This is a genomic window from Xanthomonas euvesicatoria pv. euvesicatoria (assembly GCF_020880415.1).
Taxonomy (GTDB): domain Bacteria; phylum Pseudomonadota; class Gammaproteobacteria; order Xanthomonadales; family Xanthomonadaceae; genus Xanthomonas; species Xanthomonas euvesicatoria.
On record NZ_JAJIUJ010000047.1, the window covers coordinates 1 to 43,529 of the forward strand.

The 43,529-nt window shown below is 66.1% G+C and carries 22 protein-coding genes and 1 pseudogene; 9 read left to right on the forward strand and 14 right to left on the reverse strand.

Annotated elements, in window-relative coordinates; all coding sequences use genetic code 11:
• The 5 genes from LN450_RS08120 to LN450_RS08140 all read left to right on the forward strand — a co-directional run.
• On the forward strand, nucleotides 1–1,861 hold a 1,861-nt coding region (locus LN450_RS08120), incomplete at its 5' end, for a methyl-accepting chemotaxis protein (RefSeq protein ID WP_228885131.1).
• A gap of 113 nt (nucleotides 1,862–1,974) precedes the next feature.
• Nucleotides 1,975–9,192, forward strand: a complete 7,218-nt coding sequence (locus LN450_RS08125; protein WP_011348242.1) for a hybrid sensor histidine kinase/response regulator — start codon at nucleotides 1,975–1,977, stop codon at nucleotides 9,190–9,192.
• A gap of 7 nt (nucleotides 9,193–9,199) precedes the next feature.
• The gene (locus tag LN450_RS08130) at nucleotides 9,200–10,387 is read left to right on the forward strand and encodes a chemotaxis protein CheB (RefSeq protein WP_039417544.1); all 1,188 of its coding nucleotides are present in this window, start codon (nucleotides 9,200–9,202) and stop codon (nucleotides 10,385–10,387) included.
• Nucleotides 10,388–10,420: 33 nt separating this feature from the next.
• The gene (locus LN450_RS08135; protein WP_008575177.1) at nucleotides 10,421–10,897 is read left to right on the forward strand and encodes a chemotaxis protein CheW; all 477 of its coding nucleotides are present in this window, start codon (nucleotides 10,421–10,423) and stop codon (nucleotides 10,895–10,897) included.
• 230 nt (nucleotides 10,898–11,127) lie between these two features.
• Nucleotides 11,128–11,751, forward strand: coding sequence for a GNAT family N-acetyltransferase (locus LN450_RS08140; protein WP_011348240.1), 624 nt, complete (start codon nucleotides 11,128–11,130; stop codon nucleotides 11,749–11,751).
• Here LN450_RS08140 and LN450_RS08145 read toward each other — a convergent pair.
• The 3 genes and pseudogenes from LN450_RS08145 to LN450_RS08155 all read right to left on the reverse strand — a co-directional run bounded on the left by LN450_RS08145 (nucleotide 11,719) and on the right by LN450_RS08155 (nucleotide 15,634).
• Nucleotides 11,719–11,935: pseudogene (locus tag LN450_RS08145) on the reverse strand (hypothetical protein). The gene LN450_RS08140 and the pseudogene LN450_RS08145 overlap by 33 nt on opposite strands.
• A 1,591-nt stretch (nucleotides 11,936–13,526) precedes the next feature.
• Nucleotides 13,527–14,099, reverse strand: coding sequence for a sigma-70 family RNA polymerase sigma factor (locus tag LN450_RS08150; protein WP_033478940.1), 573 nt, complete (start codon nucleotides 14,097–14,099; stop codon nucleotides 13,527–13,529).
• Between the two features lie 29 nt (nucleotides 14,100–14,128).
• Complete coding sequence (locus LN450_RS08155) at nucleotides 14,129–15,634, reverse strand: vWA domain-containing protein (RefSeq protein ID WP_372499262.1); 1,506 nt, start codon at nucleotides 15,632–15,634, stop codon at nucleotides 14,129–14,131.
• Nucleotides 15,635–16,445: 811 nt separating this feature from the next.
• Here LN450_RS08155 and LN450_RS08160 point away from each other — a divergent pair.
• Nucleotides 16,446–17,510 carry a glycosylasparaginase gene (locus LN450_RS08160; RefSeq protein ID WP_011348236.1) on the forward strand — a complete coding sequence of 355 codons (1,065 nt, stop codon included), beginning with the start codon at nucleotides 16,446–16,448 and terminating at the stop codon, nucleotides 17,508–17,510.
• On the forward strand, nucleotides 17,507–18,238 hold the full coding sequence (locus LN450_RS08165) for a copper homeostasis protein CutC (RefSeq protein ID WP_011348235.1): 732 nt from the start codon (nucleotides 17,507–17,509) through the stop codon (nucleotides 18,236–18,238). Before LN450_RS08160 ends, LN450_RS08165 begins: the two co-directional genes overlap by 4 nt.
• Before the next feature lie 101 nt (nucleotides 18,239–18,339).
• Here the strand turns inward: LN450_RS08165 and xopL are convergent, their stop codons facing one another.
• Both xopL and LN450_RS08175 read right to left on the reverse strand, forming a co-directional pair.
• Nucleotides 18,340–20,022: a type III secretion system leucine-rich repeat domain-containing effector XopL gene (xopL, locus tag LN450_RS08170; protein WP_039417552.1), complete on the reverse strand. Its 1,683-nt coding sequence runs from the start codon at nucleotides 20,020–20,022 to the stop codon at nucleotides 18,340–18,342.
• A 385-nt stretch (nucleotides 20,023–20,407) separates the two neighbouring features.
• Nucleotides 20,408–21,568: a sialidase family protein gene (locus LN450_RS08175; RefSeq protein WP_011348233.1), complete on the reverse strand. Its 1,161-nt coding sequence runs from the start codon at nucleotides 21,566–21,568 to the stop codon at nucleotides 20,408–20,410.
• Nucleotides 21,569–21,961: 393 nt separating this feature from the next.
• Here LN450_RS08175 and LN450_RS08180 point away from each other — a divergent pair, with 393 nt between their 5' ends.
• Nucleotides 21,962–22,291, forward strand: a complete 330-nt coding sequence (locus LN450_RS08180; RefSeq protein WP_011348231.1) for a RebB family R body protein — start codon at nucleotides 21,962–21,964, stop codon at nucleotides 22,289–22,291.
• A gap of 57 nt (nucleotides 22,292–22,348) precedes the next feature.
• Here the strand turns inward: LN450_RS08180 and LN450_RS08185 are convergent, their stop codons facing one another.
• The gene (locus LN450_RS08185; protein WP_008572048.1) at nucleotides 22,349–22,549 is read right to left on the reverse strand and encodes a hypothetical protein; all 201 of its coding nucleotides are present in this window, start codon (nucleotides 22,547–22,549) and stop codon (nucleotides 22,349–22,351) included.
• A gap of 497 nt (nucleotides 22,550–23,046) precedes the next feature.
• Here LN450_RS08185 and xopK point away from each other — a divergent pair, with 497 nt between their 5' ends.
• Nucleotides 23,047–25,713 (forward strand): type III secretion system effector XopK, encoded by a 2,667-nt coding sequence (xopK, locus tag LN450_RS08190; RefSeq protein WP_267475376.1) that lies wholly within the window; start codon nucleotides 23,047–23,049, stop codon nucleotides 25,711–25,713.
• A gap of 46 nt (nucleotides 25,714–25,759) precedes the next feature.
• Here the strand turns inward: xopK and LN450_RS08195 are convergent, their stop codons facing one another.
• From LN450_RS08195 to LN450_RS08230, 8 genes are all read right to left on the reverse strand, one after another.
• A complete protein-coding gene (locus LN450_RS08195; RefSeq protein WP_041855079.1) occupies nucleotides 25,760–27,595 on the reverse strand; it encodes a glycoside hydrolase family 35 protein in 1,836 nt (611 codons plus the stop codon).
• 309 nt (nucleotides 27,596–27,904) lie between these two features.
• Nucleotides 27,905–30,247 (reverse strand): GH92 family glycosyl hydrolase, encoded by a 2,343-nt coding sequence (locus LN450_RS08200; protein WP_039416495.1) that lies wholly within the window; start codon nucleotides 30,245–30,247, stop codon nucleotides 27,905–27,907.
• Nucleotides 30,248–30,353: 106 nt separating this feature from the next.
• On the reverse strand, nucleotides 30,354–31,817 hold the full coding sequence (locus LN450_RS08205) for a glycoside hydrolase family 125 protein (RefSeq protein ID WP_039416493.1): 1,464 nt from the start codon (nucleotides 31,815–31,817) through the stop codon (nucleotides 30,354–30,356).
• A gap of 476 nt (nucleotides 31,818–32,293) precedes the next feature.
• Entirely contained in the window at nucleotides 32,294–34,963 is a 2,670-nt protein-coding gene (locus LN450_RS08210) for a glycoside hydrolase family 3 C-terminal domain-containing protein (RefSeq protein WP_011348226.1), read from the reverse strand.
• Between the two features lie 208 nt (nucleotides 34,964–35,171).
• On the reverse strand, nucleotides 35,172–37,853 hold the full coding sequence (locus tag LN450_RS08215) for a beta-mannosidase (protein ID WP_011348225.1): 2,682 nt from the start codon (nucleotides 37,851–37,853) through the stop codon (nucleotides 35,172–35,174).
• Between the two features lie 21 nt (nucleotides 37,854–37,874).
• Nucleotides 37,875–40,325: a family 20 glycosylhydrolase gene (locus LN450_RS08220; RefSeq protein ID WP_039416491.1), complete on the reverse strand. Its 2,451-nt coding sequence runs from the start codon at nucleotides 40,323–40,325 to the stop codon at nucleotides 37,875–37,877.
• A 257-nt stretch (nucleotides 40,326–40,582) separates the two neighbouring features.
• Nucleotides 40,583–41,638, reverse strand: a complete 1,056-nt coding sequence (locus tag LN450_RS08225) for a glycosyl hydrolase family 18 protein (protein ID WP_011348223.1) — start codon at nucleotides 41,636–41,638, stop codon at nucleotides 40,583–40,585.
• A gap of 14 nt (nucleotides 41,639–41,652) precedes the next feature.
• Nucleotides 41,653–43,341, reverse strand: coding sequence for an alpha-L-fucosidase (locus LN450_RS08230; protein ID WP_011348222.1), 1,689 nt, complete (start codon nucleotides 43,339–43,341; stop codon nucleotides 41,653–41,655).
• Nucleotides 43,342–43,529 lie beyond the last annotated feature (188 nt).

Genomic DNA, 43,529 nt, shown 5'->3' on the forward strand with positions numbered 1-43,529 from the left:
CTCGCAGCAGCTGGCCAACCAGGGCCGCGAAGCGGTGTCCGGCGACGCCAAGGCGTTTGCCGCATTCAAGGAAACCAAGGGCCGTATCGACAGCACGGTCAGCGAACTGGATGGCCGTTACGGCCAGGAAAGCTCGATCGCCAGCTCGATGGCGCAACTCAAGGCGACCTGGGTACCGCTGAGCAAAAACGCCGATCAGGTCATCGCCAGCGAACCGGCGGTGCTCGGTCTGGCCGGCAACGCCGAACGCTTCTCCGGCAGCGTGCCGCAGCTGCAGGCGCAGTTGAACGAAGTGGTGCGCGCGATGACGGTCAGCGGCGCGCCTGCCTCGCAGATCTACAACACGCTGCAGCAGGTGGTGGTCGCCGGCACCATGGCACGCCGGGTCACGGAAATGCGCGCCGGTGGCGCCAATGCGGCCGCCTCGGGCGACGCACTGGCACGCGACTCGGTGGTGTTCACGCAGATGCTGGAAGGCCTGCGCACGGGCAACGAAGAACTCGGCATCGCCGCGGTGCGCAACCCGGCCGCGTTGTCGGCGCTGGAGCAGTCGCAGGCGCAGTGGACGACGATGAAGAAAGACGTCGACGCCATCCTCGCCAGCTCGCGCAACCTGTTCGCCGCACAGTCCTCGGCCGCCGCGCTGACGGCCGGCTCCGGCAAGATGCTCGAAGACAGCAAGAAGCTGTTCGATGCGTTTTCGGCGTTCGGTTCGGTGCGCGACACGCGCCTGTTCCCGAACTTCTGGCTGGGCGTGGTGTCCGGCCTGGTCGCGCTGCTGGCGATCATCGGCTTCGTGTGGAGCTCGGTGCGCGTGCGGACCCGCGAGCAGGACGTGCGCTACCAGTCGCAGGTGGAATTCAACAGCCGCAACCAGCAGGCGATTATGCGGTTGCTGGACGAAATCAGCTCGCTCGGTGAGGGCGACCTGACCGTGAAGGCCTCGGTGACCGAGGACATGACCGGCGCCATCGCGGACGCGATCAATTACGCCGTGGACGAACTGCGCCACCTGGTGACCACCATCAACGACACCTCCGCGAAGGTGGCCGTGTCGACCCAGGAAACCCAGGCCACGGCCATGCAATTGGCCGAAGCGGCCGGCCAGCAGGCCAACCAGATCACCACTGCCTCCGAGCGCATCAGCGAAATCGCGGCCAGCATCGAACAGGTGTCGCGCAACTCCACCGAGTCAGCCGAAGTGGCGCAGCGCTCGGTGGTCATCGCCGCCGAGGGTGCCGGCGTGGTGCGCGAGACGATTCAGGGCATGGACCAGATCCGCGACCAGATCCAAGAAACCTCCAAGCGCATCAAGCGGCTGGGCGAATCCTCCCAGGAAATCGGCTCGATCGTGGAACTGATCAACGACATTTCCGAGCAGACCAACATCCTGGCGCTCAACGCCGCGGTGCAGGCGGCGTCGGCCGGCGAAGCCGGTCGCGGTTTCGCTGTGGTGGCCGACGAAGTGCAGCGCCTGGCAGAACGCACCTCCAGTGCGACCCGACGCATCGAAGGTCTGGTGCAGACCATTCAGGCCGATACCAACGAAGCGGTCAGTTCGATGGAACAGACCACCTCTGAAGTGGTGTCCGGTGCGCGCCTGGCCGAAGACGCCGGCACCGCGCTGACCGAAATCGAGCGCGTGTCCAACGCCTTGAACAACCTGATCAAGAACATCTCCATCGCTGCGCACCAGCAGTCGGCCGCGGCGACGGATATCACACAGACCATGGGCGTGATCCGTCAGATCACCAGCCAGACATCGCAGGGTGCGGAGCAGACGGCCGAATCGATCGGCAACCTGGCTCAGCTCGCTGCCGATCTGCGCCGTTCGGTCGCCGACTTCAAGCTGCCGGCGTGACCACGACGCGGAACGGGAAAGGATCAGCAGATGGCGCGTAGTAGCGTTACGTCGATGCAGGAAGTGACCGGTTGCCGCGCTGGCGGCGAGTCGGTCGTAGTCAGGGGGCTGCAATGAGCGCGCTTCGCGATGCGATGAGTCACGCCGCACTGGGCTGGGTCAAGCCAGAGCTGGACGAGACGTTGCGCCAGGCGCGCAACGAGATCGAGTACTTTGCCGAAGAACCGTCCGACACCAGTCGGATGCGGTTCTGCGCCGGCTACCTGCACCAGGTGCAGGGCACGCTGCGCATGGTCGAGTTGTATGCGCCGGCGATGGTGGCCGAAGAGCTCGAGCTGCTGGCCCAGGCCGTGCAGGCAGGGGAGGTCGCCGACCGCGATGAGGCCTGCGCGATGCTGATGCGCGGCACCGTGCTGCTGCCCGATTACCTGGAGCGCTTGCAGAACGGGCATCGCGACATTCCGATCGTGTTGCTGCCGCTGCTCAATGAAATCCGTGCCACCCGTGGCCAGCCGGGTCTGAGCGAAAGCGTGCTGTTCGCGTTCGACCCGCAGGCCGGTGTTGCCACCGAGGCCGAGCTGGATCACGCGCGCGGCAGTCTGAGCGGACGCAATCGCGAGTTGCTTGACACCGTCGGCAATGCGGTCAAGGAAGAATTGCTGCGCGTGAAAGACGCGCTGGACCTGCATCTGCGCACCGGCGGCAAGATCGGCGAGCTGCAGACCCAGGTCAACGATCTGGGCAGTGTTGCCGACACCCTCGGCATGATGGGCTTGGGCGTGGCGCGCAGCGTCGTCGTGCAGCAGCGCGATGCGTTGGCGCGTGTGGTCGATGGCCAGACCCAGATGGACGAAAGCGTGCTGCTGGACATTGCCGGCGCGCTGCTGTACGTGGATGCCTCGCTAGACGATCAGGTCGCCAGCCTCGGCGCCGACCCGGGCGACGGTACCGAAGTCAGCAACAGTGCCAACTCCTCGGAAGTACGCCGCACGGTCGATGTGCTGGCGCAAGAGGCGATCGCCAACTTCGGAGCGGCGCGCGAACATTTCGTCGCCTTCATCGAAACCAACTGGGACCACGCGCGTCTGGCCGAGGTGCCGCACCTGCTCGGCGAAGTCGGCGGTGCGTTGCGCATTCTCGAGCTGCCGCAGGCCGCCGATTATCTGGAAGGCGTGCGTCGCTACGTCGATCTGGAATTGATCGGCAAGCAGCGCGTGCCCAGCGGACGCCAGCTGGATACCCTGGCCGATGCGATGGCCAGCCTGGAGTACTACCTGGAAGCCCTGCGCGAGCGCCGTCCCGGCCGCGAAGAGATTCTGGATATCACCCGCAACAGCCTGGAAACGTTGCGTTACTGGCCGCTGCCGTCGGGCCAGCCGTCCGATTTGCCGGTCGGCACGGACCAGCCGGGCAGCGCGGCCGAGCCGCAGCCGGTGGCCGCCCCGCCGTTGCAGCACGCCGACACGCCGCAGGCCGCCAACGATGCGTCTTTGCCGTCGCTGGAATGGGCGAACGAAACCGTCGTCGAGACGCCGTTCGCTGCCAGCGTGGTGCACGACACCGGCGCTGCCGCGACCGATACGGTGTTCTCCTTCGACCCGGTCGCCGCCGAAGAAACCGTGTCCGGCCAGTCGCAAGTGCCGTTCACCGTGGCGCCGCTGGATCTTTCGGACGACGGCGCGCAGGCGCCTGGCGACTGGCATCTGGAAACCACGGAGCAGGCCGCGCCGATCGCCACCTCTGCGTTCGACCCGGTGTCGGCCGAGCAGGATGGCAACGAGGTCGCGCAGGTCAGCTACACGGTGGATCTGAGCGCGCTGGAGCAGGAGCACGCCGCCGAGCCGGTGCTTGCGGAGGACGCGCCGCTGCAGATCGAGCAGATCGACCTGCCGGGCGACGCCGATCAGACCGAAGCGCCGTTGGAGTTCATCGCCGAGAACGCAACGCGTCGCGCGCAGACCAGCATCGAAGACGCCTTCTCGCCGCCGCCGAGTCCGCCGCAGGAATTGGACGACCCGTTCGTCGAGCCGGTGCAGGAGCCGCAGGACGTCCCGTCCGAAGCGGCATCCGGGCCGGTTGCCCCGCGCGTGCAACAGGCAGTGGTCAGCGAATTCGAGCTGGACGACGCCTCCGCTGCGTTCCTGGCCCAGCTCGATGCAGCAGCCGCGCAGTTCGACGTGGAGCGCCCGCAGGCGCCGGCACCGGCCGCCGATGCGCACACCGCGCAGGCAAGCTCTGAACCGGTGTCCAGCGAACGCGCTCAGGAGGCTGCCGATGCCGGCATTTTCGGCGGCTTCGGCGACAGCGATATCGACGACGATATCCGCGACGTGTTCCTGGAAGAATTCGACGAAGAGTTGGTCAACCTGGGGCAGCTGTTGCCGGTGTGGCGCGCCGCGCCCACCAACCCGGAAGCCCTGCGCCCGATCCGCCGCGTCTTCCACACCCTGAAGGGCAGTGGGCGTCTGGTTGGCGCCAGCGTGCTCGGCGAGTTCAGCTGGAAGATCGAGAGCATGCTTAACCGCGTGCTCGATAATTCGCGGCCGGCCAGCCCGGCGGTCGTGTCGATGGTCGAACTGGCCTACGAGGTGTTGCCGCAATTCAACGCCGCGCTGCGCGACCAGGGCCGCATCAGCGCCGATCTGCCTGAAATCCAGGGCATTGCCGAGCGCGTTGCTGCTGGCGAAGAGGTCTATTACGTGCCCGCAGCCGCGGCACCGGTGGCCGAGGCCGTGGCGATTCCGGCGGCAGCCGCAGGCGTGTTCGTCGCCAGCGGCGGAACGCCGGCTTCGGTGGACAGCGTGCTGCGCGAGATCCTGGAAGCCGAGGTCGCCACGCATCTGGACACGGTGAACGGGTGGCTGCACGCCAGCCAGGCCGAGCCGCAGTTGGCGACCGAAGACGTGCTGCGCGCCGTGCACACGATGAGTGGCGCGTTCGCGATGACCGACGTGCCGGAAATCACCTTGGTGACGACGCCGGCCGAAAGCTACGTCAAGCGCTTGCTGGCCGCCTCGGTCACACCGTCGGCGGAAGGGCTCGAAGCACTCACCGCCACCGCTGCTGCGATTGCCACCACGGTGACCGCGCTGCGTGCCGATGCGCCGTTGATTCCGTCGTTCGCACCGTTGACCGAGCGCTTGCGCACGCTGGTGGACAGCTTGCCGGAAGCGCAGTGGCCGCCGCAGGTGTTCCTGGACGAGCTGGACGATGTCGACGCCCCGAGCGCTACGGTAGACGGCAGCGATGCCTCGATCGAACTGACCGGTGCGCAGGATTTGTCGCAGTACCTGGATGCCGGCGCGCTACCGTCCGACGCCCCCGCATCGGCGCAAGATGCCGAAGACGCGCAGCTGCAGCCGGACGATGTGCCGATTGCCGTGGACGAGCTGGCCGAAGCCGAAGCCGAGCATGAGTCGGCACTCGCACTGGACGCGCCTGCACCGCATGCGGTCGACGATGCCGGTCATGCCGCCGTGCACGAAGATGTCCACGCCTCTGCCGAGTCCGTGCCTGCATCGAGCGACGACGCGCTGGTACCGGTTGGTGATTCCGAGCTTGCCGATGCGCTGCACGACGATGCTGCGCCAGCCGAAGGGGCAGACCGGGCCGCATCGCAGGGCATCGACGCACACGACCTGCCGGCCGACGAGCCGCTGGTTGAAGCCGAGGCCTGGGATGCCACCGAACTGCAGCATGCGCAGACCGCACCGCACGATCACGTACCGGGCGAGCACGCGGCAGAGGTGCCCAGTGATGCATCTGCTGAGCGTGTGTCCGGCGAGCACGACGCCGACGCCACCAGCACGCACGCCGACAACATTGCGGTAGACGAGCTGGCCGATGCGGAAGCTGCCTTGGGCGATGCGCAGACGCTGGCTGCAGCCGATGCCGAGCAGACAGTGGACACGCACGCACAGCAGGCGCCCGCGCACGACGAGCAAGTTGCAGCGGGCGCTGACGAGGCGGTCAAGAGCATCGAAGCGCTGGAGGCCGTGCACGCCGACGCAGCGTCGGCTGATGACGCCAATGCAACGACCGCGGAAGACTGGACCCCGGAAACCGCAGCGCTGGACAGCGTGTCGTCCGATCAGTCTGGCCATGCCGACACGCAGGAATACGCGGGCGAGCAGTCGGTAGACCAGGCGGCGCAGCACGGCGAGGCAGCGTTGCCGCATGCCGGCGAGCCGTATGCGGGCGAACAGCAACCGCTGGAAGAAGCCGCGCAGCTGGGCGAGCATGCAGAGCTGGAAGCGCAACCATCTTCGAATCAGCAGATGGATTCGGGCGATGACGCGCCTGCCGATGCGCAGCCGCACGTCCACGAGCAAGTGCCGTCTGACCAGCACGTCGACGCCGGTGAGCAGCTGCAAACGCACGCGCATTCCGACGAACATGCCAGCGACGCAGAGCACGCGACGGAACACCTGGACGCCGAAGCCACGCATACCGAAGCGCAGCATTCCGACGCCGAGCATGTGGCTGCCGAGCAGACCGAAGCGGCGCATTCCGATGCCGAGCATGCAGACGCCGACCGAGTTGACGCCGCACAGGCCGGTGCCGACGTCCTGCCCGATCACACTGTCGAATCGGTGCAGGCATTCGAAATGGCGCATGCGGCCGATCAGGTGGAAGAGACCGGCGATCCGCAATCGGATACCGCGCCGGAGCTGCACGACACGCAGGCTGTCACCTCCGACGACGCGGCGCAGGCCGATGAGCAGGCCGCAGTCGATGCGTTTGCCGTGTCCGATCACGCCGATCATGCCGCGCACGCAGATCAGTTCGAAAGCGCAGGACACGCCGCGCACGCGGAACCAACGCAAGCCAGCGACCACGCCGGTGCCGATCAGCATGCCGACGACTCCGCAGATCAGCACGCAACCGACCGCAGCGCCGACGAGCCGGAAGACACCACCACCGCTGCGTTCAGCGCCCCAGTCGAAGATGCGGCGCGTGCCGGTGCGGCCAGCAACGATATCGGCGCGGCATTCGATGCCGGCCCGCTGAACTTCGATCAACTCGACGGCGAGCTGGTCGACATCTTCGTCGAAGAAGGTCGCGACCTGCTGGACCATTGCGACGGCCTGATCGCCCGCATGCGCGAAGTGCCGGGAGACCGCGATGTCCTCAATGGACTGCAGCGCGATCTGCACACGCTCAAGGGCGGTGCGCGCATGGCCGGCATCAACGCCATCGGCGATCTGGGTCATGCGATCGAATCGCTGCTCGAAGCCGTGGCGGCCAACCGTACCGACATCGATCGCGACGACGTGCGTCTGTTCGAGCGTGGCTTCGACCGCCTGCATCAGTTGCTGACCCGCACCGGCATGCACCGTGCGGTGACGATGCCGACCGATCTGGTGGAAGCCTTCGAAACCCGTACCCGTGGCCGCAATGCCGCACCGCCTAGCGACGCCGATGTCCGCGCGATCGCCAAGGCGTCGGTGGAACCGGCGCCGCTGTCCGCCCCGGTTCCGGTGGAAGGCCAGGCCGAAGAAGACTTCCTGCCGCGCGTGCAGCAGGAGCAGGTGCGCGTGCGCGCCGACCTGCTCGACCGCCTGGTCAACCACGCCGGCGAAGTGGCGATCTACCGCTCGCGCCTGGAGCAGCAGCTGGGCGCGTTCCGCGGCGCCATGGGCGAACTGGATCGCACCAACGCCCGTCTGCGCGACCAGTTGCGACGTCTGGATCTGGAAACCGAAGCGCAGATCGTGGCGCGTTATCAGCGCGAACAGGACCAGGGCGATCGCACCTTCGATCCGCTGGAACTGGACCGCTTCTCCACCCTGCAGCAGCTCAGCCGCGCGCTGAACGAATCGGCAGCCGACTTGGGCGGCTTGCAGGGTGTGCTGGAAGATCTGTCGCGTCAGTACGACGGCTTGCTGCAACAGCAGTCGCGCGTCAGTTCGGAGCTGCAGGACGGCCTGATGCGCGCGCGCATGGTGCCGTTCGACGGTCTGGTGCCGCGTTTGCGTCGTGTGGTGCGTCAGGCAGCCAGCGACACCGGCAAGCAGGTGCACCTGGTGCTGGAAGGCACCCAGGGCGAACTGGATCGCAACGTGCTCGATCGCATGGTCGCGCCGCTGGAACACATGCTGCGCAACTCGGTGGCGCACGGGCTGGAAACGCCCGAGCAACGCCGCGACGCAGGCAAGCCGGAAGAAGGCAGCATTGCGATCCGTCTGCGCCGCGAAGGCTCGGAAATCGTGCTGGAAGTGGCCGACGACGGCGCCGGGCTGGATCGCGAGGCGATCCGTCGCCGTGGCGAGGAGCGCGGCCTGATCGAACCGGGCCAGGAGCTGAGCGAGGCCGAACTCGATAACCTGATTTTCGCTTCCGGCTTCAGCACCTCCGAGCAGGTCAGCCAGTTGGCCGGCCGTGGCGTGGGCATGGACGTAGTGCGCAACGAAGTGCGTCAGCTCGGCGGCTCGGTGGATATCCACTCGGTACGCGGGCAGGGCGCCACGTTCACCTTGCGTCTGCCGCAAACGCTTGCGGTCACCCAGGCGGTGTTCGTGCGCATCGGCGAAACGACGTTCGCGGTGCCGGTGGGCTCGGTCAGCGGTATCGGCCGCATCTCGCGCGCCCGTTACGAGTCGGGCGAGGGCGGGTATCACTACGCCGGCGAAGAGTACGTGCTGCACGACCTCGGCTCGTTGGTCGGCCAGGCCGCCGCGCGTGCCGATGGCCAGGCGCAGGTGCCGTTGCTGTTGGTGCGTGCGGGCGACCTGCGTGCCGCGGTGGCCATCGATCAGGTGCTGGGCAATCGCGAAGTCGTGGTCAAGCCGGTGGGCCTGCAGATCGCCTCGGTGCCGGGCATCTACGGCGCCACCATCACCGGCGATGGCCGCGTGGTGGTGATCCTGGACGTCGCCCCGCTGGTGCGTCGTTTCCTGGCCCAGCCGGCGCGGCCGTCGCTGGAAACACAGGCCGAAGCACAGCGCCAGGTGCCATTGGTGATGGTGGTCGACGATTCGCTGACCATGCGCAAGGTCACCAGCCGTGTGCTGGAACGCCACAACCTGGACGTCACGACCGCACGCGACGGTGTCGAGGCGCTGGAACTGCTCGAAGAGCGCGTGCCCGACCTGATGCTGCTGGATATCGAAATGCCGCGCATGGACGGCTACGAGCTGGCCACCGCGATGCGGGCCGACCCGCGCTTCAAGGCGGTGCCGATCGTGATGATCACCTCGCGCAGTGGCGAGAAGCATCGCCAGCGCGCCTTCGAGATCGGCGTGCAGCGTTACCTGGGCAAGCCTTACCAAGAGTTGGATCTGATGCGAAACGTGTATGACCTGCTGGGGATCGCCCGTGTCCGAGACTAATGGCGCAATGGGAACTCCGGTTGCTTTGCTGGGTCGTCCCGGTCAGGCGCGCGAGCGCCTGCGCGAGGCGCTTGGCCTGGCCGGCGCGCAGGTGGTGCTGGAAGACGAGCCAGCGGCGGTCGACGTGCAGATGCTGCGCGACGCCGAGCCGGTGGCCGTGCTGGTCGCACTCGAACCGTCGATCGAAGACGCGCTCGAAGCGCTGGAGCCGGCCTTCAACATGCCCGGCGTCACCGTGATCTTCGACGAGGCCGAACTGACGGTGCGCCGCGAGGGCTGGGAAGCGCAGCGCTGGGTGCGCCATCTGGCCGCCAAGCTACACGGCCACGCCGACGTGCTGCCGCCGGGCACCGAAAGCGAGCCCTCGCTGCAGCCCGAGCCCGGCCTGACGCTGGCACCGCAGCAGCATTCGGACCTGCAACTGGATCAACACCTGGAAGCGGCCGCGCACGCGTTCGACAGCGTGCCCGGCGATGCCTTGTTCGCGCATGCCTCCATGCAGGAGGCGGCACCGGCCGCTGTGGAAAAGCCGGGGCTGGCGCTGGGCGATTCCAGCACCTGGGGCCTGGTGGACGAGGTGGCCGTGGTGGTGCGCCCGCGCGCCGAACCCGATGTGGCGGCCCTGTCCACCGGCGGCTTGTCGCTGGTGGATCTGGAGCACAACGGCAGCGTCACCGGCGCTGTGCTGGTCGTCGCTGGCATCGGTGGGCCGGATGCGATCCGTCGCCTGCTGGCCGCCTTGCCGCCGGAATTCCCGCGTGCGGTGCTGGTGCGCATGACCCTGGATGGCGGCCAGTACGGCAACTTGGTGCGGCAGATGGGGCGCGTGTCTGCGTTGCCGGTCGAACTGGGTGAAGCGGGGCAGGTGGTCGCACCAGGCAAGGTGTATGTGCTCTCCGACGAGGTCGGCGTGCAACAGCATGCCGGCGCGCTGGCGTTCGTGGCACCGGCCGATCCGGCCGGGCTGATCGGCGCGCTGCCGCCGGCCGACAGTGCGGTGCTGATGCTCAGCGGTGCCAACGAGGCGCTGGTGGAGGCATCGCTGGCATTGGCCGAGCAAGGCGGCTGGTTGGCCGGGCAATCCACCGACGGCTGTTACGACCCGGCCGCCGCCGCGCGTCTGGCGCGGCAAGGCATTCTGACCGGCGACCCTGCGCAGTTGGCGCAGGCGCTGGCGCAGCGTTGGCCGGCATAAGCCGGGCGCTCCCATTCGAATCGGAATCATGCGATGAGCTACGCCAATAACGACGAAATCCGCGGCGTCCTGATCCAGGCCGGTAGCGAGCGCGTGCTGCTGCCGAACGCAACGGTGGCCGAGGTGATGTCGCGGGTGGCGGTCGAGCCGCTGCCCGACATGCCGCGCTGGGTGGTCGGGCGCATCGACTGGTACGGCTGGAAGGTGCCGCTGCTGTCGTTCGCGCGCCTCAGCGGCATGGGCGATGAACCCACCGCGGTCAACAACAAGGTCATCGTGTTGAAGGCGCTGGGTGGCAACCCGGCATTGCCGTATTTCGCGCTGCTGACCGCCTCGTTCCCGCAGCTGATTTCGGTGCCGCGCGATGGCCTGCTGGCCGATGCCTCGGAAGATGCGCTGCCCGACGGTGTGCACATGCGCGTGCTGCTGGGCGAGCAAAGCGCGCTGTTGCCGAACCTGGACGCCATCGAAGCGCAGGTCGGCCAGGCGCTCGCGGTCGCTGCCGCCTGAGAGCGGGAGGCCGCCTGCTGTGCTTGGCGTCAGGCGGGTGCAGTGGCCCTGTGCAGCTGGGCTGCCGCGCACCGAGCGATGCACAGGGAGGATGTTGCTGACTGTCGGGCGTTCCATCTCACGCACTGGATGACGCCCTGCTTTGGAAACGGCTTGCGGAGCATGATCGGTATGCATCAGCCGGATGCACCTGGCAGCAAGATGACACGCGTGATTGAGGCGTGGCCGCCATGAGTCTTCCGCTGTTTGCGCCGATCCGCCGCGCCGACGGCGTGGTGCTGTGCGATCTGGCCGTGGTCGATCCGGCTGCAATGGCCGACTACCACACGCGCAACCGCGCTCATCTGGCCGATGCGATGCCGCTGCGGCCGCCCGCGTTCTACACCGTCGAAGGCTGGCGCCGCCTGTGCATGGCATACCGCGGCGCGATCCCTGGCGAGCGCGAGTTGCAACTGGTCGTGTTGCAGGGCGAGCAGGTGATCGGCACCACCGGGTTCACGCAGATCCAGCGCGGCGCCTTCCAGGCGTGCCACATGGGCTATGGCCTGGACGCGGCGCAGCAGGGACGGGGTTTGATCCAGTGGGCAGCCACGCAAGGGATCGCTTTTGCCTTCGGCCAGCTCGGCCTGCACCGGGTGATGGCGCAATACGTTCCGGAGAATCTGCGCAGTGCGCGCGTGCTGCGGCGGCTGGGTTTTCAGATCGAAGGCTATGCGCGGCGCTATCTGCAGTTGAATGGCCACTGGCGCGATCACGTGCTCACCAGCAGATTGCGCGACGACGGCACGCCTGGCGAAGGCGCGGTGGATGATGAGCCGGGTTCAGGGCGCAGCGCTCGAGAGCTCAAGCCGTAATTCATCGGCGGCTAGCGTGCTGTCTTGCGCAAGCTCGATCTGCGTTGGCCGGCCACGTTGTTTGAGTTGATCGCGCAACTGCGCCGCCCAGGTCTGCACGGCCGCTGCATTCGGCGTGGCAGCCAGAATGCGGATCGTTATCGGTGTCTGCGTGTTCCCGGAAGCAGCACGGTCCGCCAGCCAATCGCTTGGTGGTGTGGAAAGTTTCAGTGATACAACGCGGTGTGTCTGCTCGCGCGTGTTTGTCTCGCGCTGTTGCTGTGCCTGCTGTGTCGCAATGCGGGTGGCCGAGGTGGACGACCAGCTGTCGCGAGACGCTGCGGGCTGCGGCTTGCCGGCCTGCGGTTCCGGTCTTGGTGCAGGTGCAGCTGTTGGCGCGGCACGCGAGGTGTTGCGCGATATCACTAGCTCGGTGGTCGCAGGTGCGTTGGCGGCCATGCGTTCGATCCGCAACGATGGATCCTGCGACGGTGCCGGCAACGCCGGCAACGCCGGCAACACCGACAATTCCGCAGCCACCGCGGGCGCCGCAGGCGCTGGCGCACGCTCGGTGGGTCGCGGGGCAGGTGCGCTGTTATCTATGTCTGCCGCGGGCGCACCACTGGCCTGTACATCGTCGTTGTTCGCGGTGATGGGGGCGGGCGGTGGGGGCGGCGCCATCGCGACGTGCGCATCGTCTTGCGTCGGCTCCGGCACCGTTGGCGGTTGGGTGGACGTCATCCCGGTGGGGCGCGCGGAAGCTGGAGGCGTCACCACACGTGCAGGCAGGGGCGCGCTGACCGGGGCCGTCATGGCGGCTGGCGCGAGCTCCTGCAGTGAAGGTGCCGGCTGCCTCTCCACCTGCTGCGCGGAAGTGGGTTTGTCGGCGGATGCGAAGGCAGGTCGCTGCGCAACATCTTGGACGCTGCCTTCTGAGGCACGATCTGCTCCGTCTGCCGCAGCGGGGCGCGCGGGAACTCTTCCCGATTCGGCTGCCGCAGGGACCGCCGCAGCCTGTGTGAGCGCATCCGGCACCGGTCGACTGGCCTGCCATTGCAGGCCGACGCCAACGGCCAGCGTGACCGACGCGGCGAGCGCCAGAGGCGGCATCCAGCGCAGGCGTCGGGCACTGCGTCGAACAGGCGCTGGGCCGATGCCCGATGGCGCCCGTGTAGGGGCTTGCATTGACGAAGCAGCCGATGCCGGGGTTGAACCCTGCGTCGAAGTTGAAGCAGCAGCGGCATGAAAAGCGGGAGCGTCAGAAGAATCCGGAATCGAGCCGGCTCCCTGAGCCGAAGATCTGCCGGCATCGGCGAGCGAGGAAAGCGGCACTGGGTTGGATGTGCCAGCCGAGGCCGCTGCAGGCACGGATCCAGCCACCGATTCAGGGTTCGACCTACCTGTCACGGCAGGCGCAGCAGGCATGACCGGCACAGCATCGGCAGCATTGCGCATCTGTTGCGCAATCCATTCGCGTGCAGCCTCGCTCAATGGCGCGCCCAGTGTGTGGTCGGCGGTGTCGCCTTGCGCAAGACGTGCCTGCACGGCCGCGCGTTGTGCAGCCTGCGTCTGTTCGGCTTGCGCTGCTGCGGCAGCAAACAGGCTGGCCATGGTGGCAGGCGCTTCAAACTGCAAGGTGTCCTGTGTCGCGGTCGCTGCAGCGCGCTCGGCTTCTGCCTCTTGCGCGGCGTGTGCAAACCAGGCATCCATCGACGCGGGCGGGGCATGCAGCGGCAGCGCACGCAGCAAGGCAGCAAGGCCATCATGCCCGGCAAGGAAACGATCGAAGGACGTGCTCACGGCGCGGCCTCCAGGCTCACGCGCAGCTTTGCGAAGGCGTAGCGCAGCCGGCTCTTGACCGTCTCGAAGCCTTCGCCGATCACATGCGCGATCTCTTCGACGCCCAGCTCGGCAAAGAAGCGCAGCACCACCACTTCCCGTTGCGCATCCGGCAGTGCCATCAGTGCGGCACGCACGCGATGTTGTTGCTGGCCGAGCATGGCCAGGCGCTCGGCGCTCAGATCGTCGTCGGGCAACTGCAGATGCACATCGTCCAGCGCCACCGAGGTGGCGTGGTATGCGCTGCGCCGGGTGTCGCGCCAGGCATTGCGGCCGATCTGGAACAGAAAGCTGGTGAAGGCGGCCTGCCCGGGGCGATAGTCGCTACAGCGGGTCATCAGCTTGACCCAGGTTTTCTGCGCCAGGTCTTCGGCCTCGCTCAGATTGCCTTCGCACAACCAGGCCAGGAAGTTGAACAAGGCGCGGTTATGGCGCTTGAACAATTCGGTCGCCGGTTGTTCGACAAAGCCATTGGCGACGAGGAGCATGAGCTCCTCGTCGGGAAGATGCGCAAGATCGGCAGGATGCATGCGCTCAGTATAGGCAGGCGCTGCGCGCATCAGTCGGTGTCGGCGAGTGGCCGGGTGCTCAGTGCGTCGGCCTGCTGCACCAGTTGCAGGAAGTCGGCGCGATAGCCGAAACGGTCGCTGCCCAGGCTGCCGGCGGCCAGGGCGCGCACCTGCGGGTAATCCCAGCCCCGCAGCTGGTTGCCGCCACGCAGGCGCTGCCCGAAACCGGCCACCGCTGCAGAAAAACGGAAGGCATCGCTGGTGGCATTCAGTGCCTTGCGTTGACTGCTGCGTACCACCGTGTCCAGCAACTGGCTGCGCTGTGCATCGGGCCGCTTGTAGCGCAGTTTGACGTGCGCCAGCTCGCCGTTGAGGGGCCGTGCCTGCGTACGCTGTGCGGCGCTTGCGTAGCGCAGCGGGTCGACCGATGCGGTGCCGTCGGCCGGGGTGATTTCGTACAAGGCGGTGACGGTATGGCCGGCGCCGATGTCGCCCGCATCGACCTGATCGTTGTTGAAGTCCTCATCGCGCAGCGCACGGTTTTCGTAGCCGATCAGGCGATATTCCTTGACGGTGTTCGGATTGAATTCGACCTGGATCTTGACGTCGCGCGCGATGGTCGCCAGCGTGGCGCCCAGCTCGTGGGTGAGCACCTTGCGCGCTTCCAGCGCGGTGTCGATGTAGGCGTAGGCACCGTCGCCGGCATCGGCCAACTGCTCCATCAGGTTGTCGTTGTAGTTGCCGGTACCGAAGCCGAGCGTGGACAGTGCGATACCGGAGCGGCGCTTTTCGGCCACCATGCCCTTGAGCTGATCGAAGTTGGTGACGCCGACATTGAAGTCGCCATCGGTGGCGAGCAGGATGCGATTGATGCCACCACGCAGATAGCCTTGCTGCGCGGCTTTGTAGGCGAGCTCGATCCCGCTGGCGCCGGCGGTGGACCCGCCCGATTGCAAGGCATCGATGGCTTCGACGATGCGCCCCTGCTGATCGCCCGGCGTGGGCGGCAGCACCACCGATGTGTTGCCGGCGTAAGTCACCAGCGTGATGCGATCTTGCGCGCGCAGCTGGCGCACCAGCAGCTTGAGCGAGGATTGCAGTAACGGCAGCTTGTCCGGCGCGTCCATCGAGCCGGAGACGTCGACCAGAAAGACCAGGTTGGCGGGCGGTAGATCGGCGGTGGCGATGTCGCGGCCGGCGATGCCTACGCGCAGCAGCAGGCTGTCCTTGTTCCATGGTGTAGTCGCCAGTTCGGTACGCACGGCGAAGGGTTGGCCATTGGTCGGCGCCGGGTCGTCGTAGCGGAAATAGTTGATCAATTCTTCCACGCGGACGGCATCCGCTGGTGGCAGGCTGCCTGCGTTGAGGAACCGCCGCACATTGCTGTAGCTGCCGGTGTCGACGTCGATATTGAAGGTGGAGATCGGGTGTTGCGCGGCTTGTACGATGGCGTTGTCGTCGATGTGTTGGTAGCGCTCGCGGTCTTGGGCAGGCGCGGGTGCCACTGGCGGCATCGGCATTCGGCTATCGAGAACCGGGCGATGGGCCATCAGCATCGCTGCCGGTGCCTGACGTGACAGGTGGCTGGCGCTGACCGGGGCCGGCATCGCTTCGATGGGGGGCGACGGCGGGCTAGGCGCCGATGGCGCTTGCAGTGCATGCGCGGGGGCAGGTGCTGCGAGCTGCGCTTGCGGCCTGACTTCAGGGAGCGCGTCGGTCTGGTTAGCTGGCTGCGGTGGCTGCGCTGTCGCGGGTGGTGGTGCGGACTCGCTGCGTGATGGTTCGTGCGGCGGTGCAGTGGGTTCGTGCGAGCAGGCGCCCAGCAACAAGGCGAGCGCAATCAGGCTGTGACGTGACATGGGAATCCTTTGCGTGGCGAGGTGGGATGGATGGACAACCGGACAGCCCGAGGTCGCCGTGCACTGCGCCTCTGTCAGTGAAACGGGCGAGTGCGGCGAATGGGGTTAACCGGTCGGAAAACTTTTTTTGCCGGCCATGCCTGGGCTGCGGCGGTGCCGCCGGACCTCACTCCCAACCGTCTGACGACAGGGAGCCTCTCGCTCCGACGGAGCTGGCGCGAAGCGCGGATGCTGGGCGACGAAGGGGAAGGCCCAGGCTGGCTCGTCCGTTGGTCCAGCCCCGAGCCAAGCGTGGCTGCGCATCGCATCGTCCGTCGCTTGCCGCCAGCCACATCCATGCATCGGATGCGCAGCGGCCGAGACAGGGTTAGCCCAGCCAAGCAAGGGTTGTGCACGGATCCGCATGCGACAACACCGCAAGAAGGTTTATCCGCACGTCATGCTGTCGCATGATGGAAGGCTGGTACCGCACTGCGCGGCCGCCCGTTTCCGTCATGGAGTCATCCGCATGCTTCAACGTCGTCACTTCCTCAAGAGCGCCACGCTGGGCGCGATTGCGTCCGGGTTGGCCGGCTGGGGCGCCCGCGCGCAAGCCGCGGCAGGCGCCACGCCGGGCGCGCGGCCGACGGCGCTGCCGCGTGGAGCGGCGCGGGTGATTTCCACCTGGGATTTTGGCGTTGCCGCCAATCAGGAAGCCTGGAAGATTCTCAGCAGCGGCGGTCTTGCGCTGGATGCGGTGGAGGCCGGCGTGCGAGTGCCGGAAGCGGACCCGAGCAATCCCACCGTCGGCCTGGGCGGTTATCCGGACCGCGATGGCCGGGTCACCCTGGACGCCTGCATCATGGACCACCTGGGCAATTGCGGCGCGGTGGCATCGCTGGAAGACGTGGTGCACGCCATTTCGGTGGCGCGTGCGGTGATGGAGAAAACGCCGCACGTGATGTTGGTAGGCGATGGTGCGCGTCAATTCGCCTTCGAACAGGGGTTTCCGAAAACTAAGCTGTTGACCCCAAGCTCCGAAGCGGCCTGGAAAGAGTGGTTGAAGACTTCCAAGTATTCGCCAGAAGCCAATGTCGAAAATCGTGCCTGGCGCGATGCCAAGTTGCCCGGCGGCAAGGACAATCACGACACCATCGGCATGCTGGCGCTGGATACGCACGGCAATCTATCCGGTGCATGCACCACCAGCGGCATGGCGTGGAAAATGCACGGCCGCGTGGGCGACAGCCCGATCATTGGTGCGGGCCTGTACGTGGACAACGAAGTGGGCGGTGCGACCTCGACTGGTGTGGGCGAGGAGGTGATCCGCAACGTCGGCAGTTTTGCGGTGGTGGAAATGATGCGGCAGGGCAAGTCGCCGGCCGATGCCTGCCGCGAGGTGGTGATGCGGCTGATCCGTCGCAAGCCGGAGCTGACGCGCACATTGCAGGTCGGCTTTCTGGCAATGAACAAGCGCGGCGAAGTGGGTGCGTTCGCGATCCAGAAGGGCTTCAGTTACGCGGTGTGCGACGCGCAGCGGCAGGATCTGCTGGTGCCTGGGCAGAGCCATTACACCAGCGAGCCGGCGGCATGAGCGCGTTCGGGTTGGAGGTGGCTGCCGATTCGGTGGCCTCGGCATTGGCCGCGCAAGCAGGCGGTGCAATGCGCGTGGAGCTGTGCGGCGGGCTGGATGGCGGTGGGCTGACACCATCGTTCGGCACGTTGGCGGTGGTGCGCGAGCGTTTGCGGATTCCGTTGTATGTGCTGATTCGTCCGCGCGTGGGCGACTTCGTGTTCGACGCTGCAGAAGTCGAGGTGATGCGCCGCGATGTGGAGCAGTGCGTGCGGCTTGGTTGCGATGGCGTGGTCCTTGGCGCGCTGGACCGGCATGGGCAGGTCGATCTGGCGACAATGCGCGTGTTGATGCAGGCAGCAGGGTCGTTGGGGGTGACGTTTCATCGTGCGATCGATGTCAGTGCCGATCCGTCGCGTGTGCTGGAGGATGCGATCGCGCTGGGGTGCGAGCGGGTGCTGACCTCGGGTGCACGTGCGAGTGCGCTGGAGGGAGTCGACACCATTGCCGCGTTGGTGCGGCAGGCAGCCGGGCGCATCGGCATCATGCCCGGTGCCGGGCTTTCCGAGCACAACATCCGCACCCTGCGGCAGCACACCGGCGCCCACGAATTCCATGCGTCGGCGCGTGGCGTGATCGCCGCCCAGGTGCCGTCGCCGCACCCGTATATCCGCGATCTGGGCGGCGACTACCAACGGACCGATACCGCGCGGGTACAACGGATGGTAGACGCGTTGCAACAGGCGTGAAACGCGCGCAACGCCCCGTTCGCCAGGGAGGCGCTGCCCGCGTTGCGCAGGCACGCTGAGGGCGATGCTCGATGGGCTGCTGCGCCTGTCGCGTTGGCTCTCTACTGATGGCCTGAAGGTTCCGGGCTTGTCTGCTGTTCGCTATCAGAGTCGTCGCTGACCTGCTCGGGAATGTGCACAGCGAGCTCGGGAAAGCGCGCGCGGTCTTGCGGGTGTGCGTGGACGATCAGCTCACGGGTCTTCCACATCTGCACTGCCTTGGCCAATGTCGCTACGTCGAGCGGGCTTCCTTCGTGATAAACGAACTGCCCGAGATGATCGACGATGCCCAGGTGTGCGCTCTTCTGCGCCTTCCAGTTGCTGACGTTCGTGTAGTGGCGGGCGAGGCCTTCCTCGCTCGGGTCTTCGATTCTGGGGGATGGGCCTGCCATGTCGCTTACCCGTTGCAGGAACTCAAGATCCCTGCTTTCTGCCAGCATGTCCCGCAATGCCGGAACTTGGCCGAAGGTGGTGACATCGGTAGGGCGTTTTCCTGGGAGATAGGATGGAGCACCTTCCAGAAAGGGATTTCTTTCTTCATCGATGACCGTGCTCAGCATGGCCTGTGCGGTGTCTTCGATGCGTTCGAGCGCAGCGGTAAGAAGCAGTTCGCTGGCGGTCGCCGAAGAGGATGGCCCGGCGCGGTCGCCGGCAGCAGAGGGCGAGAGAGCTGGGGTGGTCGGTCCGGTCCGCCCTGGTTCGGCGGGGCGCGCAACTGGACGATGCTGGTCGAGCTGCGCTTGGAGATGCGGCGGCACCAGGATGATGCAATTGGCAGGTAATTGGGCGATCAACGAGGGCAGTCTGGAAAGGTTGACGCAACCTCGCAGATCGAGTTTTTCCAGCTGCGTCAGGCGGTGAATGTCCAGTGGCAGCGTGAGCAGGTTGCTGCAGTCTTTCAGAATCAGTCGCTTCAGTGGCGCACGGCCGCCGAAAATCGGCGGATAGTTGCGCAGCGCGGTACAGCCCCGCAAATCAAGCTCCTCCAACTTTGGCAGGTGATGGATGGCCGGGCCAAGGGCGGACAGCGGCGAGTTGCGTATCTTCAGGCTTTTCAGATTTTGCAGGTTGGCGATGGACGCCGGAAGCGATCTGATCCCGGTCCATTCCAGCCGTAGGCTCTGCAGGTTGACCAAGCCCTGGTGCTCGCCGGATGCATCGGTGCTTGCCAGGGGTTCGGGAAGTTCCGTCAATTCCGGGCAGGCGCGGATGGAGAGCTCGCGTAATCGGTTGAGGCTTGCGATGGATGCCGGTAGCGCGCGAAGCGGATTGCGTGCGAGCGTGAGTGTTTCCAGGCCCGCAAATTGCTGCATGGTGTCCGGGAGCTCCATCAACCCTGCCGCGTCGATCGTCATGTGCTGCAGATGCGAAAGACGGAATGCCTGGTCGGGAAATTGCGGCAGCGGAACTGAGCGCAGCTCCAGCGCGACCCGGCCCGGTTGGGTTGCGTCCTCCAGCAGGTCGGCTGTCGCCTTCAGCGCCCGGCCTGTGCGAGTCTCGATCTGCGGGTTGTTGCTGTTGGCCTGGCGCCATGCGCTGTGCCAGCGATTGCGATCTGCGTTGTAGTGGCGTTGCCATTGCGACAGCACGTCGTGGTACGGGCGCAGCGCTGTGGAGCGCCGTAAGGGTGAAGCGCCCACGGGCGGTGGCATACGGGGGCGCACCGGCCGCAAGTGTTGCGAGTCGGTGGTGACGGAGTGGAAGCGAGCGCGTTCTATGTCGCTGAGCTGTGGCAATTGCGGCATCCGCAAAGGATGTCCAGCCGCCTCGTTCATCCGCGCGGCGCTGCCGGATCCGCCGTAGGGAAGCGGGCGGGCGGAGGTGGTTGGCCGGCGAGAGGTCTCGGCAGCGGCAGGCATTGCTGGCGGTCGCCCGGACCGATCGCCAGGCACATATCTGGTCAGTCCGCCGAGCATGCCGGTAGGGCGCTCGGGCGCGGGGTGTGCGGGTGGGGCAGTGCGCGCGGGCGCATCCGCATTGGACGTAGTCTGCTCCCGCAGTCCGAAAGGCGTGCCCGGCGGGCGTGGTTGATCGACGCGTCGCATCGCATTCCTCGTCTTGGCTGTCGCTCAACGACGATGATTGGCACGCAACGCGATGGGCGAATCCCGAAGGGCGAAGCCATCGTCATCATGACGAAGGATCAGCCGCGTGGCCGCATGCCGTTGTGCAGCGCTCAGACAGCGTTGCGGGGGCGGGCGCCTGGCAGGTGCTGCATGCGCCGAACCGCGTGGGATCGAGCACCACATGCTTGATCCGTCGCCGCTTCCAGGTGTAGCTGACATGCACCAACCCATCGCGGGTCTGGATCACAGCCGGATAAGAAAATTCATCATGGGCGCTGTCTTCCAGCGTCAGCACGCGTTGCCAGTGCACGCCATCGTTGGAGACGGCAACGGCCAGCGTACCGCGGCCGTCCCACCAATCCTTGCCGGCAATGGCGGGGTTGTAGACCAGTAACGCACGGCCGTCGCGCAGCATCACCGCGTCGGTGCCCGAGTTCGGGTTTTCCACGTCCAGCAAGTGCATGGGCTGCCAATGCAGGCCGCCATCGAGCGAGAACGTGCTGAAAAGCTTGTTTTGCTGGCTGCGGCCCAACGCCTGCAGACGGCCATCCGGATATAGCAGCAGGCTGGGCTGGATCGCACCGATCGCCTTCGCATCGTTGAGCGGCATGCCGCGTTGCCAGTGCGCGCCGTCGTCGTCGCTCCATTCCAGGTGGGCGCGCCAGCCGCGGTCTTCGCTGCTGCTGGGCGCCAGGATGCGGCCGTTCGGCAATTGCACCGGCTTGTTCTTGATCGGCCCGAGAATGCCGTCGGGCAACCGCTGCGGTGGCGACCAGTGCGCGCCATCGTCGGTGGAAAGCAGACGCAGCCCCCACCATTGGCGCGGATTGGGTCCGAGCTTGTAGTACAGCTGCACCGGCCCGGTGGTCGATTGGAATAACACCGGATTCCAGGCCGGCACTGCAACGCCATCGACGCCTGCGTGCGCGCCATCGGCAATGCGGCGTGGTGTCTGCCATTGCTGCGGGCCGCGCTGAGCCAGCCAGATGCCGACATCGGCCGCACCTTCGTGCTCGCCGCCGAACCAGGCGGCCAACAGGCGACCATCGCGCGTTTCCAGCAAGGTGGACGCGTGTGCTTGCGGGGTAGGAGCCCGGTCGGCGATGAACTCGCTGAGCACGATCGGCGAGGGCGGCGACGCAGGCGATTGGGCTTGGGCAGCAACTACACCCAGGCTTGCAGCAAGGCTCGCAACGAGGCGGCTCAGCAGGCGTGGCGGATGCATCGTGGTCCGGTCCTGTGCGAGTTTGAAAGACCTTTTTATTATCTCTTAAATACCACGTGGTCCGTCCTTCGGGCGGCTTGGTCGAATTGCACTGCCAGACGTACAGCGATGTGGCCGCTCTGCGTCGGCCTCTACTGGCTGGTGGCGCTTGGCCTGGCTGGACGCGACTATGCGCACGCGCGCACGATCACACTGATGTTGCGACGTGCGCTGAAGCGTGGCGATGCGAGGGTCGAGTTGCGCGCGGGCCGGCCGCTATCGGGATGGCATCGCGAGCGTGGTGTAGCGGTTTGTCAGCGGGGCGTTGCGGTGACATGACCGCGATGCGTTGTTAGCGCCGCTGGGCCGGTACAACGCAGACCGCCGTGCATCCATTCACTCAGGAGTGCATTGATGGCTTTTCCAACCGCAGTCAATCCGCAGATCACCGATGCCGTCACCCAGGCCAACGTCAAGGTCGTTGGCGAAGCGCCAGCGTTTGCGATGGGTTCGATTTACCAAAGCGTGGCCCATTCGGCCGGCATCCTGTTTCAGAATGCCCTCGCTGCACAACAGCAGCAAACCCCCTTGGCGCAGGCGGCCAACAACCAAGGCGTGATGCAGACCTACGGTGTCGATACCGGCGCTTGCGCGGCAGATGTCGAGAACGTTGCGCAAGGCGGTGCCGCAGACACTCTGAACAGTCTGCTCACCGTGCTCACCTCGTTCGACACTGCAAAGTAACCGCCCATGGCGACAGCGTCACGGCTGTCGCCATGCTTGCCTGTGCAAATACCTCGCTCAGGCCGCGTTCTCGTCGCGCGCTTGCGGCGGCAGCAGCGTTTGCGGCTTCTTGGCCGATTCGGTCTGGCACAGGAACGTCATCAGGTGTGCGGCTTCGGCACTGCCCATGGGCTTGCTGTGGATCTGCTCGGCGAAGGCGTTCTGGGTGTGCTCGGCAACGGCGGGAACGGACTCTTGTGCAACGGTGGACGACGACATGCAACGCTCCTGGAACCTGCAATCAAGCCGTCTACGTCGCAAGCAAGCGCATCCGTAACGGAGTCAGCCGGTGATATTGCCTGGAATCTGTGCCGTCCGATACCTCGACGGTATGCGGGCGGCGCAGCGGCACCGGACGTTCTGATAACGGCGGCTGCGGCCAGGTCTAAAGCGCCATCGGCAGAAAACTGTTCCGGCGGTTATTTCTGATTGCGCAACCGGGCCGGGGGCGTTGTGCAAGAACGCGGCGGCTCGACAGCAGCATCCGTGCCCGCGCCTGTGTGGCGCAGTGCCAACTCCGCCAGCCCATCGGTGCGACGTCTTACATCTTGCCCATCCGGCGTGGAGCTACCCAATGGCCGGCTTTCTCCGGGATAAATCGCGCCACGCGTGGTTGGGCCGGAGAGTTCGTTTACGGAATCGCGTATTCGTCGCAACAAGACTGGCTGGAGAGGACAGGCGCACCATCGCCGCTTCGCACCGGTTGGAGTTTGCTCATGCGTGTCCAACGATCCACTGCACAGCACCTTGTCACAGGCGATTCTGCGGCCGTTGAAACGCCGCCCGCAGCGGAATCGCCGCAAGATCGACAGGGTTGGCCACTTGGGTTGAAAGTGCTGCAGACCCGGCCACTGCGCAGACGCACACGCCGCGATGAGAGCGAGCGACAAGCGCACCACGGAGATGCCAATGCCCGGGTTGCCGAAGCGGAGACCGCCTATGACGTCTTCGTGGTCGCCAAGTACGTGGCCGACCCCTTGCATGGAACCGCGGACAAAACGGCCGAATTGATCAACGACATTCCCCGCCGCGGCGAACCTGAGCAGTCCGCGGACGCTGGGGACTCGGCGCATCCACCCGAGCACTCACCGGCCGAGCATGCAGCGGCACCGGATGGCCACCACCTGCCACACCCACCGCAGAGCGCACATCCCGCACAGCCGCACGCTGCAGATGCCCCGCATGCGCCGACGCCTGAAGGGCACCATGGGCCACACGCCGACGCCGGGCATCCGGCGGATCCGCACGTGGTTGGGCATGCAGCGGAGGACGGCGTCCTGCACGCCCTTGCCGAGGAAGGCGCGCCGGCAGGCACATTCGATCTGGCGATGAGCCTGGGCATCAGCGGCGCGATGCTGCCGCTGTCGAGTCTTGCGATCTATGCTGCGTACAAGGAAACCCGCGAAGTTGCCGAGCAACGCACGCACTTGCGGCAGCAGGAACGCCGCCTGCGCGCGGAGCAGGCGACACTGCAATCCGCCTTGGGCACGACAGCGCCGGCAGGCGCTGCAAATGCTTACGCGCATGCACTGGGCGAGGCGATCGAGACCAACGCCTACCTGCAGCGGCGAAATACGCGGGACGGCGCCATTGCCGCAACCTCCATGGCCTCGGCTGGGGTGATCTTCACCAAGGCAGCGAGCGAACTCGGCATTCAGGGCGGGCTGGCAATCGCCAGCAAGAGCGCAAATGCGGCGGGCCTGGTGGGCCACAGTGCCGCGGCCGCAGGTGCGGCCTCTGCGGCGGGCATCGCCGGCAGCTTCGTGCTCGCGCCGTTGGCGAGCGTGGCGGCCACCGCATTGGGGGGCACCTTCCTGCACCAGTCGCGTCGGGAAAGGACGCGTGTTGCCGTGGATGTCGGCAGGGTCCAGCGCTTCCTGCAAGATCTCGAACCTGGTGAACTCAGTCTTGGCGCACAGCGCTACCAGCACTTTGTGAACACCAAGTTGGGCAAGTACGACCGCTTTGCGCATCGGTTCAACCAGTGGAACAAGGGCTTTGTCGTGGGTGGAGTCACCTACACCGCCAGTACGTTGACCAAGGTCGGCGTCAGCGCGGCCGTTGTTGCCGGCGCCACGGTGGCCGCCCCGGTGGGCACCGGCCTGATCATCGGCGCAGGCCTGCTCGGTGCGGCCACGATGGGCGTCGGCAGCCATCAGTTCCTGCTGGCGCACGGCAAGCAGAAGCGCTATCGCAGGTACCAGACCGAGGACATGCCCGGCGTCGATCGCGCGCTGCTGGCGGTGGCGGATCTGTTGCCTGCACGCGAGGCGGAGGGTGCGCCATCCCGGGAAGCGCCCAACGTCGCCGACCAGTTGCCGCCAACCGCGGTGGACGTTGCACTGACGCCAGTGGCGGAGGAAGCGGAGGCGAGCGATGAAGACGATATCGTTGCAGAACCCGATCCCGGCCTGGAGGCGAAGCATCGCCAAGGCGCCTCTGCCGCAGGTGATGCGCAACCGGCAATGCCGGAACCCGCCGCTTCGACTGCCGACAGGTCGGGCGCAACAGCAGCAGATGACGTGGTGCCCCACCATGGATTCGAGTTGCGGAGCGCGCTCTACGCGTGCATCGACGGGCAGGAAAAGGCGCTGGACGCGTTTGTGCAGGCCGGTGCCGACGACCTGCAGAAATTGCATCCGGCCAAGCCGCGCTCGACGGATCAGGGCAAGGGCTCGGGTCGACCGGCACCTGCGGCGCCGCTGGGCCGGCGCATCAATGCAGCCCTGCGCGCTGCAGCGAACTATGGACGCGCGGTATTGACCGGCAAGCCGCAGGAGGCGCGAGGCAAGGCGATGCGCAGCCATGCCAAGCACAGCGCGGTGCTGACCGAAACCGCGCTTGCGCAGTGGCTGCAAACGCCCGGCTCGGTGAAGTCGCAGATTGCCTACATGCAATGCTGCCTCGAACTGCAGAAAAAGTATCTCGACGCCAAGCTCAGCGCGCAGGCGGACCTTCCGCAGCCCGACGTGCACGATGATCCGCATTCTCATGACCAAACGCCGGTGGCGACGGTCGATCAGGCTTCGGAACGTTTACTGGCGCAATTGCACCAGGTGCGCACGCGCGACGCCACCCAGCAGCGCGCGATCAGCCTGATGCTGCAGGAACTGGAGATGGCCGAGCGGGAACTGGCGAGCCCAGATGTGCGAAGCCAGGCGCGCGCCGCCGCCAGGATGCCCGGTTTGCAGCAGCGCCTGATCCGGGTGCTGACCTCGAACGCGATCGTGCCGCAAGAAGGCGTTGCAGGGTTCGCCCGGTTCTGCATGAAACAGGCCCGTCAGCACACCACCCATGTGCGCGGCACGCTGCTGGCGACCGAAGTCCAGGCAGCACGCATCCGCGAACAGGCGGCTGCCGTGGCCCCTGCGTCCACGGCCTGATGGCGGCTGTGCGAGCGAGCACGCGTCTGCAGCCGCCTTGCAAGACTCACTCTTTCGGCGTGAGCCATACCTGCTGCTTCAGGCCGCGCACGCTGGGGGTGGCGACATCGTCCAGGTCGAAGACCACCACCGTGTTGTCACCCTTGCGCTGGAACGGCGCGGGGAAATACAGCGCGGTCTGCGGGCCGATGTTCCAGTGGCGGCCCAGGTTGACGCCGTTGGCCCAGGCAAAGCCCTTGCCGAAGGCGCGCATGTCCAGATAGGTGTCGGTCGGCGTGCCGATGCGCAGGGCGCCGCGGTGAAACGCCGGGCCTTGCACTGCCTTGCGGGTCCAGCCGCGGATGCTGTCGGGCGTGCGCATCGGCAGCGGGAAGGCCTGCCAGCCGGTGAGCTGCTGGTTGTCCAGTAGCACCGGGTCCACCAGCCCGGCGCGGCCGTCGGCCATGCGCGTGCCGTAATTGATGCGGCCGCTGTTTTCGACCAGCACATCCAGGGTGTGCTGGCCTGCAGGAATCTCCACCTCGAGCGACACCTGCTGCAAACGCCGCTCAACGCTGCCGACCGGCCGTTGATCCACGTACACGCGTGCCACATCGCGCACGTCGCCCAGATACAGCGGGCCCTTGCGCGGGCCAGTGACCGTGGTGCGGTAGAGGATGTAGCCATAATCCTGGCCGAACTGTTCCATCGGCTGCGGGGTGTCGATGGCGATCGGCGCGGGCAGGTTGTCCCAGAGCGAGGCCGATTCGCGCAGCGGCGTGGCCGGCAGCGTGGCGGTGGCGATCGGTGCCGGTAATGCGGGCGGTTGCACGCCGGTCACGCGGGCGATGGCATCGCGCATCAACGCGAATTTGGGCGTGGGGTGGCCGGCTTCGTCGAGGATGGCGTCGTAGTCGTAACTGGTGGTCTGCGGCGCGTAATGGTCGCTGGGATTGTTCTGGAAATTGGCGCCATTCATGAAGCCGAAACTGGTGCCGCCGATGAACATGTAGAGATTGGCCGAGTGGCCCTGGCGCAGGATCCACTCGAACTCCTCGGCCTGTTGCCTGGCATCGGTGGCGGCATGCGGCTTGCCCCAGTGGTCGAACCACCCGGCCCAGTATTCGCCAACCATGCGCGGTTGATCGGGGCGGAACTTGATCAGTTTGTCGAATGCGCTCTTGGCCTCGCCGGGTGCGAAGTTCACCACCGCCAGGGTGTCTGGCAAGGTGCCGTTGGCGAGCATGTCGGCGCCATCGGAGGTGAACAGCAAGGCCTTGTCGAAGCCAGCCTTGACGTACATGGCGCGGTTGTCGGCCATGTAGGCGTGATCGTCGGCGTAGGAGCCGTATTCGTTCTCGACCTGCACGGCGATGATCGGCCCGCCGTTATGGTTGAGCAGCGGCTGCACCTGTTTGGCCAACGCATCCAGATAGGACTGGCTGGCGGCGAGAAAGCGCGGATCGCGGCTGCGGACGCGAATATTGCCCTTGCCGAACAACCAGGCCGGGTAGCCGCCGGCTTCCCACTCCGCACAGGCGTAAGGGCCGGGCCGCAGGATGACGTTGAGGCCCTGCGCGGCGGCTTCGCGCACGAACGCGGCCACATCGTTGTTGCCGGAAAAATCGAACTGGCCTTGCTGCGGTTCCACCAGATTCCAGAACACGTAGGTTTCTACGGTGTTCAAGCCCAGGGCACGCGCTTTTTGCAGGCGGTCTTTCCAGTAGGCGCGCGGAATGCGCTGGAAATGGATGGCGCCGGAGAGCAGCTGGTACGGCTTGCCGTCGCGCACGAATTGCGTGCCCTGCATGCCGAAGGCGGGCCAGGGCTTGGGTGTGGTAGCGGCGGCGGGTAGCGCGAGCGCCAGGGCCAGAACCAGGGGAGCAAGAGTGGTACGCAGCATGGAGGTCTCGATGTAGGTGGGCCGGTGGTGCGGGTGGATGGCAGGCGGCGGTGTTTGCGTTCTGCCCTCATCCGCCCTGCGGGCACCTTCTCCCGCTTGCGGGAGAAGGAAGAGCACGCCCGCTTGCGGGAGAAGGAAGAGCAACGCCCGCTTGCGGGAGAAGGGAAGAGCAATCCCCGCCTGCGGAATGAGAAAGCAACTTCCACTGGCGAATGAACAAGCGATCCCTGTTTGCGTACACGGGAAAGGGCGTTCCCCATTCGCGCAGCAAGAACCGAACGCGCCGCTCGTGCAAGCGACGTACTGGCATTACGCGAACGACGGTGGCAGATCCTTCTTGTCTGCGCCGAAGGCCGGGTTAGGCTTGGGCCCCATCGCAAACTCCAGCGTGCCGCCGGCGGCGAGCTCGGTGTGACGTAGCCAGGCGCGGGTGAGCGATTTGCCGTTGAAGGTCAGCGACTGCACATAGACGTTCTGCGCGCTGTTGTCCTTGGCCACGATGCGCAGCGTGCGGCCATTGCCCACGTCCAGCGTGGCACGCTTGAACAAGGGGCTGCCCACGATGTAGTTGCCGCTGACCGGGTCCACCGCATACAGCCCCAGTGCACTGAGCACGAACCAGGCGCTCATCTGCCCGCAGTCTTCGTTGCCGGACAGGCCGTTGCGCGCGTCGTGATACTGCTCGCGCAGCAACCGGCGCACCATTGCCTGGGTCTTGTACGGCTGGCCGGCATAGGCGAACAGATACGCCACATGGTGGCTGGGCTCGTTGCCATGCGCGTACTGGCCGACCATGCCGTCGATATCCGGCGGTGCATCGGCGGGCAGTTCGGAACTGGTGGAAAACAGCTCGTCCAGCTTGGCGACGAAACCGTCGCGGCCGCCGTACAACTCCATGTAGCCGTACAGATCGTGCTGGTTGAGGAAGGTGGCCTGCCAGGCGTTGGATTCGGTGAAATCGCGCCACTTGGCGATGTGGCCCATGCCGCGCGGGTCGAACGGTGTGGCCCAGCTGCCGTCGGCAAGCCGTGCCTGCACGAAGCCGCTGTCGCGATTGAACACGTTGCGGTAGTTGCGCGAGCGTTCGCGCAATGTGCGTGCATCGGCGCTGGCGCCTGCGGCTTGTGCCAGGTGTGCGCAGGCCCAGTCGTCGTAGGCGTATTCGAGCGTGCGGCTGACCGATTCGTCTACCTTGTCGGCGGGGATGTAACCGAGCCTGCGGTACTCGCCCAGGCCGTGGGTGGTGTCGTCCATCGCACGTTTGCGGTACGCCGGCCAGGCGGCCTTGTAGTCGATCCCGGTAAAGCCCTTGGCATGCGCCTCGGCCAGCACCACGGCGGAGTGATAGCCGATCATGCAGCCGGTCTCCACGCCCTGCAGCGGCCAGATGCCCACGCCGTCCGGGCATTCGTTGGCGCCGCGCACCAGGCATTGCACCAAGTCCGGCACGCGCTCGGGCTGGGCCAGCGTGAGCAGTGGATGGGCGGCGCGGTAGGTGTCCCACAGCGAGTAGGTGCTGTAGTTGTTGTAGCCCTTCGGCGCGGTGTGGATCTGCAGGTCCATGCCGCGGTAGCGGTTGTCCACATCGGAGAACAGCGTGGGCGCCAGCAGGCTGTGATACAGGCCGGTGTAGAAGATGCGCCGTTGCGCGTCGTCATCGCTGTCGATGCGCACGCGGGCTAGTTCCTTTTCCCAGGCAGCGACCGCTTGCGCATGCACGCGCGCGAAGTCGAAGTCCGGCAATTCGGCGTCCAGATTGGCCAATGCATTGTCGGCGCTGACGGCCGAGATGCCGACCTTGATCAGCAGCGGGGCATCGGCGGCATCGGGGTAATGCAACGCGGCCTTGAGGTGGGTGCCGTCGGTGCTGCGCGTGCCGGCGGCCAGCGGTTGGTCTTCGTTGTACAGCTGCACGTGCTTGAACGGGCGCGACAGGCGCATGGCGAAATAGATGTAGCGGCCCTTGGCCCATTGGTAGACGCGGCGTCCACCGGTGAGGGTGCGTTCGTCGACCACGCGCAGCTGCGCATCGCTCACGCGGGTGGCGATTTCCGGCTTGTCCTGCATGCCGTGGCACAGGTCGAGCAACACGTGCGCGGGTTTGCCCTTGGGGAAGTGATAGCGGTGCAGGCCGGCCCGCGCGGTGGCGGTGAGTTCGGCATGCACGCCGCTGTCCTTGAGGCGCACGCGGTAGTAACCGGGCGATGCGGCTTCGTCGGCGTGGTCGTAGCGCGAGCGGTAGCCGGCATCCGGGGTGTCGAGCGGGCCGGGCACCAGTTTGACCTCGCCGGTGGCGGGCACCAGCAGGACGTCCAGCATGTCGCCGATGCCGGTGCCGGACAGGTGCGTGTGCGAGAAGCCCATGATCGAGCCATCGGACTCGTGATACCCCGAACACGAATCCCACACCGCGTTATAGGTGTCCGGGCTGAGCTGCACCATGCCGAACGGCAGCGTGGCGCCGGGGAAGGTATGGCCGTGGCCGCCGGTGCCGATGAACACATCCACATGCCGGGTGAGGTCGGCGCGGGCACGCGCGTCGGCCGGAAGCGCGTAATTGCCGGCGCGCGCGCGCGCCCGGCCGGGCAGACCGACGCTGCCGAACAGGGCTGCGGCGATGGCGCCTTGGAGAAAATCGCGTCGTGTTGCCATGTGTGTGATCTCTGATGTCGCGAGGTGGGTGCGCCGTACCCTCATCCGCCCTTCGGGCACCTTCTTCCCATGAAGGGGGCCGAGGTCCCGATGGGGGAAAGGAAGGTCAGGCGCTGCGCAGCAGCTGGGGTTTGCGTTGATGCAGGTCGATGATCAGTTCGCCGAACAAGGTATTGGCCCAGGCGAACCAGTCGCGGGTGAAGGTGCTCGGGTTGTCCTTGTCGAAGGCCTCGTGCATGAAGCCGGTGCCGGCATGCGTGGTTTTCAACCATTGCAGGCATTGGCGCAGTTGCGCGTCGTCGTCGCTGACCAGCGCGTACTGAATGATCGACATCGGCCAGATCGTGCCCATGCCGCTGTGCGGGCTGCCGACGCCTTCGGCCGCTTTGCCGCGCGAGAAATACGGGTTGCGTTCGCTCCAGGCCAGCTGGCGCGTGCGCAGGAACACCGGGTCGGCGCGATCGCAGCAGCCCAGGTAGGCCAGGCTGAGCAGGCCGGGCGCATTGGCGTCGTCGATGAATAACTGGTTACCGAAGCCGTCCACTTCGAAGGCCCAGTACGCCTGCCCGTCGGCATCGCGCTGCTGGCCGAACTGGCGGGTGGCGGTTTCCACTTCGTCGGCCAGCGCGGTGCACTCGGCGGCGAAGGCGGTGTCGCGATGCAAGGCCGTGCTCATCGTGGCCAGCTGCCGCAGCGAGGTGACTGCGAACAGGTTGGCCGGCACGAACAACGGAAACACGCAGGCATCGTCGGAGGGGCGGAACATCGAGTGGATCATGCCGTTGGGCTTGGTCGGCTGGCCGTAGCCTTCCAGCACCAGGGTTTCGGTGGCCAGTGGCGAGGGCCGCTGGAACACGTACGGGCCGCGGTTGTCCTTGCGCTGCTGCTCGCGGAAGGTCTTGACCACCACGTGCATTGCCGCGCGCCAGTCGTCGTCGAACGGTGCGGTGTCGCCGGTGGCGCGCCAGTATTCGTGCGCAATGCGGATGGGGTAGCACAGCGAATCCACTTCCCACTTGCGCTCGCCCACGCCCGGCTTCATTTCGGTGATGTCGTTGAGCGACCACTTCAGGCGCTGGGTCTGGCCGTCGGGCAGGAACGCGTTGGCATAGGGGTCGAGCGTGATGCACGCAGCCTGGCGCTGGATCAGGCCATGGAACATGCGCCGCAACGCCGGGTCGCGCCTGGCCAGCGGCACGTACGGGTGCACCTGTGCGGACGAGTCGCGCAGCCACATCGCGTGGATGTCGCCGGTGATGACGAAGGTGTCCGGCTTGCCGTTGCGGGTGCCGGTTTCCACGGTGGTGTCGAGCGTGTTGGGGTAGCAGTTCTCGAACAGCCAGGCCAGTTCGGGGTCGGCGATGCGCGCCTTGATCTGCGCGATCTGCTGCTCGACCGCCTTGCTGACGAAGCGGCGCTGCGCCCTGGGCGGACGCTTGCTGACAAAGCGGCCGGTTGCACTGGACGAGCCGGTGGCGGGCGCGGCCGCGAACGCGGGCAGGGCGCTGGCCAGCAAGCCGGCACCGGCGCTAGCGCCGAGCAACTGAAGGATGTCGCGGCGGGTATGCATGACCTGGAACTCCTTGGATGTCGACAGCAGGCCCGCACGCCAGTGCCGCTCCAGAGCCGCGCGACCTGCCGGCTGAGGATGAGACCTATGCATGACCAATTCCCGATGACCATACAACGTGTGCGCCGAATGTGCATAGTGCGGTCGCACAATTCGTTGCCGCATGTGGACTATTCGATGGCGCAGTCGCGGGCCGGTCCGCGGTCTGCCCTTCTGGATGCGGGCCGCAAACCGCCTTCGACAACGCCACGCTGGGCACCACGACCTCCGGCCTGCAGCCCGCACGTCGGCACTCGTCCGGCCGCCCTCCAGCGGCATCGTCAGTGCCGATCAACACGCCGACAAGGGCGCGTAGGCATGCACGTCGCTGCCTCCGGCAGCATGGTGCCTCGTCGACACGCCATCGACACCCGCGCCGCTGTTGTCCACCTGCTCCGGCATGGCCGGCGACTGCGTGCGTCAGCGCGATGCGGCGCCTACTTCGGCAACGGCGAACGCCCCTGGATCGAAAACGGCGCGGTATTGCCGGCCGCGCCGGTACCCGGCTGCCCGCCGCCGACGAACAACGTGTAGTTGCCGGCTTCCACCGCGCGCTGCCCGCTGCGATCCACGTCGCTCAACGCGCGTGCATCCAGGTTGAAGGTCAGCGTGCGTTGCTCGCCCGCTGCAAGATGCACGCGCTGAAAACCGACCAGGCTGCGCAACGGGGACTGCGGACGGTCCGGATATTGCAGATACACCTGCGCCACTTCGTCGCCGGCACGTGCACCGGTATTGCGCACGGTCGTGGTTACCTGCAGCGAACTGCCGGCTTGCAGCGTGGTGGTGGACAGCTGCGGCGCGTCATAGGCAAAGCGGGTGTAGCTCAGGCCATAGCCGAACGCAAACAGCGGCTCGCCCTTGAAGTAACGGTAGGTGCGGCCCTTCATGTCGTAGCTGACGTAGGCCGGCAGGTCCTTGGTGGAGCGGTAGAAGGTCACCGGCAGGCGACCGCCGGGATTGTCGTCGCCGGCCAGCATGCGCGCGATCGCGGTGCCGCCGGACTGGCCCGGGTACCACGCGGCCACGATCGCATCGGCATGCGTCTTGGCCCAGTTCAAGGCCACCGCGCTGCCGCTCATCAGCACCACCACCAGCGGTTTGCCGGACGCCTTTGCCCGTTCGAGCAGCGCTTGCTGCGGGGCGGGCAGGGCGATGTCGTTGCGGTCGCCACCGTCGAAGCCGGGAACATCGATCCGCAACTCTTCGCCTTCCACATCCGGCGACAGGCCAACGAAGGCGACCACAGCGTCTGCCTGTGCCACGGCCTGCTCGGCTTCGGCCAGTTGCGCGGCGGCAGGAGCCAGCCATTCCAGGCGCACGCCCTGATCCTGGCCGCGATGCTCCATTTCCAGGCGAATCTTGCGTGGGCGGGTGTCGTCGAAATGCAGCACGGTTTCCACGCTCCGGCCGTCGGCGTTGTGCATGCCGGCCGGCACGTGCTTGTCTTCGGCGTTGCCGGCAACCACCAGCTTGTCGTCGATATACAGGCGTACCGGGTCGTGCCCGCTGCAGTCGAAGCAACGCGCCACGCGCACTGCCAGGGTGGAATCGCCAGCGCTGGGTGGCAGCAGCTCGCCGCTCCAGCGCACGGCATAGCGGTCGGCCGGTACGCCCTTTGCCGGGGCGACCTGATCCCAGTTGAAGCTCACCGTGCGGTCCTGCCGCACCACGCGTGCAGCACCGCTCATGTCGACGTTGTCGAAATATTCGCCACGCAGTCCCGGCTTGCCATCGCTGCGCAGTGCCGTCTCCGGGATCATGCCGGGCACGCCGGCAGCCAACGGTGCGCCTTGTGCGTAGCTCACCTGCTGCGCACCGAAGCGCTGACGCAGGCCCAGCAGCGGCGTCACCGGCGCGGACGAGGTGCCCTGGTAGTTGGCCTCCAATGCAGCCAATGCGTCCGCATTCGGGCCGATCACCGCCAGCCGCGTGCCGGCCTTGAGCGGCAACGTGTTGGCATCGTTCTTCAGCAGCACGATCGACTCGGCGGCCGCCTGCAAGGCCAGCGCACGATGCGCCGCGTTGTCCACGTCCTTCGCGCCGAGCCGCGCGTACGGGTCCTTGCGCGGGGCCTCCAGCTCGCCCAGGCGGTAGCGGGCGGCAAACAGGCGCACCAGCGATTGGTCGAGCAAGGCTTCGTCCACTTCGCCGCGCGCGATCGCCGTGCCGAGTTCGCGATAGGCATGCCCGCAGTTGAGATCGTGCCCGGCCTTGAGCGCGGCGGCCGACGAGCCGGCGTTGTCCGGGCGGAAATAATGGAACTGGGTCATGTCGTCGACCGCATCGCAATCGGACACCACAAAGCCCTTGAAGCCCCAGTCGCCGCGCACGCGGCCGTTGAGCAACCAGTCGGCGGCGCACGCCGGGGTGCCGTGCAGCGAGTTGTACGCACACATCACCGAGCCGGCCTGGCCTTCGACGATGGCAGCGCGGAAGGCTGGCGTATAGGTCGCTTCCACATCGCGTGGCGAGACATCCACATCGAAGCCATGCCGGCCCGGCTCGGGGCCGCTGTGCACCGCGATGTGCTTGGGCGTGGCGATCGTGCGTGGATGGTTGAGGTCCTCGCCCTGCAGGCCGCGGATAAAGCCCACCGCCATCTGCCCGGTGAGAAACGGATCTTCGCCGTAGGTTTCCATGCCACGGCCCCAGCGCGGGTCGCGGAAGATGTTGATGTTGGGCGACCAGATGGTAAGACCGGCGTAGCGTTTATGGTCCTTGCCCGGACCACCGGCCTGGTTAAACTTGGCGCGCGCTTCGGTGGACACCACCGTGCCCACCTGCTGCATCAGGCGGGTATTCCAGCTCGCCGCCAGGCCAATCGACTGCGGAAACACCGTGGCGTAGCCGTTGCGCGCGATGCCGTGCAGGCCTTCGCTCCACCACTCGTAGGCGGGGATGCCCAGGCGCGGAATCGCCGGTGCATCGTTCATGGCCTGGGCCACTTTTTCTTCGCGGCTCATTTGCGCGACCAGGGCGGCGGCGCGCTGTTCGGGCGTTGCATCGGTGTTTTTTGCGGCCACTGCCGGTGCAGCGATGAGCGGCAGGGCCAGGCTCACACTGAGTGCAGCGGCAAGACGGCACGGAAAGACGGACAACGACATCGGTTCACTCCTGCGCGGCGGCCATGGCCGTCACGCGTTGCGCTTGGGTCGCCCGCAGTGATGCTGCGGGCAGTGGTCATTACAAATCGCTGACTGCCTTGCGTGCGATGCATTGCATGGAGCCGTCAGCGCTACATGCGGTCTTCGCGGATAAAGCAGCGTGCTTACGCGCGTGCTGCGTCGTCTGCTGAGACCTGTTCCTGGCGGTTTACTTTGCTTCGGCAGGCTCCGGCGGCGCGCCAGCCAGCGTGGCGGCCAGGTCGCGCACCTGCAGCGTGGATTGCAACTGCGCCAGTGCCGCCTTGCTGCTCACCCGCACGGTCAGTGGCTCACCCGGCAGCAGGTCGAAGGCGTTGTCCGACAGCGTGGCATCCACATCGCCGAACGACAGCCACACCTCGCGCGCCAGCGTGTTGCTGGTCAGGGTGAGTGCGTAGCCATCGCCATCGGTACGCCACTGGCTGTCGATCTTCGCGGCCGGCAATGCAAGCTGCTTGGCCGGCGCGAAGAACACCACCTCGCGCGAGAGCAACGTGTCGCCGTCGAGCAGCTCGAACACCGCGTAGGTGCGCTTGGGATCGGCGCTGCCCAGCAATTGCTTGTCGCTAAAGTTGCCCACCTGCAGGCTGCTCAGCGGTTTGACGCTGGCCTTTTCTTCGCGCTTGCTCAGCACCTTGCCATCCATGCCCATCACTCGCATGCGCCAGCGCGCTGCCAGCGGGGTGGTGCGGTCGGAGACCAGCGACACCTCGGTCTGGCCCTTGTCGTTGCGCAATGCGGCGATCATTTCCGGCGCGTAGAAGCGCCGTGCGTGGTAATGCAGCGCCTTCCAGCGGCCGTAGTAATCCACGCTGGACCACGACGCGCCCGGCCACACATCGTTGAGCTGCCAGTACAGCGAACCCATCGACTGCGGGCGAGAGGCACGCAGATGCGAAGCGGCGATGTTGATGCCTTCGGCCTGCATCAGCTGGCTCAGGTAGACGAAGCTGTCGAAATCCTTGGGCTCGCCGAATTCGCGGCGGATGTACAGCATCAGCCGCTTGTTGCCGTTGCCCTTGTCGAACTTCTGATGCACGCGCATCACCGGCGATTCCGGATCCATGTCGCCGGGCTCGGCAAACGCCCGCACGGTGCGCATGTCCGGGAACGACTGCAGGCCATATTCGGACATGAAACGCGGGGTGACGTTGAGATATTCGGTAACCGGCAGGGCAGGGCCGCCCCACACCTTCCAGTAATGCATGTCGCCATCGTCGGTCTGGTCGGCCGCGCCATCGAAATCGGTGCCCGGCGAGGTGGCCCAGTACGGCACGTCGCTATCGTAGGTGGCCACCACTTCACGGAATACGGTGCCGAACAAGGTGGTCATGCCGCGTTCGATGCGGGCGCGTTCTTCCGCGTCCACCGACTGCTTGAACTTGACCCGGTCGCCCCAGTTTTCCCAGCCGGTCTGCACTTCGTTGTTGCCGCACCACAACACGATGCTGGGGTGATCGCGCAGCCGCTTGACCTGTTCGATCGCCTCCTGCCGGGTGTTCTCGCGGAACTCCACGTCGTACGGCGGCACCGCGCCGCCGAACATGAAGTCCTGCCAGATCATGATGCCAAGCTCGTCGGCGACGTCGTAAAAATAGTCGTCCTGGTAATGCCCGCCGCCCCACATGCGCAGCATGTTCATGTTGGCATCGCGCGCGTCCTGCAAGGTGCTGCGCATGCGCGCGTGCGTGACACGTGCGGGGAAGGCATCCAGCGGAATCAGGTTGGCCCCCTTGGCGAAGATCGGGATGCCGTTGATCACGATCTCCATGCTCTTGCCGTACTGGTCTTTTTCGCGGCGCAGCTCCACCGAGCGCAGGCCGGTGACCCGCTTGATCTGCTGGCTGTCGCCATCGGCATCACGCACGTTGGCCACGAAGGTGTAGCGGTCCTGCGCACCGTAGCCGGCCGGGAACCAGCGCTTGGGCTTGGCGATGCGCACCGCCAGGTCGATGCGGTTCTGGCCCGGGTCGACGACCGCGTCCTGGGTGAACTGGCCGACTTTTTGCCCATCCGGGCCCAGTACATCCAGCGTCACCTGCACCGGCCCGCTGCGGCCGGCCTGCAGTTCCAGCTGCGCCTGCAATTGCGCGCTATCGGCATCCACGCGTTGCTGGGCGATATGCAGCCCATTTACCCGCACGGCGTCCCACGCTTCCACGCGCACATCCTTCCAGATGCCGGCATTGACCATGCGCGGGCCCCAATCCCAACCGAAGTTGTACGGCGCCTTGCGCACGTAGGTAGAGCTGTGGCGTGCCTCCGGCTCGTCCCCGAACGCCGAATCGTAGGCGCCCGGCAGCGCATACGGTTGCTTGGCCAGCCACGGCTGGATCTTCTTGATCGGCGAATACAGCTTGACCTCGAGCACGTTATCGCCACGCTTGAGCAAGGATTTCGCATCCACGCGCCACTGCCGGAACATGTTGTCGGCGCTGAGCAGCTGCTTGCCATTGAGGGTGACCTCGGCAAACGTGTCCAGGCCGTCGAACACCAGCTCGACATGTTCGCGCTTGAGTGTGGCCGCATCGACATTGAAACGGGTCTGGTACTGCCAATCGCTCAGGCCCGCCCACTGGATCTTGCCTTCGTTATCGCGATAGAACGGGTCGGGCACGATCTTGGCGGCGATCAGGTCGGTCTGCACCGCACCGGGCACCTGCGCCGGCAGCCACGCCGCTGCCTTCGGATACGTCTTGCCCTGCTCCTGACCCGGCACCAGCCGCACCTGCCAGCCGCTGTCCAGATTCACTGCCGTCGGCGGTGCTGCCCAGGCCTGCGAGATAGCGAAGGCCAGGGCAAGCCCGAGACGGGCGGGGGCGGGAACAAAACGATGACGGGACAGGGGCATGCGTGACTCTCCTAGGGTGGCTCAGCGCGTGGCGGCGGGGGGCGCCTGCGCAGTGGTTTCAATCAGTTGGACGGCGCCGATGGCATACAGGGGGCCGCGGATCGGCGCGGTGAAGCGCAGGCAGAGATCGTGGATGCCGGTGCGTGCAGGCAGTGCGGTTTCCAGGGTGAATTGTTCGCCCAGGGTGTCGCTGCGCGGCAGCTGCACGCTGGCGATCAGATCGCCGTCGCAGCCCAGACGCACTTCCAGCTCACCGCCGCGGGTTTTGGCCGGGTATTGCACGACCTTGGATTGCTCGTGCGCCAGGCCGAAGTTGTTGGGCAGGCGTGCGGCGTCGATGCGGATTGCGCCGATACCGTCCAGCCGTGCCTGCGGATACAGGCGGCAGGCATGGAACAGGTCGACGTTGTACACCGGCGTGTCGGCGCCGGTCATCTCCGGCAGCAGCGGCAGCCGCAAGCCGAGCGCGCCGGTTTCGACGCAGTGCTGCAGTCCCTGCGTATCCACCCGCAACAAACTGGCGCGATCGAAGGTACGGCTGCGCGTGGCCGCCAGCGGCGTGCCGTTCGCATCGAACGCCGTGGCCTTGACCGTGGTCGGCAATCGAATCGTCAACGGCGCGCTGTAGCGCGGCGATGCCGGCGTGGGCTCGCTGCCGTCGATGGTGTAGTGCAGCGTGCCCGCGCCGGCTTGCGTGCTCAGTGTCACCTTGGCCGGCCCGCCGGCGAGCACCGGATTGGGTCCGCCTTCCAGCGCGATATCGGCAGCGAAGGCGCCGTCGCTGTAATCGATGCCCAGCGCCTTGTAGCGCTGCAGCTGCGCCGGCATGCGGGCCAGAAAGCTGTTCCAGTTGCGCGCTGCCGGCGGCGACCAGGTCACTTCCGCTATTGCAGATAACCGCGGGAACAAGGCGTGATCCACATGCCACTGCGAGGGGATGTATTCGGACCACAACGCGCCTTGTGCGCCCAGTACATGCCTGGCCTGTTCGGCGCTGAGCTCGGCCGGTACCGGGCCGAATGCGTAGACCTTCGACAGCGGCAACACCGTGAGGCGACCGTTCGGTTCGTCACTGCGCGTGGTCTGCAGGTTGTCCAGATACAGCCAGTCGCCCGGCGCCAGCACCACATCATGGCCTTGCTGTGCTGCAATCACCGCGCCTTCGATGCCGCGCCACGACATCACCGACGCACTGGCCGGCACGCCGCCTTCCAGAATTTCATCCCAGCCGATCATGCGCCGGCCGTGCTGGGTGAGGTAGGCCGCCAGCTGTTCGTTGAACCAGCCCTGCATCGCATGCGCGTCCTTGACCCCGAGCTTGCGCATCTGCGCGCGCACCGCCGGCGAGGCTTCCCATTGATCCTTCACCGCCTCATCGCCACCGATGTGGATGTAGGTCGATGGGAACAAGGTCAGCACTTCGTCCAGCACGTTGGTGATGAAGGTCAGGCTACGTTCGCTGGTGTTGAACAGGTACGGGTTGACGCCCCAGTCCACGCCCACCTGCGTGCGTGCGCCGGGTACGCCCACGTCTTCGGGGTAGGCGGCAACGGCTGCCTGCGCATGGCCGGGCATGTCCAGTTCCGGCAGCACCGTGATATGCAGGCGCGCCGCATAGGCGACGATCTCGCTGATCTGTTCCTGGGTGTAGAAGCCGCCATAACGCTGCGGCGTGCCGTGCTGGCCGGCGCCGGGCGGTGTGCGCCATGCGCCTACCTCGGTGAGCTTGGGATAGCGCTTGATCTCGATGCGCCAGCCCTGGTCATCGGTGAGATGCCAATGCAGCACGTTGAGCTTGTGCAGGGCCATCGTATCGAGCACATGCTTGACCGTGTCCACGTCATGGAAATGCCGGGCCACATCCAGGTGCTGGCCGCGCCAGCTGAAACGCGGCCAGTCGCGAATCGCCACCGCCGGCAGCTGGACCTCGCCCTTGCGTGCATCCGGTGTCATCAATTGCCAGGCGCTGATTGCGCCGTACAACAAGCCGGCGCCATCGCGCGCGGCGATGCGCACGCCCCTGGCGTCGGCCTCCAGGCTGTAGCCTTCCTTGTGCGCTACCGGCGCCTGCGCGCTGCGCTCCAGGCGGATGCTGCCCGGCGATGCGCTGGCTTCGGCGCGCACTTCCAACCGCAGCCCGCGTGTGCGTTGCAGCAAATCGGCCAGATGTTCGGCACTGCGGCGTGCATCGGCATCGCCGGGCACGATCGAAATCACCGTGCCGGCGCCCACCGTGAAGCTGCCGCTACCGCGTTTGACCTCGACTGCTGCGGGAATCAGTGGCAACGGGGTACCCGCAGTGTCTGCGGTTGCGGCAGCAGGTGCGCCGGCGGTGGCAGCGGCCGGCGAGGTGCCTGGTGCACGTTGACCGCAGCCGGCCAGCGACACTGCTGCGAACGCAAGCGCAAGCAGGCGCGAGGAGAACGGCGCGACGGCTGTCAGGCGTGCGGTGGGTGCGGAGTTCGACGTCATGCAATCACATCCCGGTATGGCGGCGGTACACGGCAGCCACGCACAGTAGCAAAGCCGTATCGGAAGACGCAGTGACTGGCGCACGCTTGGTCCCGCTGCGCAGCGTGGGCACCGCGTGGTCATGCGATCACGTCAGGGGCGTCGGTCGCTGCAAAACGGGCGCGGGCAACGCTGGAATCGGAATGCAGCCACGCAGTCCGATTCCTTGCACCAGCCGTGCCCGCCTGATCGCTGTGCCATCGTAGCGTCGGCTGCGCTTAGCGCTGCGCGGTCGGTAGCTCGTCCCACACCTTCGGGTCTTCGGCGCCCAGCACCCAGCAGCTGAAGCCTTCCAGGCCGTATTGCTTGGTCAGCTCGTAACGTGCCTTGAAGCTGCGTGCGTCCGGGCGGAACACCCACTCACGCATGTCGTCGCGGTAGAAGTAGAACCACGATTCCTGCTCGACCGGATCCCACTGCACGGTGGCGTTCTGTTCGATCGCCAGCGGGAAGGATTCGTCGGCATCGATGTAGGTTGCCGAAATATTCGACGCCTCGGTGCCGTCTTCCTTGACCGGATTGCCGGTGTACCAGCGGTAGCCGTAGGTGGCGATCCCCAGCGACAGCTTGTCCTTGGGCACCTGGGTGATGGCGTAATCCAGGTGCTTCTTCATCCACACCATGCCATCGACCGGGCCTGGCGTGGTCCAGCGCGTGTGCTGGTCATAGGTCATCAGGCTGACCAGATCCACCGCCTGGCCCAGCGCCTTGAGGTCATATGCGCCGCGCCAGTATTCCCACATCCACTTGGAGAACTGACCGCCTTCGGCATAGCCCGGTGCATTCGGCACCATGGCGACCGACATCTTGAAACCGGCTTTATGCAGCGCGTCGGCGGTCTGCTTGACCATCAACGTGTAGGCGTCGCGGTCGGTCCAGGCGATGTTTTCAAAATCGAACTGGAAACCGTAGTACTTGTGCTGTTTGCCATGGGTCAGCAGCGATTCGATCATGCGCTTCTTGGCGGCTTCGTCGTGCATCAGCTTGTGGAAGCCGTCGCGCCCGGTGGTCATCGACAGGATCGGCATCACCCGCAGGTTCTTCTGCTTGGCGATGTCGTACAGGTACATGTTGGGCGTGCCGTTGACCAGGCCGTTCTGGTCCACGCCGTACCAGGTCGGCACCACCACGTCGATCTTGTCGACATTGGCCAGGAACGAGTTGGTCGATTTCTGCGTGTTCATCAGATAGAACAACGCCGTGGGGGTTTTTGCCAGGGCCGGCGCGCACACCAGCGCCAGCGCCAGCAGGATCCAGGTCAATCGCTTGCTCATGAAAACAGCATCCGTCAGGGGGTGGAGGAAGAAGAAAGATCGATGCGCAGCACGTAGGCGTGCTCGCCGACCGGCTTGGCCGGCAGGCGCAGATGCAGGCCGTCAGCCTGCTGCTCGAACGGCACCTTCTTGCCGTTGGCCAGCAGCGTCACGCCGCGCACGCCGTCGGCCGCTGTGAGCGAGCGGATCACCGCCTTGCCGCCGGCCGGCCAGCCGAGTTCGATCGCATACAGCGCGCCATCGCGCGTGGTGAAGCGGAAATCCTCGGCGGTGTAGGGCTTGGTCTTGACGTCCTGGAAGGTGCCGCCGACCACCTCGGTCGGGCCTTCGCCATACACGCGCCAGGGCTTGCTGTCGTAGATCGCGCTGCCGTTGGTCTTGAGCCAACGCCCGATCGAAAGCAGGATGCCGCGCTCGGTATCCGGAATCGAGCCATCCGCGCGCGGGCCGATGTTGAGCATCAGGTTGCCGTTCTTGGCCACCACGTCGGCCAGCATGTGGATGATGAAGGTCGGCGACTTGTAGGTGTCGTTTTCGATGTAACCCCACGAGGCATTGCTCACCGAGGTGTCGGTCTGCCAATGGGTGGGATGGATGCCGGTGAGCTGACCGCGCTCGATATCCAGCGTGCCGGCACCTTCGGGAAATGCGCCGAGCTTGTAGTTCACCACCACGCCGCGATCGGCTTCGGTGCGCGCCGCGCCCTGGTTGTAGTAATACGCCAGCATCGTCGGCAGGCTGCGACGGAAAGTGGGGTGCGCGATCCACCAATCGAAATAGATCAGGTCCGGCTGATAGGTGTCGATCAATTCGGTAGTGCGGGCCAACCAATCGTCCAGCCAGGCCTGCGATACCGGCGTCCAGTCGTTGGCCACATCAGCATCGTCCTTGCCCGGCAAACGCACTTGCGCCGGGCCGTAAAGCGCGGCATAGCGCGGATCGTTGACGTCCGAATCGAACGTGCGCCCGCCGTCGAAGAACCAGTTGTGTTCCGCGCGATGCGATGACAAGCCGAAGTGCAGTCCCTGCGCGCGAATCGCCTTGGACAACTCGCCCAACAGGTCGCGCTTGGGACCCATCTTCATCGCGGTCCAGTCGGACAACTTGGAGTCGTACAGCGCGAAGCCGTCGTGGTGCTCGGCCACCGGCACCACATAGCGCGCGCCGGAGGCGCGGAACAGCTTGGCCCAACCATTGGGATCGAACTTGGGCGCGGTGAACTTGGGAATCAGATCTTTGTAGCCGGAGCTCGCCTGCGGCCCGTAGGTGGCCACGTGATGGGTAAATTCCTTGGAGCCTTGCAGATACATGTTGCGCGAATACCACTCGCTGCCGAATGCCGGCACCGAGAACACGCCCCAATGGATGAAGATGCCGAACTTGGCGTTGTCGTACCACGCCGGCGATTGATAGGCCTTCAGCGCCGCCCAGTCGGGGCGGAACGGGCCCTTGCGTGCGCCGGCTTCGGCTTCGCGCACCAGACGCTCGCGTTCGGGCGCGTAGGCGGCGGTGGCATCGAGCCACTGCTGATCGATCGCTTCTGGGCTCAGCGTGGTGGCCGTCGGGGCGGTCGGCGATTGCGCCGCATTGACCTGGAGCGCCGGCAGCGCGAGCAGTAGAGCGAACGCAAGCATTCGACTCCTGGGTGCAGCTCCGGCGTGGCGGCGGGATGGAGCCGCGAACTGGCGGCTATCGGTCGTCATGGGAACTGCACTCCTGTAAGCGAAACGCATCGGTCATGTTGCGGCCGCGCGTGGATGGCAAAAGCGGACCTGGCCATGCTCCCTCAGCTGCGAAGGGGCGTGGCCAGTACCACTCCTTGGTGCAACGACGACCTGCCGCTGTTTACAGCGGGCAGGTCAAAAAAAAGCGCGCCACCGTGGAGGGTCGG

Coding starts and splice junctions, on each gene's coding strand:
- LN450_RS08180 (WP_011348231.1), top strand. CDS start 21,962: ATGGCTTTTCCAACCGCAGTCAATCCGCAGATCACCGATGCCGTCACC.
- xopK (WP_267475376.1), top strand. CDS start 23,047: ATGCGTGTCCAACGATCCACTGCACAGCACCTTGTCACAGGCGATTCT.
- LN450_RS08155 (WP_372499262.1), bottom strand. CDS start 15,634: ATGCTGATGGCCCATCGCCCGGTTCTCGATAGCCGAATGCCGATGCCG.
- LN450_RS08135 (WP_008575177.1), top strand. CDS start 10,421: ATGAGCTACGCCAATAACGACGAAATCCGCGGCGTCCTGATCCAGGCC.
- LN450_RS08130 (WP_039417544.1), top strand. CDS start 9,200: ATGGGAACTCCGGTTGCTTTGCTGGGTCGTCCCGGTCAGGCGCGCGAG.
- LN450_RS08195 (WP_041855079.1), bottom strand. CDS start 27,595: ATGCTGCGTACCACTCTTGCTCCCCTGGTTCTGGCCCTGGCGCTCGCG.
- LN450_RS08140 (WP_011348240.1), top strand. CDS start 11,128: ATGAGTCTTCCGCTGTTTGCGCCGATCCGCCGCGCCGACGGCGTGGTG.
- xopL (WP_039417552.1), bottom strand. CDS start 20,022: ATGCCGCAATTGCCACAGCTCAGCGACATAGAACGCGCTCGCTTCCAC.
- LN450_RS08220 (WP_039416491.1), bottom strand. CDS start 40,325: ATGACGTCGAACTCCGCACCCACCGCACGCCTGACAGCCGTCGCGCCG.
- LN450_RS08205 (WP_039416493.1), bottom strand. CDS start 31,817: ATGCATACCCGCCGCGACATCCTTCAGTTGCTCGGCGCTAGCGCCGGT.
- LN450_RS08200 (WP_039416495.1), bottom strand. CDS start 30,247: ATGGCAACACGACGCGATTTTCTCCAAGGCGCCATCGCCGCAGCCCTG.
- LN450_RS08230 (WP_011348222.1), bottom strand. CDS start 43,341: ATGACGACCGATAGCCGCCAGTTCGCGGCTCCATCCCGCCGCCACGCC.
- LN450_RS08225 (WP_011348223.1), bottom strand. CDS start 41,638: ATGAGCAAGCGATTGACCTGGATCCTGCTGGCGCTGGCGCTGGTGTGC.
- LN450_RS08185 (WP_008572048.1), bottom strand. CDS start 22,549: ATGTCGTCGTCCACCGTTGCACAAGAGTCCGTTCCCGCCGTTGCCGAG.
- LN450_RS08160 (WP_011348236.1), top strand. CDS start 16,446: ATGCTTCAACGTCGTCACTTCCTCAAGAGCGCCACGCTGGGCGCGATT.
- LN450_RS08215 (WP_011348225.1), bottom strand. CDS start 37,853: ATGCCCCTGTCCCGTCATCGTTTTGTTCCCGCCCCCGCCCGTCTCGGG.
- LN450_RS08125 (WP_011348242.1), top strand. CDS start 1,975: ATGAGCGCGCTTCGCGATGCGATGAGTCACGCCGCACTGGGCTGGGTC.
- LN450_RS08210 (WP_011348226.1), bottom strand. CDS start 34,963: ATGTCGTTGTCCGTCTTTCCGTGCCGTCTTGCCGCTGCACTCAGTGTG.
- LN450_RS08165 (WP_011348235.1), top strand. CDS start 17,507: ATGAGCGCGTTCGGGTTGGAGGTGGCTGCCGATTCGGTGGCCTCGGCA.
- LN450_RS08175 (WP_011348233.1), bottom strand. CDS start 21,568: ATGCATCCGCCACGCCTGCTGAGCCGCCTCGTTGCGAGCCTTGCTGCA.
- LN450_RS08150 (WP_033478940.1), bottom strand. CDS start 14,099: ATGCATCCTGCCGATCTTGCGCATCTTCCCGACGAGGAGCTCATGCTC.